This window comes from Streptomyces cyaneofuscatus (assembly GCF_000718135.1).
GTDB lineage: Bacteria > Actinomycetota > Actinomycetes > Streptomycetales > Streptomycetaceae > Streptomyces > Streptomyces cyaneofuscatus.
Genome location: NZ_JOEM01000020.1, coordinates 57672 through 113503 on the forward strand (window position 1 = coordinate 57672; position 55832 = coordinate 113503).

At 71.9% G+C, this 55832-nt stretch carries 56 protein-coding genes and 1 riboswitch (1 of these 57 only partly in view); of the genes, 36 read left to right on the forward strand and 20 right to left on the reverse strand.

What is annotated here, in order from left to right:
- Nucleotides 1–36 precede the first annotated feature (36 nt).
- Nucleotides 37–903 carry an SCO6745 family protein gene (locus IF17_RS0128335; RefSeq protein ID WP_030571685.1) on the reverse strand — a complete coding sequence of 289 codons (867 nt, stop codon included), beginning with the start codon at nucleotides 901–903 and terminating at the stop codon, nucleotides 37–39.
- 133 nt (nucleotides 904–1036) lie between these two features.
- On the opposite strand from IF17_RS0128335, the gene IF17_RS0128340 reads away from it, so the two are divergent.
- Nucleotides 1037–1999, forward strand: coding sequence for a GlxA family transcriptional regulator (locus tag IF17_RS0128340; protein WP_032772728.1), 963 nt, complete (start codon nucleotides 1037–1039; stop codon nucleotides 1997–1999).
- A 27-nt stretch (nucleotides 2000–2026) separates the two neighbouring features.
- On the forward strand, nucleotides 2027–2662 hold the full coding sequence (locus IF17_RS0128345) for a DJ-1/PfpI family protein (protein ID WP_030571691.1): 636 nt from the start codon (nucleotides 2027–2029) through the stop codon (nucleotides 2660–2662).
- Here the strand turns inward: IF17_RS0128345 and IF17_RS0128350 are convergent.
- Nucleotides 2652–3425, reverse strand: a complete 774-nt coding sequence (locus IF17_RS0128350; protein ID WP_030571694.1) for an enoyl-CoA hydratase/isomerase family protein — start codon at nucleotides 3423–3425, stop codon at nucleotides 2652–2654. The genes IF17_RS0128345 and IF17_RS0128350 overlap by 11 nt on opposite strands.
- A gap of 80 nt (nucleotides 3426–3505) precedes the next feature.
- Between IF17_RS0128350 and IF17_RS0128355 the strand changes: the two genes are divergently transcribed.
- Together IF17_RS0128355 and IF17_RS0128360 are read left to right on the forward strand one after the other, a co-directional pair.
- Nucleotides 3506–4210: an HdeD family acid-resistance protein gene (locus tag IF17_RS0128355; RefSeq protein WP_030571697.1), complete on the forward strand. Its 705-nt coding sequence runs from the start codon at nucleotides 3506–3508 to the stop codon at nucleotides 4208–4210.
- Between the two features lie 146 nt (nucleotides 4211–4356).
- Nucleotides 4357–4812, forward strand: coding sequence for an ATP-binding protein (locus IF17_RS0128360; protein ID WP_030571700.1), 456 nt, complete (start codon nucleotides 4357–4359; stop codon nucleotides 4810–4812).
- A gap of 27 nt (nucleotides 4813–4839) precedes the next feature.
- Here IF17_RS0128360 and idi read toward each other — a convergent pair whose 3' ends face one another.
- From idi to galE, 4 genes are all read right to left on the reverse strand, one after another.
- Nucleotides 4840–5433: an isopentenyl-diphosphate Delta-isomerase gene (gene idi, locus IF17_RS0128365; protein WP_026241701.1), complete on the reverse strand. Its 594-nt coding sequence runs from the start codon at nucleotides 5431–5433 to the stop codon at nucleotides 4840–4842.
- Nucleotides 5434–5581: 148 nt separating this feature from the next.
- A complete protein-coding gene (locus IF17_RS0128370) occupies nucleotides 5582–6850 on the reverse strand; it encodes a bifunctional class I SAM-dependent methyltransferase/N-acetyltransferase (RefSeq protein WP_030571703.1) in 1269 nt (422 codons plus the stop codon).
- A gap of 236 nt (nucleotides 6851–7086) precedes the next feature.
- Entirely contained in the window at nucleotides 7087–8028 is a 942-nt protein-coding gene (locus IF17_RS0128375; protein WP_030571706.1) for a cation diffusion facilitator family transporter, read from the reverse strand.
- 157 nt (nucleotides 8029–8185) lie between these two features.
- Complete coding sequence (gene galE / locus IF17_RS0128380) at nucleotides 8186–9175, reverse strand: UDP-glucose 4-epimerase GalE (protein WP_030571709.1); 990 nt, start codon at nucleotides 9173–9175, stop codon at nucleotides 8186–8188.
- Between the two features lie 317 nt (nucleotides 9176–9492).
- On the opposite strand from galE, the gene IF17_RS0128385 reads away from it, so the two are divergent.
- From IF17_RS0128385 to IF17_RS1000000139360, 17 genes are all read left to right on the forward strand, one after another.
- Nucleotides 9493–11247, forward strand: a complete 1755-nt coding sequence (locus tag IF17_RS0128385; RefSeq protein WP_030571712.1) for a DUF5941 domain-containing protein — start codon at nucleotides 9493–9495, stop codon at nucleotides 11245–11247.
- A complete protein-coding gene (locus IF17_RS0128390; protein WP_030571715.1) occupies nucleotides 11244–11981 on the forward strand; it encodes a phosphocholine cytidylyltransferase family protein in 738 nt (245 codons plus the stop codon). Before IF17_RS0128385 ends, IF17_RS0128390 begins: the two co-directional genes overlap by 4 nt.
- Nucleotides 11969–13030: an iron-containing alcohol dehydrogenase family protein gene (locus IF17_RS0128395; RefSeq protein WP_030571717.1), complete on the forward strand. Its 1062-nt coding sequence runs from the start codon at nucleotides 11969–11971 to the stop codon at nucleotides 13028–13030. The genes IF17_RS0128390 and IF17_RS0128395 overlap by 13 nt, the downstream gene beginning before the upstream one ends.
- A complete protein-coding gene (locus IF17_RS0128400) occupies nucleotides 13008–13787 on the forward strand; it encodes a CDP-alcohol phosphatidyltransferase family protein (protein WP_026241699.1) in 780 nt (259 codons plus the stop codon). Before IF17_RS0128395 ends, IF17_RS0128400 begins: the two co-directional genes overlap by 23 nt.
- A gap of 8 nt (nucleotides 13788–13795) precedes the next feature.
- Complete coding sequence (locus IF17_RS0128405) at nucleotides 13796–14668, forward strand: glycosyltransferase family 2 protein (protein WP_030571723.1); 873 nt, start codon at nucleotides 13796–13798, stop codon at nucleotides 14666–14668.
- Between the two features lie 101 nt (nucleotides 14669–14769).
- Nucleotides 14770–15699, forward strand: a complete 930-nt coding sequence (locus tag IF17_RS0128410; RefSeq protein WP_030571726.1) for an ABC transporter permease — start codon at nucleotides 14770–14772, stop codon at nucleotides 15697–15699.
- On the forward strand, nucleotides 15692–16477 hold the full coding sequence (locus IF17_RS0128415) for an ABC transporter ATP-binding protein (RefSeq protein ID WP_030571728.1): 786 nt from the start codon (nucleotides 15692–15694) through the stop codon (nucleotides 16475–16477). The genes IF17_RS0128410 and IF17_RS0128415 overlap by 8 nt, the downstream gene beginning before the upstream one ends.
- 418 nt (nucleotides 16478–16895) lie before the next feature.
- Nucleotides 16896–17807 carry a squalene synthase HpnC gene (hpnC, locus tag IF17_RS0128420; RefSeq protein WP_030571731.1) on the forward strand — a complete coding sequence of 304 codons (912 nt, stop codon included), beginning with the start codon at nucleotides 16896–16898 and terminating at the stop codon, nucleotides 17805–17807.
- Nucleotides 17808–17836: 29 nt separating this feature from the next.
- Complete coding sequence (gene hpnD / locus IF17_RS0128425) at nucleotides 17837–18757, forward strand: presqualene diphosphate synthase HpnD (protein WP_179115490.1); 921 nt, start codon at nucleotides 17837–17839, stop codon at nucleotides 18755–18757.
- Nucleotides 18758–18875: 118 nt separating this feature from the next.
- Complete coding sequence (gene hpnE / locus IF17_RS0128430) at nucleotides 18876–20261, forward strand: hydroxysqualene dehydroxylase HpnE (protein WP_030571737.1); 1386 nt, start codon at nucleotides 18876–18878, stop codon at nucleotides 20259–20261.
- Complete coding sequence (locus tag IF17_RS0128435) at nucleotides 20258–21361, forward strand: polyprenyl synthetase family protein (RefSeq protein ID WP_030571740.1); 1104 nt, start codon at nucleotides 20258–20260, stop codon at nucleotides 21359–21361. The genes hpnE and IF17_RS0128435 overlap by 4 nt, the downstream gene beginning before the upstream one ends.
- Before the next feature lie 108 nt (nucleotides 21362–21469).
- A complete protein-coding gene (gene shc / locus IF17_RS0128440) occupies nucleotides 21470–23491 on the forward strand; it encodes a squalene--hopene cyclase (protein ID WP_030571743.1) in 2022 nt (673 codons plus the stop codon).
- Nucleotides 23491–24138 (forward strand): phosphorylase family protein, encoded by a 648-nt coding sequence (locus IF17_RS0128445; RefSeq protein ID WP_030571745.1) that lies wholly within the window; start codon nucleotides 23491–23493, stop codon nucleotides 24136–24138. The genes shc and IF17_RS0128445 overlap by 1 nt, the downstream gene beginning before the upstream one ends.
- Nucleotides 24139–24143: 5 nt before the next feature.
- Nucleotides 24144–25163 carry an adenosyl-hopene transferase HpnH gene (hpnH, locus tag IF17_RS0128450; protein WP_030571750.1) on the forward strand — a complete coding sequence of 340 codons (1020 nt, stop codon included), beginning with the start codon at nucleotides 24144–24146 and terminating at the stop codon, nucleotides 25161–25163.
- Between the two features lie 81 nt (nucleotides 25164–25244).
- Nucleotides 25245–26642, forward strand: coding sequence for an aspartate aminotransferase family protein (locus IF17_RS0128455; protein WP_030571754.1), 1398 nt, complete (start codon nucleotides 25245–25247; stop codon nucleotides 26640–26642).
- Nucleotides 26643–26701: 59 nt separating this feature from the next.
- Complete coding sequence (locus tag IF17_RS0128460) at nucleotides 26702–27310, forward strand: helix-turn-helix domain-containing protein (RefSeq protein ID WP_030571757.1); 609 nt, start codon at nucleotides 26702–26704, stop codon at nucleotides 27308–27310.
- A gap of 43 nt (nucleotides 27311–27353) precedes the next feature.
- Nucleotides 27354–27530 carry a DUF6126 family protein gene (locus IF17_RS1000000139360; protein ID WP_167344541.1) on the forward strand — a complete coding sequence of 59 codons (177 nt, stop codon included), beginning with the start codon at nucleotides 27354–27356 and terminating at the stop codon, nucleotides 27528–27530.
- Nucleotides 27531–27545: 15 nt separating this feature from the next.
- On the opposite strand, the gene IF17_RS0128470 is transcribed toward IF17_RS1000000139360, so the two are convergent.
- Nucleotides 27546–28358 carry a tyrosine-protein phosphatase gene (locus IF17_RS0128470; RefSeq protein WP_030571760.1) on the reverse strand — a complete coding sequence of 271 codons (813 nt, stop codon included), beginning with the start codon at nucleotides 28356–28358 and terminating at the stop codon, nucleotides 27546–27548.
- A gap of 411 nt (nucleotides 28359–28769) precedes the next feature.
- A riboswitch (cyclic di-AMP (ydaO/yuaA leader) is annotated at nucleotides 28770–28930 on the forward strand.
- A gap of 3 nt (nucleotides 28931–28933) precedes the next feature.
- On the opposite strand from IF17_RS0128470, the gene IF17_RS0128475 reads away from it, so the two are divergent.
- Both IF17_RS0128475 and IF17_RS0128480 read left to right on the forward strand, forming a co-directional pair.
- The gene (locus tag IF17_RS0128475) at nucleotides 28934–29911 is read left to right on the forward strand and encodes a M23 family metallopeptidase (RefSeq protein ID WP_030571763.1); all 978 of its coding nucleotides are present in this window, start codon (nucleotides 28934–28936) and stop codon (nucleotides 29909–29911) included.
- A 162-nt stretch (nucleotides 29912–30073) separates the two neighbouring features.
- On the forward strand, nucleotides 30074–30901 hold the full coding sequence (locus IF17_RS0128480; RefSeq protein ID WP_018513250.1) for an SGNH/GDSL hydrolase family protein: 828 nt from the start codon (nucleotides 30074–30076) through the stop codon (nucleotides 30899–30901).
- Nucleotides 30902–30904: 3 nt separating this feature from the next.
- Here IF17_RS0128480 and IF17_RS0128485 read toward each other — a convergent pair whose 3' ends face one another.
- The 6 genes from IF17_RS0128485 to IF17_RS0128510 all read right to left on the reverse strand — a co-directional run bounded on the left by IF17_RS0128485 (nucleotide 30905) and on the right by IF17_RS0128510 (nucleotide 37161).
- Nucleotides 30905–31822, reverse strand: a complete 918-nt coding sequence (locus tag IF17_RS0128485; RefSeq protein WP_030571766.1) for an STM4011 family radical SAM protein — start codon at nucleotides 31820–31822, stop codon at nucleotides 30905–30907.
- A 7-nt stretch (nucleotides 31823–31829) separates the two neighbouring features.
- Nucleotides 31830–33221: an STM4012 family radical SAM protein gene (locus tag IF17_RS0128490; protein WP_030571769.1), complete on the reverse strand. Its 1392-nt coding sequence runs from the start codon at nucleotides 33219–33221 to the stop codon at nucleotides 31830–31832.
- The gene (locus IF17_RS0128495) at nucleotides 33221–34030 is read right to left on the reverse strand and encodes an STM4013/SEN3800 family hydrolase (RefSeq protein WP_030571771.1); all 810 of its coding nucleotides are present in this window, start codon (nucleotides 34028–34030) and stop codon (nucleotides 33221–33223) included. The genes IF17_RS0128490 and IF17_RS0128495 overlap by 1 nt, the downstream gene beginning before the upstream one ends.
- Before the next feature lie 61 nt (nucleotides 34031–34091).
- Nucleotides 34092–35249, reverse strand: coding sequence for an STM4014 family protein (locus IF17_RS0128500; protein WP_030571775.1), 1158 nt, complete (start codon nucleotides 35247–35249; stop codon nucleotides 34092–34094).
- A complete protein-coding gene (locus IF17_RS0128505; protein ID WP_030571778.1) occupies nucleotides 35230–36195 on the reverse strand; it encodes an STM4015 family protein in 966 nt (321 codons plus the stop codon). The genes IF17_RS0128500 and IF17_RS0128505 overlap by 20 nt, the downstream gene beginning before the upstream one ends.
- A 6-nt stretch (nucleotides 36196–36201) precedes the next feature.
- Nucleotides 36202–37161, reverse strand: a complete 960-nt coding sequence (locus IF17_RS0128510; RefSeq protein ID WP_030571781.1) for an STM4015 family protein — start codon at nucleotides 37159–37161, stop codon at nucleotides 36202–36204.
- A 198-nt stretch (nucleotides 37162–37359) separates the two neighbouring features.
- On the opposite strand from IF17_RS0128510, the gene IF17_RS0128515 reads away from it, so the two are divergent.
- Nucleotides 37360–37686, forward strand: a complete 327-nt coding sequence (locus IF17_RS0128515) for a hypothetical protein (RefSeq protein WP_018513243.1) — start codon at nucleotides 37360–37362, stop codon at nucleotides 37684–37686.
- Nucleotides 37687–37764: 78 nt separating this feature from the next.
- Nucleotides 37765–38766 carry a DUF6745 domain-containing protein gene (locus IF17_RS0128520; protein WP_030571785.1) on the forward strand — a complete coding sequence of 334 codons (1002 nt, stop codon included), beginning with the start codon at nucleotides 37765–37767 and terminating at the stop codon, nucleotides 38764–38766.
- Between the two features lie 78 nt (nucleotides 38767–38844).
- Here the strand turns inward: IF17_RS0128520 and IF17_RS0128525 are convergent, their stop codons facing one another.
- The 3 genes from IF17_RS0128525 to IF17_RS0128535 are packed head-to-tail and all read right to left on the reverse strand — an operon-like array spanning nucleotide 38845 to nucleotide 41525.
- On the reverse strand, nucleotides 38845–39456 hold the full coding sequence (locus IF17_RS0128525) for a TetR/AcrR family transcriptional regulator (protein ID WP_078616069.1): 612 nt from the start codon (nucleotides 39454–39456) through the stop codon (nucleotides 38845–38847).
- 54 nt (nucleotides 39457–39510) lie between these two features.
- Nucleotides 39511–40851, reverse strand: a complete 1341-nt coding sequence (locus IF17_RS0128530) for a hypothetical protein (protein WP_030571791.1) — start codon at nucleotides 40849–40851, stop codon at nucleotides 39511–39513.
- 5 nt (nucleotides 40852–40856) lie between these two features.
- The gene (locus tag IF17_RS0128535; RefSeq protein ID WP_030571794.1) at nucleotides 40857–41525 is read right to left on the reverse strand and encodes a hypothetical protein; all 669 of its coding nucleotides are present in this window, start codon (nucleotides 41523–41525) and stop codon (nucleotides 40857–40859) included.
- 585 nt (nucleotides 41526–42110) lie between these two features.
- On the opposite strand from IF17_RS0128535, the gene IF17_RS0128540 reads away from it, so the two are divergent.
- Complete coding sequence (locus IF17_RS0128540; protein ID WP_030571797.1) at nucleotides 42111–42551, forward strand: PPOX class F420-dependent oxidoreductase; 441 nt, start codon at nucleotides 42111–42113, stop codon at nucleotides 42549–42551.
- 96 nt (nucleotides 42552–42647) lie between these two features.
- Nucleotides 42648–43856 (forward strand): MBL fold metallo-hydrolase, encoded by a 1209-nt coding sequence (locus IF17_RS0128545; RefSeq protein ID WP_030571800.1) that lies wholly within the window; start codon nucleotides 42648–42650, stop codon nucleotides 43854–43856.
- Nucleotides 43857–43903: 47 nt separating this feature from the next.
- Here IF17_RS0128545 and IF17_RS0128550 read toward each other — a convergent pair whose 3' ends face one another.
- Nucleotides 43904–45349 (reverse strand): glyceraldehyde-3-phosphate dehydrogenase, encoded by a 1446-nt coding sequence (locus IF17_RS0128550; RefSeq protein ID WP_018513236.1) that lies wholly within the window; start codon nucleotides 45347–45349, stop codon nucleotides 43904–43906.
- Between the two features lie 359 nt (nucleotides 45350–45708).
- Between IF17_RS0128550 and IF17_RS0128555 the strand changes: the two genes are divergently transcribed.
- Genes IF17_RS0128555 through IF17_RS0128575 form a run of 5 tightly spaced genes read left to right on the forward strand, consistent with a single transcriptional unit; the run spans nucleotide 45709 to nucleotide 49750 of the window.
- Nucleotides 45709–47754 carry an ATP-binding protein gene (locus IF17_RS0128555; protein ID WP_030571803.1) on the forward strand — a complete coding sequence of 682 codons (2046 nt, stop codon included), beginning with the start codon at nucleotides 45709–45711 and terminating at the stop codon, nucleotides 47752–47754.
- A 5-nt stretch (nucleotides 47755–47759) separates the two neighbouring features.
- Complete coding sequence (locus IF17_RS0128560; protein WP_018513234.1) at nucleotides 47760–48194, forward strand: roadblock/LC7 domain-containing protein; 435 nt, start codon at nucleotides 47760–47762, stop codon at nucleotides 48192–48194.
- Between the two features lie 2 nt (nucleotides 48195–48196).
- Nucleotides 48197–48568 (forward strand): DUF742 domain-containing protein, encoded by a 372-nt coding sequence (locus IF17_RS0128565; RefSeq protein ID WP_018513233.1) that lies wholly within the window; start codon nucleotides 48197–48199, stop codon nucleotides 48566–48568.
- Nucleotides 48546–49169 carry a GTP-binding protein gene (locus IF17_RS0128570; protein WP_030571806.1) on the forward strand — a complete coding sequence of 208 codons (624 nt, stop codon included), beginning with the start codon at nucleotides 48546–48548 and terminating at the stop codon, nucleotides 49167–49169. Before IF17_RS0128565 ends, IF17_RS0128570 begins: the two co-directional genes overlap by 23 nt.
- Nucleotides 49166–49750 carry a GAF domain-containing protein gene (locus tag IF17_RS0128575; RefSeq protein WP_018513231.1) on the forward strand — a complete coding sequence of 195 codons (585 nt, stop codon included), beginning with the start codon at nucleotides 49166–49168 and terminating at the stop codon, nucleotides 49748–49750. Before IF17_RS0128570 ends, IF17_RS0128575 begins: the two co-directional genes overlap by 4 nt.
- A 9-nt stretch (nucleotides 49751–49759) precedes the next feature.
- Here IF17_RS0128575 and IF17_RS0128580 read toward each other — a convergent pair whose 3' ends face one another.
- Nucleotides 49760–50785 (reverse strand): LacI family DNA-binding transcriptional regulator, encoded by a 1026-nt coding sequence (locus IF17_RS0128580; protein WP_030571809.1) that lies wholly within the window; start codon nucleotides 50783–50785, stop codon nucleotides 49760–49762.
- Nucleotides 50786–51040: 255 nt separating this feature from the next.
- Between IF17_RS0128580 and IF17_RS0128585 the strand changes: the two genes are divergently transcribed.
- The 3 genes from IF17_RS0128585 to IF17_RS0128595 are packed head-to-tail and all read left to right on the forward strand — an operon-like array spanning nucleotide 51041 to nucleotide 53792.
- Nucleotides 51041–51904 (forward strand): ABC transporter permease, encoded by an 864-nt coding sequence (locus tag IF17_RS0128585; protein WP_030571812.1) that lies wholly within the window; start codon nucleotides 51041–51043, stop codon nucleotides 51902–51904.
- A 41-nt stretch (nucleotides 51905–51945) separates the two neighbouring features.
- Nucleotides 51946–52965, forward strand: coding sequence for an ABC transporter substrate-binding protein (locus IF17_RS0128590; protein WP_030571815.1), 1020 nt, complete (start codon nucleotides 51946–51948; stop codon nucleotides 52963–52965).
- Nucleotides 52966–52970: 5 nt separating this feature from the next.
- Nucleotides 52971–53792: an ABC transporter ATP-binding protein gene (locus IF17_RS0128595; protein ID WP_030571818.1), complete on the forward strand. Its 822-nt coding sequence runs from the start codon at nucleotides 52971–52973 to the stop codon at nucleotides 53790–53792.
- A gap of 94 nt (nucleotides 53793–53886) precedes the next feature.
- Here IF17_RS0128595 and IF17_RS0128600 read toward each other — a convergent pair whose 3' ends face one another.
- On the reverse strand, nucleotides 53887–54642 hold the full coding sequence (locus IF17_RS0128600) for a TetR/AcrR family transcriptional regulator (protein ID WP_030571821.1): 756 nt from the start codon (nucleotides 54640–54642) through the stop codon (nucleotides 53887–53889).
- Between the two features lie 139 nt (nucleotides 54643–54781).
- On the opposite strand from IF17_RS0128600, the gene IF17_RS0128605 reads away from it, so the two are divergent.
- Entirely contained in the window at nucleotides 54782–55735 is a 954-nt protein-coding gene (locus IF17_RS0128605) for an NAD-dependent epimerase/dehydratase family protein (RefSeq protein WP_030571824.1), read from the forward strand.
- Between the two features lie 88 nt (nucleotides 55736–55823).
- Here the strand turns inward: IF17_RS0128605 and IF17_RS0128610 are convergent, their stop codons facing one another.
- A protein-coding gene (locus tag IF17_RS0128610) for a sugar phosphate isomerase/epimerase family protein (protein ID WP_032772742.1) crosses the window boundary here: on the reverse strand, nucleotides 55824–55832 show its 3' portion. 720 nt of this gene lie beyond the right edge of the window; 9 of the gene's 729 nt are visible here — the last part of the coding sequence; its start codon lies off the right edge, out of view — the gene reads right to left on this strand; it ends in the stop codon at nucleotides 55824–55826.

Consider the following 55832-nt stretch of genomic DNA (forward strand, 5'->3'; position numbering starts at 1 on the left):
CACCGCGTACGGGAGCCCCGGGCCGGGCCGTGTGGATCAGCGCCCGGTCGCCTCGGCCGGGAAGGCGCCGTTCGCGGCGGCCGTGAACAGGAAGCCGCGCCCCAGCTCGGTGAGCCGCTCCACGCCTTCGGCGCCCAGGTGCTCGTACGGGGCCCGGTCCATCCGGTCCGTCGCCTCCTCCACCTCCGCGCGCAGCGCCGTCCCCGCGTCGGTCAGCGCCAGCTCCTCACCCGCCGCCAGCAGCCCGCGCTCCCGCAGCCGGCCGGACGCCGCCTCCCAGTCGGTGCGCCGCCAGCCGCGCGAGGACAGGATCCAGCGGATCGCCATGCCCTTGCCGGTCGCGGTGTGGCTGACAAGGGACTCCACCGGGTCCAGGCCGGCGGCGAGCAGCGCGGCGAGGTGGGCGTCGCCGCGGTGCTCGCGCAGCAGGGTCGCGGCGTGCCAGAACGCCAGGTGCGGCTCGTCGGGCACCGGCAGCTCCGCGTGGGCCGCGTAGAGCGGGCGGGCGTGCGGGGTGCAGGCCTCGGTGGCGCGCAGCGCGAGCCGGGCCGCCTCCGCCATCTCGTCGGAGGCGATGATCTCCTCGCCGAGCAGCCTCCGCAGCGTCGAGTCCGCCGCCCGCAGCCGCGCCCCGAGCACCTGCTCGGGCGAGGCCACGGACCAGACGGCGGGCACGTGCTCAGCCACCAGGGCCGGGTTGAAGTTGTAGAAGGTCGCCGTGACGGTGCCCGCCCCCACGGGCCCGAACGCGGCGGCCCGGGTGGCGAAGTAGACGGCGCTCGGGTCCTCGACACCGAGCTTGCCCAGCTCGGTGCCCAGGTCGGGGGAGAAGAAGAGGCACGAGTGCAGCGGGTTGACGGCGTTGTGACAGCGGCGTTCCGCGCGGGCCGGAAGAGAACTCATACCCGCACGTTACCGACTGGTCGGTACGGCGGGAAGGTCGGGGAGCGGTCCAGTGCGGGGAACGGCTCGATGGCAGAAAAGGTGGGGTACTCGTCATTGTGGCCATCACCGCCCGCCGCCCAGGATGGCGGGTGTGACCCAGCGAACCGTGCTCGTCGTCCTCTTCGACGGCGTCCAGAGCCTCGACGCGACCGGCCCGATGGAGGTCTTCGCCGGGGCCTCCCGCGCACCCGGCGTCTCCTACGACCTGCGGACCGCCTCCCTCGACGGCGGCCCCGTCCGCACGAGCAGCGGACTGACCCTGGTCCCCGACAGCAGCCTCGCCGAGGCCCCCGTACCGCACACCCTGCTGGTCCCCGGCGGACACGGCACCCGGGACTCCCACCCGGAGCTGACCGCCTGGCTGCGGGCGCACGCCGGGCAGGCGGAGCGGCTGGTCTCCGTGTGCACCGGCGCCCTGCTGCTGGCCGAGGCGGGCCTCCTGGACGGCCACCGGGTCACGACCCACTGGAACTACTGCGCCGAGCTCGCCCGCGACTTCCCCGACGTCCACGTCGACCCCGACCCGATCTTCGTACGGGACGGGCGGCTGGCCACCTCGGCGGGCGTCACCGCCGGCATCGACCTGGCCCTCGCCCTGGTCGAGGAGGACCACGGACGGGATCTCGCCCTGACCATCGCCCGCCACCTCGTGGTCTTCCTGCGCCGCCCCGGCAACCAGGCCCAGTTCAGCGCCCAGCTCAGCGCCCAGACCGCCCGGCGCGAACCCCTGCGCGAGGTCCAGCACTGGATCACCCGGCACCCGGACGCGGATCTCGCCGTGGACGCCCTCGCGGCCCGTGCCCGCCTCTCGCCCCGGCACTTCGCCCGTGCGTTCCGGGCGGAGACCGGTACGACACCGGGGCGCTACGTCGACCGCGTACGGCTGGAGCACGCACGCAGGCTCCTGGAGGACACCTCCGACTCCGTCGAACAGGTCGCCCGCGCCAGCGGCTACGGCACGCCGGAAGCCATGCGCCGCGCTTTCGTCAAGGCCCTCGCCACGGCACCCGCCGAGTACCGCCGCCGCTTCCGTACACCGACCTCCACCACCTGACCCGCCCCGTCCACCGAAAGGCAGCCCGTGCAGATCGCCATCACCCTCTTCGACCGCTTCACCGCCCTGGACGCGGTGGGACCGTACGAGATACTCAGCCGCGCCCCCGGCGCCGAGGTCGTCTTCGTCGCCGAAGCGACCGGCCCCGTGGCCAACGACAGCGGCAGCCTCCAGCTGGTCGCCCACCGGACCTTCGCCGAGGTCCCGTCACCCGATCTGGTGATCGTGCCCGGCGGTCCGGGGCAGGGCGACCAGATGGAGAACGCCACCCTGCTCGGCTGGCTGCGCGCGGTGGACGCCACCACGACCTGGACGACCTCCGTCTGCACCGGCTCCCTGCTGCTCGCGGCGGCCGGACTCCTCAAGGGCAGGCGGGCCACCTCGCACTGGCTGGCGCTTGAGCTCCTGAAGGAGTTCGGTGCCGAGCCGACGGGGGAGCGGGTGGTGTTCGACGGCAAGTACGTCACCGCCGCCGGCGTCTCCTCCGGCATCGACATGGGCCTCACCCTGCTCGGCCGGATCGCGGGCGACGACGCGGCGCGCTCGGTGCAGCTGCTCACCGAGTACGACCCGCAGCCGCCCTACGACTGCGGGTCCCCCGAGAAGGCCCCGGCTGCCCTGGTCGAGGAGTGGCGGACCCGGAGCCGCCACGTCACCCGGTAGGGCCCCCGGCGGGAGTCGTGTACGTGAAATGCGGCGCGCGTCGCTCCAGGAAGGCGGCGACCCCCTCCGCGGTGTCGCCGCTGCCCTGCGCCTGACCGGCCCAGTACCCGTCCCGGTCCTGCCGCCCCGCCGCGAACTCCTTCGCCGCGGCCTGCGTCAGCTGGGAGCGCGAGGCCAGCACCCCCGCGTACGCCGCCACCCGCTCGTCCAGTCCGCCGGCCGGCAGCACCTCGTCCACCAGCCCGGTGCGCAGGGCCCTCTCCGTGCCGATCAGCTCGCCGGAGAAGAGCAGATGCTTTGCCGTGGCCGGGCCGACCAGGCCGACCAGCCGCCGGGTGGAGGAGGACGGGTAGACGATGCCGAGCTTGGCCGGAGTGACGCCGAACAGGGCGCCCTCCTGGGCGAACCGCAGATCGCAGGCGGCCGCGAGCTGGCTGCCGCCGCCCACGCAGAAGCCGCGCACCGCGGCGAGCGTCGGCCGGGGGAACGCGGCCAGCGCCTCCTCGGCCGCCACCGCCAGCGCCTGGGCGTCCCCGGCGCTCTCGCGCAACGTGGAGATGTCCGCCCCGGCGCAGAAGGTGTCGCCCGCGCCCGTCAGCACCAGGGCCCGGACCGCCGGGTCGGCGGCCAGCCGCTCCAGCAGCTCCGGCAGGCTCCGCCACATCCCGGCGGTCATGGCGTTGCGCTTGGCGGGGTGGCTGATCACGACGGTGGCGATGCCGCGGTCGACGGAGCAGAGGAGCTGGGGTTCCGTACGGTCCATGCGCCGGATGCTATCCGCAGGGTTCGAACCTATGATCAAGAAGGGGTCGCGAAGCGGACACGCACCGTAAGGAGCTGTCGATGAACGGACCCACCGCCGAGGGCAAGAAGCACGGACCCGGCACCCAGGGCGGGAAGCACGGACCCGGCGCCGAGAGCGGTAAGCGCGCAACCACCGCCGAGGGCAGAAAGCTCAGCCGCAGCTTCAGCTGGCTCGCCCTCCTCGGCACGCTCCTGGTGATCGCGGGCATCGTCGGCCTGATCTACACCGGCCTCGCCACCCTCACCTCGATGCTGCTCTTCGGCTGGTTGCTGCTGATCGGCGGCATCGTCGGCCTGGCGCACGCGATCGAGTCGCGCGGCACCAACTACTTCTGGCTGGGCGTCGTGGTCGCCGCCCTGAACCTCGCCGCGGGTGTCGTGGTGATCCGTCACCCGGAGGGCACCGCCGAGGCGCTGACCATGTTCGCCGCGCTGCTCTTCCTGACGGGCGGGGTGTTCCGGCTGGTGGGCAGCGTCGTCGTGCGCGGTCCGCAGATGGGGTGGACGCTGCTGCAAGGCGCCTTCGGACTGCTCCTCGGCCTGCTGGTGCTGTTCGACTGGCCGCACAGCAGCCTGTACGTTCTCGGGGTCTTCTTCTCGCTGGCCCTGCTCTTCGACGGCCTCGGCCTCATCGCCATCGGGGTCGGCGGACGGCGCATCGTCAGCATGGTCTCGGATCGGCTCGAAGCACCCGGCCCGGCTACGGACAGTCCGCCCAAGGCCCCGGGAGAAGGGCAGAAGTAGTCCGCCGCCTGCCATCAGCGCGCACCTTCGGTCAAATAGCGCCGATACGCAGCTATTTCCGATCAGTGGCACGGTATGGACCAAGCCATTCCCAACACTCTTTACTCGACGGTCAGTGCAGTGCGAGTGAGAGCTGGTGCCGGACGATGGAGAGCCTCGGGAGTGCCCCTGCCGAACCCGTGTCGTACGAGGGGGTGTGGCGCTTCACCGCCCCCGCCGTGGACGTGTCCGTGCCCCAGGCCCGGCACGCCGTACGCGACCTCCTCGGCCGCCAGGGCGTGCCGATCGAGGACGACATCCTCCAAGGGCTGCTGCTGATCGTCTCGGAGCTGGTCACCAACGCCGTCAAACACGCGGCGCTGCTCTCGCCCGAGCTGGCGGTCGAGGTGGCCATCGGTGCCGACTGGGTCAGAGTCTCCGTCGAGGACAGCCACCCCTACCGGCCCACCGCCCTGGAGACGGACTACGCGCAGACGGGCGGCCGCGGACTGCTGCTGGTCAAGGTGGTCACCGCGGAGGCGGGCGGGACCTGCGACGTGGAGCACACCGCGAGCGGCGGCAAGATCATCTGGGCGGCGCTGCCGTTGAAGACGCAGCTCTGACCGCCCCGTACGAGATCCGCGCGAGCGTCACCAGCCCGCGGAGGGACCCGTCAGCTCACGGATCGCCGGACGCGCCGCGTCCAGTACCGTCATGAACCACGCCGAGAACGGCGCCCGCGCATGCCGCTCCGCCAGCTCCGCCGCCGTCACGAAGGCCGTCTCGCCGACCTCCTCCGGGTCCGGCTTCAGTGCCTCCTGCGCCATCCCCACGAACAGGTGGTTGAACTCCTGCTCCACCAGGCCCGAGGCCGGGTCCGGGTGGTTGTAGCGGACCGTGCCCGCCTCGGCCAGGAGCGAGGGCGCGATCCCCAGCTCCTCGTACGTACGCCGGGCGGCCGCCGCGAAGGGGGCCTCGCCCGGGTAGGGGTGGCCGCAGCAGGTGTTCGACCAGACGCCGGGGGAGTGGTACTTGCCGAGCGCCCTGCGCTGGAGCAGCAGCCGTCCCTGCTCGTCGAAGAGGAAGACGGAGAACGCGCGGTGCAGCTGCCCGGGGGCCTGGTGGGCCGCCAGCTTCTCCGCGGTGCCGATGGTGGTGCCGTTCTCGTCGACCAGTTCGAGCATGATCGCTTCTGCGGTGCCGTTCGACGAGCTGTGCGTCGCGGTGGCTGGTGTGGTCGGCATACCCATCCTTGTCTGTGGTCCCCGGCCTCGTGCGCCGGACCCCTCGAGTCCGGCCAAGTCTGCCGTACAAAAGCCGCTTGTCCGTACTTCGGTTCCGGGCATGTCCGCCCCGCCGCGCCCTGCGAGCGCGGCGGGGCGGACGGGGGTGTCAGACCCCGAAGGCCGCCGGATAGCGGATCATGCCCACCGGAAGCGGAACGGAATCGTCCAGGACCAGCGCCATCATCGCCTCGTCCGGCACCCCGAATCCGGGCCGGATCCCGTACCGGGAGGCGGGTACGCAACCGAAGCGCGCGTAGTAGTCGGGATCACCGAGCACCACCACCAGCGCCTCTCCGCGCACCCGGGCCGCGTCGAGCGCCGCCCGCACCACGGCCTGCCCGGCGCCCTGCCGCTGATGGGCGGGGGAGGTGGCGACCGGGGCCAGCGCGAGCGCCGGGGCGTCCCCGATCCGGCACCGGGTCAGCAGCGCGTACGCCGCCACGGAACCGTCCGGCGCCTCGGCGACGTACGACAGCTCGGGCAGCCAGGCCTCGGCGTCGGCGCGCAGGGCGTCCACGAGGTCGGCCTCGTCCCGGGTCGGGAAGGCGGCCGAGTTGACCGCGTGCACGGCCTCCCGGTCCGCCGCCGTCTCCGGCCGGGTGGTCCAGCGGGGGTCGGCCGGGCGGAGCACGTACGCGGCGTAGCCGTACTCCGCGCCGTACGCACGCCGTACCGCCAGCTCCTCACGGGTGGCCGCGAGCGCCCACTCCATACCGGGAGCTGTCGGGTCGGCGCTCTCCACGCGCTCGGCGAGCGGGACGTAGTACGTGTCCCAGTCGCTGTCGGGCTGGAGCAGGACCGCCGAGACCGTGCAGCCCGCGGCGACGGCCGCCGCGGTGGTCTCCGGCAGGGTGCGCAGGGAGCCGTTGCGGTCCCAGAAGTCGCGCGCCCCGGCCGAGGGCGCGTCGGTGGTCCAGACGCACTCGGAGATCACCATCGCGCCGCCCGGGGCGAGCAGCCGCTGCCACTCCCGTACGGCGGTGGCGAAGCCGATGCAGTACGCCGACCCCTCCGCCCAGATCAGGTCGAAGGAGCCCGCGGGGAAGCCGGGGCCGGTGAGGTCGCCCATGTCGGCCCGGACCGTACGGATACGGTCGCCCAGGCCGCGCGCCTCCGCCGCCTGGTCCAGCTCGTCCAGGAACGGCTGGTGCAGGTCGACCGCGGTCACCTCGGCGCCCGCCTCGGCGGCGAGCAGCAGGGCGGCACGGCCGGGGCCGCAGCCCAGGTCGAGGACGCGCGGACGGTCGGGGAGAGGGCCGGCCAGAGCCAGCAGCCGGCGCGTGGTGGCGTCGGAGCCGGGGCTCTGCCGGGGGAGACGGTGGTGCAGGGTGAAGAACGCCTCGGTGCGCGAGGCGTCGTCGATGTGGTCGGTCAACGTGGGAACCCTTGGGGTGTGAGGGCTCCGACCCGATCCGAGGAGAGGTGGACCTAGCCGGAGACCCGGGAGATGAGGAAGGACCGATTGCCGCGCCGGGAAGGCGTCGTCGCGACCGTCATCAACCTCAGCTCCTCTCGGAAAGGGCCCCGGTCCACCCGGGCCGTCCACCGCTGAGACTCGAACGTCTCAGCGAAACAACCCTAGCACCGCCGCTACGCGCCGCCTCGTGGTGCTCAGTGGCACAGATGCGCCTCGTGCTCCGCGTGCCCGCTCGGCTCCAGCTGGAAGGTGCAGTGCTCCACGTCGAAGTGGTCCCCGAGGCAGCCCTGCAGCTCGTGCAGCACCTTCTCGTGCCCTATCGAGTCGAGCATCTCCTGGCGCACCACCACATGCGCGGAGAGCACCGGCATCCCCGAGGTGATCGTCCAGGCGTGCAGGTCGTGGACGCCCAGGACGCCGGGCAGGGCCGTGATGTGGGCCCGTACCTCCGCCATGTCCACGCCCTTGGGCGCCGCCTCCAGCAGTACGTTCAGGGTCTCCCGCAGCAGCTTCACCGTCCGGGGGACGATCATCAGACCGATCACCAGGGAGGCGATCGGGTCGGCGGCCTGCCAGCCGGTCGCCATGATGATGCCCGCCGAGACGATCACGGCGAGCGAGCCCAGGGTGTCCGCCATCACCTCCAGATAGGCGCCGCGCACATTGAGGCTCTCCTTCTGTCCACGCATCAGCAGAGAGAGGGAGACGATATTGGCGACCAGACCGACGGTGGCGAACGCGATGGCGAGGCCGCCCTTGGTCTCGGCCGGGGTGATGAACCGGTCGACCGCCTCGAAGATCAGGAAGCCGCCGACGCCGAGCAGCAGCAGACAGTTGGCGAGCGCCGCCAGGATCTCGGCGCGGGCGAAGCCGAAGGTGCGGTTCGGCCCGGCGGGCCGGTTGGCGAAGTGGATGGCGAGCAGCGCCATCCCGAGCCCCAGCGCGTCGGTGGCCATGTGGGCGGCGTCCGCGATCAGGGCCAGTGAGTCGGAGAGCACCCCGCCGACGATCTCCATGACCATCACGCTCAGGGTGATGCCCAGGGCGACCCGGAGCCTGCCCCGGTACGCGGCGGCCGCCGTGCCCGTCGGGGGCGGCCCGCCGTGTGTGTGCCCGTGATCGTGGCCAGCCCCCATGCGAAACGCCTCCCGTGTCCGTGCGACAGCGCCCGGCGAAACCGCCCGACGACGCCAGTGAACTACGGGTGGGGGGTATCGGGCAACACGGCACTGAACACCGTTGTCATATGCTCTGACCTGCGGAAACGTTCCGCAGGTCAGAGCGCTGACGAGATCATTTACGGGCGTCCGCCCGCGCCTCGGGATGGCGCAGGCACCACCCCTCCCAGGCCGACTCCACCATCGAGCGGACGTCCCGGCGCGCCGTCCACCCCAGCTCCCGCACCATCCGGGCGTCCGAGGCCACCGCCTTCGCCGCGTCCCCCGCTCGGCGCGGTTCCACCACCGGCTCCACCGGGTGCCCGGACACCTCGCGGATCACGTCGATCAGCTTCCGTACCGACACGCCCTCGCCCCGGCCGACGTTCAGCGTCAGATCGCCGCCCTCGCGCACACCCAGCTTCCGCGCGACGGCGAGGTGGGCGTCGGCCAGGTCGGCGACGTGGATGTAGTCACGGATGCACGTGCCGTCGGGCGTGGGGTAGTCGTCGCCGAAGATCCGGGGCGCCTCACCGCGCGTCAGCCGGTCGAAGACCATCGGGACGATGTTGAACACCCCGGTGTCCGCCAGCTCCGGCCCGGCCGAGCCCGCCACGTTGAAGTACCGCAGACAGGCGGTGGAGATCCCGTGGGCCCTGCCCGTCGCCCGCACGAGCCACTCCCCGGCGAGCTTGGTCTCCCCGTACGGGTTGATCGGCAGGCAGGGCGTCTCCTCGGCGATGAGGTCCACGTCCGGTACGCCGTAGACGGCCGCCGAGGACGAGAAGAGGAAGCGCCGCACGCCCGCCGCGACCACGGCCTCCAGCAGCACGGTCAGCCCGGCGATGTTCTCCCGGTAGTACAGCAGGGGCTTCTCGACGGACTCGCCGACCTGCTTCTTCGCCGCGAGATGCACCACACCGCTCACCGCGTGCTCGCCGAGCACCCGGTCCAGCAGCTCCCGGTCCCCGGCCGAGCCCTCCACCAGGGTGACGGCCTCCGGCAGCCGGTCCACGATGCCGCTGGAGCGGTCGTCGAGCACCACGACCCGCTCTCCCGCCGCCACCATGGCCCGCGCCACATGTGCCCCGATGTATCCCGCTCCGCCTGTGATCAGCCATGTCATGGCCGTCAGCCTAGGTGCCCGGCTCACCCGGTCCGACCGGCGGTTTGTGGGCCGGGGCGCCGATCGATGATGATGATCGACGACGGAGCCCGCACGGTCCCGTCCACCCGGACAGCGTGCGAACGGGTGGTGAACCCGGTCGTCCGTTCATCCGATAGCCTCAGCCGACACGCCGCCGGCCCGCCTCGTGGCCGTGCTGCCGAGTGTCGTCCACCGTCAGTGCCAAGGAGTGAGTTCGTCTGTCGACCGCCATCCTCACCGGTACGCCGGTACCCGGGTCGTCGCTCGCGGACGATCTGAGGGCCCTGGGCTTCGACGTGGTGAGTGCCGCCGACGCCGGTGACGCCGCCGCACTCCTCACCGATGTCCCCGCCGAACACCGGGTCGCGCTCGTCGACCCCCGCTTCGTGGGCCACCTCCACGCGCTGCGGCTCGGGCTGACCGACCCGCGCTTCCCAGCCGCCACCGTCCCCGGTGCGCTCACCGCCCAGCCGCAGGCCCGGCCGGCCCTGGTGCGCGCGCTGGAGCGCACCACCGCCGCGGTCGGCGCGGGTGCCCCCGCCGTCGACCCTGGTACCGGCCCGGCACCCGGGGACGGCACCGTCCCCGGCCGGATCGCCGTCGAGCTGGAGGCCGAGGGCGTCGCCGTACAGCGCCCCGCCCTCGGCTCGCTCGTCGCGGCCGTCCCCACCGACCGCGATCAGGAGGCCGCGGCCGTGGCCGGGCTCGTCGCGGTCGACGACGAGGAGGTACGGCTGCGCAACGCGGTCAAGTCCCGCGACGGGTTCTTCACCACCTTCTGCATCAGCCCCTACTCCCGCTACATCGCCCGCTGGTGTGCCCGCCGGGGCCTCACCCCGAACCAGGTCACCACCGCCTCCCTGATCACCGCGCTCATCGCGGCGGGCAGCGCGGCGACCGGCACCCGGGGCGGCTACATCGCCGCCGGCATCCTGCTCCTGGTCTCCTTCGTCCTGGACTGCACCGACGGGCAGCTCGCCCGGTACTCGCTCCAGTACTCCACGATGGGCGCCTGGCTGGACGCCACGTTCGACCGGGCCAAGGAGTACGCGTACTACGCCGGGCTCGCCATCGGCGCCGCCCGCGGCGGGGACGACGTATGGGTCCTGGCGCTCGGCGCGATGGTCCTCCAGGCCTGCCGCCACATCGTGGACTTCTCCTTCAACGAGGCGAACCACGACTCGGTCGCCAACACCAGCCCCACCGCCGCCCTCTCCGACGCGCTCGACAACGTCGGCTGGACGGTGTGGGTGCGGCGGATAATCGTTCTGCCGATCGGCGAACGCTGGGCCATGATCGCCGTGCTCACCGCGCTCACCACCCCCCGTACCGTCTTCTACGCCCTGCTCATCGGCTGCGCCCTGGCCGCCACCTACACCCTGGTGGGGCGCCTCCTGCGCTCGGTGACCCGCAAGGCCCGACGCACCGAGCGCGCGGCACGGGCGCTGGCGGACCTCGCCGACTCCGGTCCCTTGGCCCAGGCCGTCGCATCGCTCGTCCACGGCCCGAAGCGAGCGCTGACGGCCCCGGCCGCCGCCCTCATCGGAACCCTCGTGATGGTCGGCGCCGCGCTCTTCCTCCCGTACGGCAGCTGGCTCACCGTCGTCGCGGCGGCGGTCTACGTCGTGCTCTCCGGCTTCGCCGTGGCCCGCCCGCTCAGACGGGCGCTCGACTGGCTGGTGCCGCCGTTCTTCCGGGCCGCCGAGTACGTCACGATCCTCGTGCTGGCGGCCCGCAGCGACGTCCCGCACGCCGTTCCGGCGGCCTTCGGGCTCGTTTCGGCCGTCGCCTACCATCACTACGACACGGTGTACCGCATCCGCGGAGGCACCGGCGCGCCGCCCCGGTGGCTGGTGCGGACGATCGGTGGACACGAGGGCCGCACCGCGCTGGTGGCCGTCCTCGCCGCCTCACTCACCCACACCTCAGGTTTCACCACGGCTCTCACCGCGCTCGCGGTGGCCGTGGCTCTGGTGGTGCTCGTGGAGTCCATCCGCTTCTGGGTGTCCTCCTCGGCCCCCGCCGTACACGACGAAGGAGAACTCGCATGATCGGCCTCGTACTGGCAGCCGGTGCAGGACGACGTCTGCGCCCCTACACGGACACGCTCCCCAAGGCGCTCGTTCCGGTGGACGGCGACAAGACGGTCCTCGACCTCACGCTCGCCAACTTCGCCGAGGTCGGACTCACCGAGGTCGCGATCGTCGTCGGCTACCGCAAGGAGGCCGTCTACGCCCGCAAGGCCGAGCTGGAGGCGACCTACGGCGTCACCCTCACGCTCATCGACAACGACAAGGCCGAGGAGTGGAACAACGCCTACTCCCTGTGGTGCGCCCGTGACGTCATCAAGCGCGGCGTGATCCTCGCCAACGGCGACACCGTGCACCCGGTCTCCGTCGAGAAGACCCTCCTGGACGCCCGCGGCAAGGGCCAGAAGATCATCCTCGCCCTGGACACCGAGAAGAGCCTCGCCGACGAGGAGATGAAGGTCATCACCGAGGAGGGCAAGGGCGTCCAGCGCATCACCAAGCTGATGGACCCGGCCACCGCCACCGGTGAGTACATCGGCGTCACCCTCATCGAGGCCGAGGCCGCCGAGGAGCTCGCGGACGCGCTGAAGACCACCTTCGAGCGCGACCCCGACCTCTACTACGAGGACGGCTACCAGGAGCTCGTCAACCGCGGCTTCACCGTCGACGTCGCCCCCATCGGCACCGTCACCTGGGTCGAGATCGACAACCACGACGACCTGAAGAAGGGCCGGGAGATCGCGTGCCAGTACTGACCCGGCTCATTCCGTCCCCGGTCGTCGTCGACATCCGGCGCGGCGCCATGGACGATCTGGCGGGTCTCCTGGCCGATCAGCGGATCTCCTCCTCGGGCAAGCTCGCCATCGCGATCAGCGACGGCTCCGGGCGCGCCCTGCGGGAGAGGCTCGCCCCGGTCCTGCCGGGTGCCGACTGGTACGCCGTCGCCGACGGCACGATCGACTCCGCGGTGAGGCTCGCCGACGGCATCAAGGGCACCCGGTACGACGCGGTCGTCGGCCTCGGCGGCGGCAAGATCATCGACGTGGCGAAGTACGCCGCGGCGCGGGTCGGGCTGCCCATGGTCGCCGTCGCGACGAACCTGTCGCACGACGGCCTGTGCTCCCCGGTCGCCACGCTGGACAACGACAACGGACGTGGCTCCTACGGGGTCCCCACCCCGATCGCCGTGGTCATCGACCTCGACGTGATCCGTGAGGCGCCCGCCCGGTACGTCCGTTCCGGCATCGGTGACGCGGTCTCGAACATCTCCTGCGTCGCCGACTGGGAGCTGGCCCACGAGGTCAACGACGAGGAGATAGACGGTCTCGCGGCCGCCATGGCCCGCCAGGCAGGCGAGGCCGTGCTGCGCCACCCCGGCGGGGTCGGCGACGACGCCTTCCTCAAGGTGCTGGCCGAGGGGCTCGTGCTCACCGGCATCTCGATGTCGGTCGCGGGCGACTCCCGACCCGCCTCCGGTGCCTGCCACGAGATCAACCACGCCTTCGACCTGCTGTACCCCCAGCGGGCGGCCAGCCACGGCGAGCAGGTCGGCCTCGGCGCCTGCTTCGCCATGCATCTGCGCGGTGCCCGCCAGGAGTCCCTCCTGATGGCATCGACCCTGCGCCGCCACGGTCTGCCGGTGCTGCCCGAGGAGATCGGGTTCACCGTCGACGAGTTCGTCCGGGCCGTCGACTACGCGCCGCAGACCCGGCCGGGACGCTTCACCGTCCTGGAACACCTCAGCCTGTCCACCGACCAGATCAGGGACGCGTACGCCGACTATGCCTCGACCATCAGTAGCTGAACTCCGCCCGGTCGTGCACCCCCCGGGGGTGAAGGACCGGCGCAGCGGCGAGCACTGGGCCGGCCGCATGTACATGCGGGAGGTCTCCCTGCGGGTGGACCGCTATCTGGTGAACACCAAGGTCACCCCGAACCAGGTCACGTACGTCATGACGCTGGCCGGAGTCCTGGCCGCCCCGGCCCTGCTGGTGCCGGGCATACCCGGCGCCCTGCTCGGCGTGCTGATGGTCCAGCTCTACCTGCTCTTCGACTGCGTGGACGGGGAGCTGGCCCGCTGGAAGAAGCAGTACTCGCTCAGCGGTGTCTACCTGGACCGGGTCGCCGCCTACCTGTGCGACGCGGCGGTGCTCGTCGGCCTCGGCCTGCGCGCCGCCGACATCTGGGGCGAGGGCCGGATCGACTGGCTCTGGGCGTTCCTGGGGACGCTCGCCGCGCTCGGCGCGATCATGATCAAGGCCGAGACGGACCTGGTCGGCGTCGCCCGCCACCAGGGCGGGCTGCCGCCGGTGAAGGAGGCGGCCTCCGAGCCGCGCTCCTCCGGGATGGCGCTGGCCCGCCGGGCGGCCGGGGCGCTCAAGTTCCACCGGCTGATCCTCGGCATCGAGGCCTCGCTGCTGATCCTGCTGGTGGCGATCCTGGACACCATCGGCGGCGACCTCTTCTACACCCGCCTGGCCACCGCCGTCCTGGCCGGCATCGCACTCCTCCAGACCCTGCTGCATCTGGTCTCCGTCCTGGCGTCCAGCAGGCTGAAGTGACCTCTGCCATGAAACTGGGCGCGGTGATCATCACCATGGGCGATCGCCCCGACGAGCTCCGCGCCCTCCTCGATTCGGTCATCGCACAGGAGGGTGACCGGATCGAGGTCGTGGTGGTCGGCAACGGAGCCCCGGTGGGGTCCGTACCGGCCGGTGTACGGACGGTGGAGCTGCCGGAGAACCTCGGCATCCCCGGCGGCCGCAACGTCGGCATCGAGGCGTTCGGCCCGTCCGGCGCGGACGTCGACGCCCTGCTCTTCCTCGACGACGACGGGCTGCTCCCGGGCCGGGACACCGCCGAACTCTGCCGGCAGGCGTTCGCGGCGGACCCCAGGCTCGGCATCATCACCTTCCGGATCACCGACCCGGACACGGGCGCGACCCAGCGCCGCCACGTGCCCCGGCTCCGGGCGGCCGACCCGACGCGCTCCTCGCGCGTGACGACCTTCCTCGGCGGCGCCAACGCCGTACGCACCCGGGTCCTCGCCGAGGCCGGCCCGCTGCCGGAGCAGTTCTTCTACGCCCATGAGGAGACGGACCTCGCCTGGCGGGCGCTGGACGCGGGCTGGATGATCGACTACCGCGCGGACCTGGTGCTCCACCACCCCACCACGGCCCCCTCCCGGCACGCGGTCCACCACCGCATGGTGGCCCGCAACCGGGTCTGGCTGGCCCGCCGCAACCTGCCCGCCCCGCTGGTCCCCCTCTACCTGGGGGTCTGGCTGCTGCTGACCCTGGTCAGGCGCCCGTCGCCGCCCGCGCTGAAGGCTTGGTTCGGAGGCTTCCGGGAAGGCTGGACGACCCCCTGCGGACCGCGCCGCCCGATGAAGTGGCGTACGGTGTGGCGGCTGACGCGGCTGGGACGACCTCCGGTCATCTGAGAAGCTTTCCTCTGAGAGCATGAGGCGTATTTTCTTTCCGGGACCTGTCCGCCTGAGCCGCGCCCGCGACTGGCTGCGCGTGAAGACGAGAGTTTCAACTTGTGAGTGACACGACCCACGACGGTGGGGTGGCCCTCGGGGCCCCGCCGTCCGCCGACGAGGGCCTCGGCGCGGCCCAGCTGGCCGCGAAGTACGGCCTGACCGTGAGCGGCGCCCGGCCGGGGCTGTTCGCCTACCTGCGACAGCTCTGGGGCCGGCGCCACTTCATCCTGGCCTTCTCCCGGGCGAAGCTGACCGCTCAGTACAGCCAGGCCAAACTGGGCCAGCTGTGGCAGGTGGTCACCCCTCTTCTGAACGCCGCCGTCTACTACCTGATCTTCGGGCTGATCCTGGGGACCAGGAAGGGGATCCCCGAGGACGTCTTCGTGCCGTTCCTGGTCACGGGCGTCTTCGTCTTCACTTTCACCCAGAGCTCGGTGATGGCGGGCGTCCGCTCCATCTCCGGCAACCTCGGACTGGTCCGGGCCCTCCACTTCCCCCGGGCCTCGCTGCCCATCTCCTTCGCGCTGCAGCAGCTCCAGCAGCTGATGTTCTCGATGATCGTGCTGCTCTCGGTCGTCGTCATCTTCGGCAGCTATCCCTCGCTGTCGTGGCTCCTGGTGATCCCCGCTCTCGTCCTCCAGTTCTTCTTCAACACCGGTCTGGCCCTCGTCATGGCGCGGCTCGGCTCCAAGACGCCCGACCTCGCGCAGCTGATGCCGTTCATCACCCGGACCTGGATGTACGCGTCGGGTGTCATGTTCTCCATCCCGGTGATGCTCAAGGACAAGCCGGCGTGGATCGCTGACGTGCTCCAGTACAACCCGGCGGCCATCTACATGGACCTGGTCCGCTTCGCCCTGATCGACGGCTACGGCTCCGAGAACCTGCCGGACCACGTGTGGGCCGCCGGCCTGGCCTGGGCCGTTCTGCTGGGCGTCGTGGGATTCGTGTACTTCTGGAAGGCAGAGGAACGGTACGGCCGTGGCTGAGGACAACACGCAGGGACGGATTCCCACGGTCATCGCCGACGATGTCCACATCGTCTACCGCGTCAACGGCACCGGCGGCGGCCGGGGCAGCGCCACTGCCGCGCTGAGCCGCATGATGCGCCGCGGCAAGGGCGAGCCGCGCGGGATGCGGAAGGTGCACGCCGTACGCGGCGTCTCCTTCACCGCCTACCGCGGCGAGGCCATCGGCCTCATCGGCACCAACGGCTCCGGGAAGTCGACGCTGCTGCGGGCCATCGCCGGCCTGCTGCCGACCGAGTCCGGCCGCGTCTACACCGACGGCCAGCCCTCGCTGCTCGGCGTCAACGCGGCGCTGATGAGCGACCTCACCGGCGAGCGCAACGTGGTGTTGGGCGGCCTGGCCATGGGCATGACCCGGGACGAGATCCGCGAGCGCTACGACGAGATCGTGGACTTCTCCGGCATCAACGAGAAGGGTGACTTCATCACCCTGCCGATGCGGACGTACTCCTCCGGCATGGCGGCGCGCCTGCGCTTCTCCATCGCCGCCGCCAAGAACCACGACGTCCTCATGATCGACGAGGCGCTGGCCACCGGTGACCACAAGTTCCGGGTCCGCTCCGAGGCGCGGATCCGTGAGCTCCGCAAGGAGGCGGGCACCGTCTTCCTGGTCAGCCACAACAACAAGTCGATCAGGGACACCTGCGACCGGGCGCTCTGGCTGGAGAAGGGGGAACTCCTGATGGACGGCCCCACCGAGGAAGTCCTCAAGGCGTACGAACGCGAGACGGGCAAGTAGTTTCCCAGCCATGTGGCCTCCGCCGGACCGCTCCCGGTGGGGGCCACACCGGTGTCCGGGGGCGGCGGAGGCCACCCGCAGTACGCCTCGGGGGGTGATCTCCTCCCGGCGGATGACGTCAATCCACCGGCGTACGAGGAAAGTTGACGAGTGGTGCGGTGTCCGCGCCCTGGGCGCTTCCCCCCGGCGCACCCCTGTGAGCTGTACAACGTAAGCTGTAGCGGTGCTGATTCATGGCAAGTGGGGCGATACGCCCCCGGCGCTCCACCCGCTGTGCCGCAGTGCACTCGGAAGAACGAGCGGCGTGTCCGAAAAGGGATGTTTTGGGTCAGCAGTGTAGAACGGGAGATGTGACGGCAATGACGGAAAATCTCCAGCTCCGACGTGGTTCCGCCGTCCCCGCGCCGGGCGGTCCGCAGTGACCTCCACCCCCGAGGCGCGCACCGGCGACGCCACGCTCGGCAAGGCCGCGGACGAGAACTTCCCCGTGGCCCCCTTCTTCCTGCCCCGCGCCTGGCGCGACGACCTGATGGCGGTCTACGGCTACGCCCGGCTCGTCGACGACATCGGCGACGGCGACCTCGCCCCCGGCGGAGCCGACGCCCGCCACCTGGGCCTGGAGCCGGAGCAGAGCGACGACCGGCTCGCCATGCTGGACGCGCTCGAGACCGACCTGCGCCGGGTCTTCGTCTCCACCGGCCAGGAGCCGCACCACCCCCTGCTGCGCGCCCTGCGCCCCACCGTGCGGCGCCGCGCGCTCACCCCCGAACCCTTCCTCGGTCTGATCGAGGCCAACCGGCAGGACCAGAAGGTCCGCCGTTACGCCACCTACGGAGAGCTCGCCGCCTACTGCGAGCTCTCCGCCAACCCGGTCGGCCGCCTGGTCCTCGCCCTCACCGGCACCACGAGCCCGGAGCGCGTACGCCTCTCCGACGCGGTCTGCACCGCGCTCCAGATCGTCGAGCACCTCCAGGACGTGGCCGAGGACCTCGCCCGCGACCGGATCTATCTGCCCGCCGAGGACATGGACCGCTTCCGGGTCACCGAGGCCGACCTGGCCCGTCCGTCCGCCGGAGCCTCGGTCCGCGCCCTGATCGCGTACGAATCCGAACGCGCGGGCGAGCTGCTGCGTGACGGCATCCCCCTGGTGGGCAGCGTCGACGGCAGACTGCGGCTGCTCCTCGCCGGATTCGTCGGCGGCGGCCGCGCCGCCCTCACCGCGGTCTCGGCCGCCGGATTCGACGTACTGCCAGAGCCACCCAAGCCCACCAAGCCCAGCATGCTGCGCGAAGCCGCAGTCGTCCTGCGAAGAGCGCGTAGAGAGAGGTGAGCTTGACCGTGGAGGGACAGACGACGTCCATGTCGCCGCCGGTGCAGGCCGCATACAGTTACTGCGAGGCCGTCACCGGACAGCAGGCCCGGAACTTCGCCTACGGCATCAGGCTGCTGCCGTACGAGAAGCGGCAGGCCATGTCGGCGCTGTACGCCTTCTCCCGTCGCGTCGACGACATCGGCGACGGCGAGCTGGACCCGGGGACCAAGCGGACCCGGCTGGAGAGCACCCGCGAGCTGCTCGACCGGATCCGGCACGGCAAGGTCGAGGAGGACGACACCGACCCGGTGGCCGTCGCCCTCTCCGACGCCGCCCGCCGCTTCCCGCTCCCGCTGGAGGGCCTCGACGAGCTGATCGACGGCGTCCTGATGGACGTCCGCGGCGCCACGTACGAGACCTGGGACGACCTGAAGACCTACTGCCGCTGTGTCGCCGGTGCCATCGGACGCCTCAGCCTCGGCGTCTTCGGTACGGAACCGGGCGCACCCGGCGCCGAGCGGGCCTCCGAGTACGCCGACACCCTCGGCCTCGCCCTCCAGCTCACCAACATCCTGCGCGACGTCCGCGAGGACGCCGCCAACGGGCGCACCTACCTCCCCGCCGACGACCTGGCCAAGTTCGGCTGCTCGGCCGGATTCCACCGGACCACCCCGCCGCCCGGCTCCGACTTCGCGGGCCTCATCCACTTCGAGGTGCGCCGGGCCCGGGCCCTGTTCGCCGAGGGGTACCGCCTGCTGCCGATGCTCGACCGCCGCAGCGGCGCCTGCGTCGCCGCCATGGCCGGGATCTACCGCCGCCTCCTGGACCGGATCGAGCGCGACCCGGAGGCCGTGCTGCGCGGCCGGGTCTCCCTCCCCGGCCATGAGAAGGCGTACGTCGCGGTGCGCGGCCTCTCCGGCCTGGACGCCCGCAACATCTCGCGCCTGACCTCCCGGGGGCGGGCCTGATGCGCTCCGGCGGGCCCGGCGCCCGGTCAACCCTCCGGTGGCCCCACGCGTCCACGACTGCGACGATTCCTTCCGGGAGGACCCGGCGATCGGTGACGACCCGGCGAGAGGGGCAGGCATGAGCGACGAGACCCCGCGCCCCGTCGCGGTCGTCGTCGGTGGGGGCCTCGCCGGCATCACGGCGGCCCTCCGTCTCGCGGACGCCGGGCTGGAGGTGACCCTGCTGGAGGGGCGGCCCCGCCTCGGCGGCCTCGCTTTCTCCTTCCAGCGCGGTGACCTCACCGTCGACAACGGCCAGCACGTCTACCTGCGCTGCTGCACCGGCTACCGCTGGTTCCTCGACCGCATCGAGGCCGCCCACCTCGCCCCCCTCCAGGACCGCCTGGACGTCCCGGTCCTGGACGTCGGCCGCGCCGCCGGACCCCGCCTGGGACGCATCCGCCGCACCGGCCTGCCCGTACCGCTGCACCTGGCCGGCGGCCTCGCGGCCTACCCGCACCTCTCCCTCGCGGAGAAGGCCAACGTCGGCCGCGCCGCCCTCGCGCTCGGCCGCCTCGACCCCGCCGACCCGGAACTCGACCGCGTCGACTTCGCCACCTGGCTGAAGCAGCACGGCCAGTCCGAGCGCGCGATCGAGGCGCTCTGGGACCTCGTCGGCGTCGCCACCCTCAACGCCACCGCGCCCAACGCCTCCATGGCCCTGGCCGCCAAGGTCTTCAAGACCGGCCTGCTCTCCGAGCCCGGCGCCGCCGACATCGGCTGGGCCACCGTGCCGCTCGGCGAGCTGCACGACACCCTCGCCCGCAAGGCCCTGGACACCGCGGGCGTCCGCACCGAGCTGCGCGCCAAGGTGGGGTCCCTGACCCGCACCGAGGACGGCCGCTGGAGCGTCGAGACGGCGGGGGAGCACCTCGCCGCCGACACCGTCGTGCTCGCCGTCCCCCAGCACGAGACCCACGACCTGCTGCCCGCGGGCGCCCTGGACGAGCCGGACCTGCTCCTGGCCATCGACAACGCGCCCATCCTCAACGTGCACGTGATCTACGACCGCCCGGTGCTGCGCCGCCCCTTCTTCGCCGCGATCGGCTCCCCGGTCCAGTGGGTCTTCGACCGTACGCACTCCTCGGGGCTCAAGGGCCCCGGGCAGTATCTGGCGGTCTCCCAGTCCGCCGTCCAGGACGAGATCGACCTGCCCGTCGCCGAGCTGCGGGAGCGCTACCTGCCCGAGCTGGAGCGGCTCCTGCCCGCCGCGCGCGGCGCGGGCATCCGGGACTTCTTCGTCACCCGGGAGCGCACCGCCACCTTCGCGCCCGCCCCCGGCGTCGGCGCGCTGCGCCCCGGACCCCGTACGCGGGCGCCCGGACTCCACCTGTCGGGCGCCTGGACCGCCACCGGCTGGCCCGCGACGATGGAGGGTGCCGTGCGCAGCGGCTTCCAGGCCGCCGACGCGGCCCTCCACGACCTCGGCCGCCCCCATGGACATCCGCTGCAGGAGGCGGCATGAGCAGTACCACCGGAACAAGAGGAGAGTCAGTGACCCCGGCGAATCCGGCTTCCGACACCGTGGACCAGACCACGGACGTCACCGCGCTTCTGGAGCGCGGACGAGCCCTGTCAGCGCCGGTCCTGCGGGCTGCCGTGGACCGGCTGGCGCCGCCCATGGACACCGTCGCGGCCTACCACTTCGGCTGGATCGACGCCGAGGGACGGCCCTCGGACGGCGACGGCGGCAAGGCCGTGCGCCCCGCGCTCGCCCTGCTGTCGGCCGAAGCGGCGGGCGCCCCCGCCGAGGCGGGCGTCCCCGGCGCCGTGGCCGTCGAACTCGTGCACAACTTCTCGCTGCTGCACGACGACCTCATGGACGGCGACGAGCAGCGCCGCCACCGCGACACCGTATGGAAGGTGCACGGCCCCGCCCAGGCCATCCTGGTCGGTGACGCGCTCTTCGCGCTGGCCTACGACGTCCTGCTGGAGCTCGGCACGGTCGAGGCGGGCCGCGCGGCCCGTCGGCTGACCTCGGCCACCCGCAAGCTCATCGACGGGCAGGCCCAGGACATCTCCTACGAGCACCGCGAGCGGGTCACCGTCGAGGAGTGCCTGGAGATGGAGGGCAACAAGACCGGCGCCCTGCTGGCCTGCGCGGTCTCCATCGGCGCGGTGCTCGGCGGCGCCGACGACCGCACCGCCGACACCCTGGAGACGTACGGCTACCACCTGGGCCTCGCCTTCCAGGCCGTCGACGACCTGCTCGGCATCTGGGGCGACCCGGAGGCCACCGGCAAGCAGACCTGGAGCGACCTCCGCCAGCGCAAGAAGTCCCTTCCCGTCGTCGCCGCGCTCGCCGCGGGCGGTTCGGCCTCCCAGCGGCTCGGCGAACTGCTCGCCGCCGACGCCAAGAGCACCGACTTCGACAGTTTCTCCGAAGAGGAGTTCGCCGCCCGCGCGGCGCTCATCGAGGAGGCCGGCGGCCGCGAGTGGACCGCGCAGGAAGCCCGTCGTCAGCACACGGTCGCCATCGAGGCGCTGCACGCTGTCGACATGCCGCATCAGGTACGGGCGCAGCTCACCGCGCTCGCGGACTTCGTGGTGGTGCGGAAGCGGTGATCAGCACCCGTATATGACTCGCAGTCGCCGGCCGGCGCCCTGATACGGGGCGCCGGGCGACGGAGACCCCAGCACAGCAGAGAAACCACTGCACGTAAGGGGAAGCTCATGACAGCGACGACCGACGGATCGACCGGGGCCGCGAACCTTTCCGCGGCCCCGGCAGGACATCCGGCCGATACGACCACCGCCGCGGACGGCGTCACCGCCGCGGCGGACGACGTCACCGCCGCCGCGCGGCGGGCCGCGGAACGCTCCGTGGCCCACCTCCTCGGCCGACAGGACGAGCAGGGCTGGTGGAAGGGCGACCTGGCCACCAACGTCACGATGGACGCCGAGGACCTGCTCCTGCGCCAGTTCCTCGGGATCCAGGACCCGGAGACCACCCGGGCGGCCGCCCTCTTCATCCGGGGCGAACAGCTCGGTGACGGCACCTGGAACACCTTCTACGGCGGACCGAGCGACCTCTCCGCCACCATCGAGGCCTATGTGGCCCTGCGGCTGGCCGGGGACCGCCCCGACGAGCCCCACATGGCCCGCGCCTCCGCCTGGATCAGGGAGCAGGGCGGCATCGCGGCCGCCCGCGTCTTCACCCGGATCTGGCTGGCCCTGTTCGGCTGGTGGAAGTGGGACGACCTCCCCGAACTCCCGCCCGAACTCATGTTCTTCCCCAAGTGGGTCCCGCTCAACATCTACGACTTCGGCTGCTGGGCCCGCCAGACCATTGTTCCCCTGACCATCGTCTCCGCCAAGCGCCCCGTGCGGCCCGCGCCCTTCGCCCTGGACGAGCTGCACACGGACCCCGCCGAGCCCAATCCGCCCAGGAAGCTTGCCCCGGCGGCCAGTTGGGACGGCCTCTTCCAACGGCTGGACAAGGGGCTGCACCTCTACCACAAGGTCGCCCCGCGCCCGCTGCGCCGGATCGCGATGAACGTGGCCGCCAGGTGGATCATCGAACGCCAGGAGAACGACGGCTGCTGGGGCGGTATCCAGCCCCCGGCCGTCTACTCCATCATCGCCCTGCACCTGCTCGGCTACGACCTCGACCACCCGGTGATGAAGGCGGGCCTGGCCTCGCTGGACCGGTTCGCCGTCCACCGTGAGGACGGCGCCCGGATGGTCGAGGCCTGCCAGTCGCCCGTCTGGGACACCTGCCTGGCCACCATCGCCCTGGTCGACGGCGGACTCAGACCCGACCACCCGGCGCTGGTGAAGGCCGCCGACTGGATGCTGGCCGAGGAGATCACCCGGCCCGGCGACTGGTCCGTACGCAAACCCGAACTCGCCCCCGGAGGCTGGGCGTTCGAGTTCCACAACGACAACTACCCGGACATCGACGACACCGCCGAAGTCGTCCTGGCGCTGCGCCGGGTGCGCCACCCCGACCCCGCCCGGCTGGAGGCCGCCATCGAGCGCGGGGTGCGGTGGAACCTCGGGATGCAGTCCCGCAACGGGGCCTGGGGAGCGTTCGACGCCGACAACACCAGCCCCTTCCCCAACCGCCTGCCGTTCTGCGACTTCGGCGAGGTCATCGACCCGCCCTCGGCCGATGTCACCGGCCATGTGGTGGAGATGCTCGCCGTCGAGGGGCTCGGCGCCCACCCCCGTACCCGGCGGGGCATCGAGTGGCTGCTCGCCGATCAGGAGGCGTGCGGCGCCTGGTTCGGCCGCTGGGGCGTCAACTACGTGTACGGGACGGGTTCGGTGGTGCCCGCCCTGGTCGCCGCCGGACTGCCCGCCGCGCACCCCTCGATCCGCCGGGCGGTGACCTGGCTGGAGTCCGTGCAGAACGACGACGGGGGCTGGGGCGAGGACCTGCGCTCGTACACGGAGGAGAAGTGGATCGGGCACGGTGAGTCCACCGCCTCCCAGACCGCCTGGGCGCTGCTCGCCCTGCTCGCCGCGGGCCGCCGCGACAGCCGGGCCGTCGCCCGCGGGGTCACCTGGCTGACCGAGGCCCAGCAGGCCGACGGCTCCTGGGACGAGCCGTATTTCACCGGCACCGGCTTCCCCTGGGACTTCTCCATCAACTACCACCTCTACCGCCAGGTCTTCCCCCTCACGGCACTCGGGCGCTACGTGTACGGCGACCCGTTCGCCGACCGTACGGGCGCCGCCCAGGGGGCCTGATGGCCGGCGCACCGGGGGCCGCGGCCCCCCAGGCTCCGCTGCTGGTCGCCTGCGCGCTGGGCATCGAGCAGCTGGCCCTGCGCAGCGGCAGGCGGCCCGGCGGCCCGGTACGGGTCCTGCGGACCGGGATGGGCCCCCGGGCGGCGGAGGCGGCCGTGGCGGCGGCCCTCGCCCCCGGTGGCCTATCGGACGCCGCCGTCATCGCCTCCGGCTTCTGCGCCGGCCTCGCCCCCGGGATGCACCCCGGGGACCTGGTCGTCGCCGAGGAGACCCGGGACGCCGACGGCGCCACGCCCTGCACCGGCACCGGGCTGCTGGTCGCCGCCCTGGCCCGGGCCGCCCCCGGATCGGCCGTCCACACCGGCCCGCTCACCGGCTCCGACCACGTCGTACGCGGCTCCGAGCGGGCCGCTCTGCGGGCCACCGGGGCCGTCGCGGTGGACATGGAATCCGCAGCCACACTGCGTACCGCCCTGTGCCACGGGCCGCGCCCGGTTGCGGCCGTCCGGGTGGTCGTGGACGCTCCAGAGCATGAGCTCGTCCGTATCGGCACGGTACGCGGTGGAATATCGGCCTTCCGTGTTCTCCGTGCCGTCCTACCGGCTTTTTACGAATGGCACCGATCTTTACTGCTCCCCAGGAGGTGAGCCAGATGGCCATGCCGCTCCGCCAGTCCATCAAGGTCGCGACGTATCTCTTCGAACAGAAGCTCCGCAAGCGTGAGAAGTTCCCGCTGATCGTCGAGCTGGAGCCGTTGTTCGCCTGCAACCTCGCCTGCGAGGGGTGCGGGAAGATCCAGCACCCGGCCGGTGTCCTGAAGCAGCGCATGCCGGTCGCCCAGGCGGTGGGCGCGGTGCTCGAATCCGGTGCCCCCATGGTCTCCATCGCCGGCGGCGAGCCGCTGATGCATCCGCAGATCGACGAGATCGTGCGCCAGCTCGTCGCGAAGAAGAAGTACGTCTTCCTCTGCACCAACGCGATGCTCATGCGCAAGAAGCTCGACAAGTTCACCCCGTCGCCCTACTTCGCCTTCGCCGTGCACATCGACGGACTGCGGCAGCGGCACGACGAGTCGGTCGCCAAGGAAGGCGTCTTCGACGAGGCCGTCGCCGCGATGAAGGAGGCCAAGGCGCGCGGCTTCCGCGTCACCACCAACTCCACCTTCTTCAACACCGACACCCCGCAGACCATCATCGAGGTCCTCAACTACCTCAACGACGACCTCAAGGTCGACGAGATGATGATCTCGCCCGCCTACGCGTACGAGAAGGCGCCCGACCAGGAGCACTTCCTCGGCGTCGAGCAGACCCGCGAACTCTTCAAGAAGGCCTTCGCGGGCGGCAACCGGGCCCGCTGGCGGCTCAACCACTCGCCGCTCTTCCTGGACTTCCTGGAGGGCAAGGCGGACTTCCCGTGCACCGCGTGGGCGATCCCCAACTACTCGCTCTTCGGCTGGCAGCGCCCCTGCTACCTGATGAGCGACGGTTACGTACCGACGTACCGTCAGCTCATCGAGGAGACCGACTGGGAGAAGTACGGCCGGGGCAAGGACCCGCGCTGCGCCAACTGCATGGCGCACTGCGGCTACGAACCCACCGCCGTCCTCGCGACCATGGGCTCGCTCAAGGAGTCGCTGCGCGCGGCGCGGGAGACCATCAGCAGCAACCGGTGACGTCGTGACGGTGAGGGGGCCGGTCGCCCGGCCCCCTCGTGGCACGTACCGACCAACGGAACGCAAGGAGAAGAGCGGGCGATGACGGACGGCGGGCCCCAGGGCTTCGACCTGAAACGGCTCCTCGCGGAGCGCGGGCACGAGCGGTACGACCTGCACGCGCGCCACCTCAACCACCAGCTGCCGCGCATGCTGCACACCATCGGCTTCGACAAGGTCTACGAACGGGCCGAGGGCGCGTACTTCTGGGACGCGGAGGGCAACGACTACCTCGACATGCTCGCCGGGTTCGGTGTGATGGGCATCGGCCGGCACCACCCGGTCGTCCGCCGGGCCCTGCACGACGTGCTCGACGCCCAGCTCGCCGACCTCACCCGCTTCGACTGCCAGCCGCTACCGGGGCTCCTCGCCGAGAAGCTGCTCGGCCACAGCCCGCACCTGGACCGCGTCTTCTTCGGGAACAGCGGTACGGAGGCGGTCGAGACGGCACTGAAGTTCGCCCGGTACGCCACCGGGAAGCCTCGCGTCCTCTACTGCACCCACGCCTTCCACGGGCTGACCACCGGCTCCCTCTCCGTCAACGGCGAGAGCGGCTTCCGGGACGGCTTCGCCCCGCTGCTGCCCGACACCCCGATCGCGCTCGGCGACCTGGACGCGCTGCGCCGGGAGCTGAAGCGCGGCGATGTGGCGGCCCTGGTCGTGGAGCCGATCCAGGGCAAGGGGGTGCACGCCGCGCCGCCCGGCTTCCTGCGCGAGGCACAGGAGCTGCTGCACCGGCACAAGGCGCTCCTGATCGCCGACGAGGTGCAGACAGGGCTCGGCAGGACCGGCGACTTCTACGCGTACCAGCACGAGGACGGCGTGGAGCCCGACCTGGTCTGCGTGGCCAAGGCGCTCTCCGGCGGCTATGTGCCGGTCGGCGCGACGCTCGGCAAGGACTGGATCTTCCGCAAGGTCTACTCCTCGATGGACCGGGTCCTCGTCCACTCCGCCAGCTTCGGCTCCAACGCCCAGGCCATGGCGGCGGGGCTCGCGGTGCTCACGGTGATGGAGGACCAGGAGACCGTCGCGAACGCCCGGCGGACCGGTGATCTGCTGCGGGAGCGCCTCTCCGGACTGGTGGACCGCTACGAGCTGCTGCACGAGGTGCGCGGGCGCGGGCTGATGATCGGCATCGAGTTCGGCCGCCCGTCCTCGCTGAAGCTCCGCAGTCGGTGGACCATGCTCCAGGCGGCCCGCAAGGGACTCTTCGCCCAGATGGTCGTGGTGCCGCTGCTCCAGAAGCACCGCATCCTCACCCAGGTCTCCGGCGACCACCTGGAAGTGATCAAGCTGATCCCGCCGCTGATCATCGGGGAGGCGGAGGTGGACCGCTTCGTGGCGGCGTTCACGGAGGTCATGGACGATGCGCACAGTGGCGGTGGCCTGATGTGGGACTTCGGCCGGACCCTGGTCAAGCAGGCCGTGGCCAACCGCTGAGTTCTTGCCTCCGGGGCAATTTATTTGCCCCGGAGGAAAGTTCCTGGCCCAATGGAGGTATGAATCCTCCGGACGTAGGGGCGGCCGACGAGCTCCCCGGCGTCGCTCCCCGACTGCGCGATCTGCGCCGCGGCCGCGGTCTCACCCTGGAGACCGCCGCCCAGCGGGCCGGACTCTCCCCGGCTCACCTCTCCCGGCTGGAGACCGGCCGCAGGCAGCCCTCGCTGCCCATGCTGCTGGGCCTCGCCCGCATCTACGGTACGACGGTCTCCGAGCTCCTCGGTGAGAAGCCGCCCGAGCGGGAGGCGGTCATCCGCGGCGGCGCCTTCGAGGGCGCCGAGGCCGACGGCTGGATGTACCGCCGGGCGGGCGGCTCCGGCCGCGCCATGCAGGCGCTGCGGGTCCGGGTCCCGTACGGCGCCCAGGGCGATCTGGTGCGGGTGCACCCCGGTGAGGAGTGGCTGTACGTCCTCGGCGGGCGGCTGCGGGTCGCGCTGGGGGAGACCGTGCACGATCTGGACCCGGGCGACAGCGCCCACTTCGACTCGCTCACCCCGCACCGGATCGCGGCCCTGGACCGGGGCGGGGCGGAGCTGCTCTTCGTCCACTCCCTGCTGCAGAGCCCCGCGGCCGAGCTCTGCCTCGGCAACGCGCTCCACGCGCGCTGACCCCTTCGTTCCCCCGGCCGCGAGGCCGGCAGAGAGGACCGTCATGTCCGATTCCGAGCACTACGACCCGCTGAGCCCCAGGCACCCGAAGGCCACCAAGGACTCGCAGGAGCGCCGGATGCCTCGCGGTCTGGTGATCCGGCTCGTCGCCTACCTGGTGGTGGGCCACGTGATCGCGGCCTTCCTCTACCTGCTCTTCATGGTCGCGGGCGCGAAGTGATCGCCCGGTGAGCCCTCAGCCCTGGTCGAGGAGGCGCTCGCGCAGCCGCTCCCGGGTCTCGGGGGAGACGCCGAGCCCTTCCGACAGATAGCGGTCGGTCGTGCCCCACGTGTCGTCGATGGCCGCGAACGCCGCTTCGAGGTAGGAGGCCTGCGCACCGAAGAGCGGGTTCAGCAGCTCCATCACTTCGGGGGACATTCCGGTCTCGGACATATCCGTACGCTTCACCTTGTACCGGCGGTGCGGGTCGTTGGACTTGAGGTAGTCCGCCTCGATCGCCTCGCGCTCGACACCCACCGCGAGCAGCGAGACCGCGATCGACAGGCCGGCCCGGTCCTTGCCCGCCGCGCAGTGCATCAGGGCCGGCACGCTGTCCTCCGCCAGCGCGTGCAGGACGCGGCTGTGCTCGGCGGTGCGGTCGACGATGGTCGAGCGGTACATGGTGATCATGCGCTCGGTGCCCTTGCCGTTGGCCAGGATCGAGCGCAGCTGTTCGATGTTCCCGTCGCGGACCAGCCGCCAGAACTCGGCTCCGTCGGCCGGGTCCGAGAGCGGAATGCTGACATTGCGGACACCGGCCAGCTCGATGTCGTACCCGTCGAGCTGGTGGTCGGCGGAGTTGCGGAAGTCGAAGACGGTGTGCAGCCCGAGTCCGCCGAGGAAGAGCGCGTCCTCGGCGGTGGCGTGCGCCAGGTGGCCGCTGCGGTAGAGCCGGCCGAAGGCGGTGCGCCGCCCGTCCTCGGTGGGAAGCCCGCCCACGTCACGGAAGTTGCGGACTCCGGTCAGTGCGGTCTCGGTCGGCGGGACCTGCGGCACCTGCTGCGTCACGGTGGCTCCTGGAATCTTCGGCGTCGGCGCGGCTCTCCGGCGAGGGCGCTCCTGTGACGATACGACATCGGTTCACGGGGCAATCATCGGCAGGCTGACGGGGCGTCAGGAGTCGCGTCGACGGCATGTCCGTATTGGTATATTTCGTAGAACATGCCCTGCTAATGGGGGAGATGGGATTCCGTAGGTGAGCGGGATCATATCCGTGACGGACCGTGGCGGCGGCGCCCGGGCTATTTCCCGGGATCCGTACGGAAAGCCAAGATCCGTAATCCACGGAGGGTGACGGGAAATCCGGAGCGAAATTGAATCGATGATTCCGGGGCGCAACCGACGGCTTGTTCCCGTCGTCCTCACTCGTTTACGGTCACCGTCAATCCGGACGGACCGCCTAATCCTGCCGCCGCCCGGAATTCGCACCCACCCACTCACGTGTGGCAGGAGCGGGGGAACCAGGTAAGCCGCCGGCCCGGAGCGATCCGGACCGGCTAGGGGTGAAGTCGCCATCCGGCGGCCGGGCATCTCCAGCCCGAACCCGACAGCTCACCTCGCAGGCGCCGGAGAGGAACTTCCCCATGCCCGCAAAGGGTAAGCACCGTCGTCCCAAGTCCGGCCCGATCCACCGCGGCGTTCTCGCCGCGGGCACCGGCGGCGCCGTACTCGCCCTCCCGCTGTTCGGCGCGACCGGCGCCCACGCCGCGGAGAAGGCGGCCCCCGCCGTCCAGCCCGCCGCCGCGCAGAGCGCACCGCAGGCCGCACCGCAAGCCGCACCCGCCACGGCGAAGAAGGCCGCCCCGAAGACGTACGCCGTCGTCTCCGGCGACTACCTCGCGAAGATCGCGACCGAGCATCAGGTCAAGGGCGGCTGGCAGAAGCTGTACCAGGACAACCGCTCGACCGTCGGTGAGAACCCCGGCCTGATCTTCCCGGGCATGAAGCTGACCCTCGGCGCCAAGGCCACCGGCACCGCCGCGCCTTCGGAGGCCAAGAAGTCCGCCCCGGCCCCCAAGGCCGCCGCGCCGAAGAAGGCCGCCCCGAAGAAGGCCGAGCCGGCCCCGAAGGCCGACACCCTCTCGGCCGACGAGTCCGACGCCGCCGCCGAGTCCGGCACCTCCACGCAGACCGGCTCCTCCGAGTCCACCGGCTCCGGCTGGACCGCGCCGCTCGACAACGCCAACGTCACCACCCAGTACCGCGCTTCCGGCTCCAGCTGGTCCAGCGGCTACCACACCGGCTCCGACTTCCAGGCCGCCTCCGGCACCCCCGTCAAGGCCATCGGCCCGGGCACCGTGGTCTCGGCCGGCTGGAGCGGTTCGTACGGCAACGAGGTCGTCATCAAGCACGAGGACGGCATGTACTCCCAGTACGCCCACCAGTCCTCGCTGAGCGTCTCCGCCGGCCAGACCGTCACCGGCGGCCAGCAGATCGGCCTCTCCGGCTCCACCGGAAACTCGACCGGCCCGCACCTCCACTTCGAGGTCCGCACCGGCCCGAGCTACGGCTCGGACGTCGACCCGGTCGCCTACCTGCGCCAGCACGGCGTCTCCCTCTGACCCCAGGGCGACCGGAAGTGATCGAGGGGCGGTGCGCGGCGGCGCACCGCCCCTCCACTTATTCCGGCTTTACCGAAATCTGACCGGGTGGTCTATGTCACCACCCGTCAACCCCGTATTACGGTCGCGTAGGTCACATTGAACGGTGCAGGATATGTGCTTGTGGCAGACGATTCGAGAACCCAGCAGCAGAACATCATCGGGTCGTACGCGGCGATCGGGGACAGTTTCACGGAGGGCGTCGGCGATCCCGGCCCCGACGGCACCTTTGTCGGCTGGGCGGACCGGTTCGCGGTTCTGCTCGCCGACCGGCTCCCCGCCCCCGACGCGGCGACGAACCCGGACGAGACCCGGCACGGCAATTTCCGTTACGCCAATCTCGCCGTACGCGGACGCCTCCTCGACCAGATCGTCGAGGAGCAGCTTCCCCGCGCCAAGGAACTGGCCCCCGACCTGGTCACCTTCTGCGCGGGCGGCAACGACATCATCCGGCCCGGCACCGACCCCGACGATCTCGCCGAGCGCTTCGAGCGGGCCGTCGCGGACCTGACCGAGGCGGTCGGCACCGTCATGGTCACCACCGGGTTCGACACCCGGGGCGTTCCGGTGCTGCGCCACATGCGCGGCAAGATCGCCACGTACAACGTGCACCTGAGGGCCATCGCCGACCGTTACCAGTGCCCTGTGCTCGACCTGTGGTCGCTGCGCTCGGTCCAGGACCGGCGCGCGTGGGACGCCGACCGGCTCCACCTGTCGCCCGAGGGCCACACCCGCGTCGCGCTGCGCGCCGCCCAGGTCCTCGGCCACGAGGTGCCGGCCGACCCGGACCAGCCCTGGCCGCCGCAGGCCCAGCGCCGCCCCTTCGACGAGCGGCGCGACAACATCCAGTGGGCGCGGGAGTACCTCGTGCCGTGGATCGGCCGGCGGCTGCGCGGCGAGTCGTCCGGCGACCACGTCGAGGCGAAGCGGCCGGACCTGCTGCCGCTGTAGGGATCAGGGGTTGAGCAGCGGGAGCGTACGCCGGGACGGGCCGGGGGCCACGGGTCCGTCCGGCGCCGGGCCCGCGCCGGACCCGGCGGGTAGCCGCTCCAGGACGCCGCCCGCGAACACGTCGTACAACGGCAGCGTCTCCAGGTGGACGTAGCCGATGTGGCAGTCGCACACGGCCAGCGGGCAGGCCCGGGGGCCGAGCGCCGCGCGGTAGCTGCCGTCGTAGAGGTTGCCCAGCTCCGCCTTGACGAAGTGGCAGCGCCGCACCGTGCCGTCGCCGTCCACCGAGATCACCGACTCGCCCGTCCGGCAGGGCAGCCCGGCCGAGCGGTGCGGATGCCGGCTGTAGGGGAAGAGCGGGTCCAGCTCCGTCCACCGCTCCGCCTCCTCGTCGGTGTACGTGTGCCCCTCGGCGGCGTTCACCCAGAGGTAGACCTCGGCGGGCAGTGCGGCCCGCAGCCGCCGGGCCTCCTCCAGGTGCTCGTCGAACCCCACCACGCCCACGCTGTAGCGGATGCCGCGCGCGGACAGCTCCCGGCAGCGGCCGAGGAACCGCTCGTACGGGGTCTGCCCCGGGTGGTACGTGCACCAGAGCGCGAGCCGCTCGGGATCGGCGTCCGCCAGCCACGTGGTGCGGCCGCTGAGGTTCGTCTGGATGGCGACCCGGCCGATGTGCGGCAGCTGGGACAGCTCGGTCAGCGCGCGCCGGTACCAGGAGCGCACCAGACCCTCGCCCCACGGGGTGAACAGCACGGAGAGCCGGTCGCCGGTCTGCGCCGCGGCCCACGCGGTGAACCGCTCCAGCGCCTCCCGGTCGGAGGTCAACTGCGCCCGGCTGTCCCGCCGTTTGGCGAACGGGCAGTAAGGACAGTCGTAGTCGCACGAGGCCAGCGGGCCCCGGTACAGGATCGTCAGGTCCATGGCCCGCTCACTTCCGCTCGTACGCGGCCATCGCGGCCCGCACCCCGGGGGAGAACAGCGCCGGACCCAGCGCGTCCGAGTGCGCCAGCCCCAGCGGGGAGAGCCGCAGGATGCCCTCGGGCGCCCCCGCGTCCAGCCAGCCCCGGTCCGCGAACCGCGCCAGCTCGGCGGGGAAGTCCTCACGGGGGTCCGTGCCGAAGCGGGCGCGGTAGTCGTCCAGGGGCAGGCCCGCCGCCTGGAGCAGCGACTGGAGGAGGTGGCGCCTGCGGGCCTCGGCCGCGTCGACGTACCTGCCGACCTCGGCCCGGGAGAAGTCCTCGGTGGCCGTGAAGCCGTCGATGATGCTCCGGATCTCTCCCATGTTCACCGCGTAGTCGAAGGAGTAGTGCAGGGCCGCCGTGTAGGAACGGGCCCCGCAGCCGAGCCCGATCATGCCGTCGGTCTGGCACGCGTAGTCCTCGGGGCCGTCCTGCGATTCCCGAGGGGCATCGGCGCGCCGGAACATCCGCATCGACACCTGCTCGTAGCCGTGCGCCAGCAGATGGTCCCGGCCCACCGCGTACAGCCGCAGCCGCTGCTCGTCCCAGGCGGCCTGCTCCACGGCCTCCGCGTCGGGGCCGGTCGCGGCGGCGCCCAGACGGTGCAGACCGGTCAGCGGGCGGACGTACAGCGGGTAGAGGTACAGCTCCTCGGGCCGCCAGGCCAGCGCGGCGTCCAGGGAGGTGAGCCAGGTGCGCTCGGTCTGGCCGTCGATGCCGTAGATCAGGTCGATGTTCAGCACCGGTATCCGGGCGTCCCGGATCCGGCCGAGCGCGGCCTCCACCTCGGCCCGGCGCTGCGGCCGGACGGCGGCCCGCGCCTCCGCGTCCACGAAGCTCTGCACGCCGATGCTGACCCGGGTCGCACCCCGGTCGGCCAGCACGGCCAGGCGGTCGGCGGTCGCGGTGGAGGGGGAGGTCTCCACCGACAGCGGCACCGCGAGCAGGTCGGCGCCCATCCGCTTCTCCGCTATGTCGCAGAGCCGCTCCAGCTCGTCCGCCGTGAGGAAGGTCGGCGTTCCGCCGCCGAAGGCCGCCGCCGCGAACCGCACCGGCTCGTCGTCGCCGAGCGCGTCCCGTACGGCCACGGCCTGCCGGTCCAGGGCGTCGAGATAGCGGGTCGTCAGCTCCTCGGGCGCGCCGATCCGGGTGAAGAGGTTGCAGAAGCCGCAGCGGACCTCGCAGAACGGTATGTGGAGGTAGAGGGAGAGGGCGCTCTTGGGCTCCGCCGCCCACAGCTCACGCAGCGCGGGTCGCTCCGGCAGGGGGCGATAGGCCGTCTTGTGCGGATAGGCGTAGACGTAGCTTTCGTACGGCCTGACGGCGGGCATGCCGGTCGCCGTTGCGGTGCTGGTGGTCATCAGGAGGCCCCCGGTTCGAGGAAGAAGTGCGCGTAGGGCACGGTCCAGACGGCCTCGTGGCCGAGCCGGTGGCCGGTGTAGCCGTCGTCGCCGTAGGTGGTGCCGTGGTCGGAGCAGACGATGGCGAAACACCGGCGGCGGCTGCTCGCGGCGGCGAAGAGCCGGCCGATGTGCCGGTCGACGTACTCCAGGGCGGCCGCGTGCGTGGCCCGGGAGTCCCCGGCCTCGCGGGTCGCGCCCGGGGTGTGGAACCAGTTGGGCTGATGCAGCGCGGACACGTTGACGAAGAGGAAGAGCCGCTGCTCCGCCGGGAGTTCGGCCACCACCTTCTCGGCCCGGGTCACCTGCTCCTCGAACGAGGTCGGCGACGCGACACCGAACTCCGGCTCCCAGTGGCTCTCCTGGAACATGCCGGGCAGCACCGACCCCAGCGCGCCCCGCCGGTTGAAGAAGCCGACCCCGCCGACGCAGACCGTGCGGTAGCCCTCGGCGGCCAGACCCGACACCAGGTCCGGGGTGTCGAAGACGAAGGTGCCGTCCGCCGTCGTCTCACTGCCCGCGAAGCGCGCCGCGAACAGCCGAGGGTGCGGCCCGGGGGCGGCGGGCGTCGGCAGGAACCCGGCGAACATCGCCTGGTGCGAGGCGTAGGTGAAGCTGCCGGGCGCATGCCGCTTCTCCCACACACCGCCGGGCAGGTGCCGGGCCAGGTGCGGGATGCGCCCGGCGGCGGCCAGCTCGGCGGCGACATCGTGGCGCAGGGTGTCCAGGGTGACCAGCAGCAGGTCATGGCTGCCCACGACCTCGGCCATGTCGGGGCGGGAGTGGTCCGGTCGGCTGTGGTCAGGGCGGGGGTGGTCAGGCCCGGGGCGGTCAGGGAGACGTGACGGCATGGTCGTTCCTCGTTCGGTCCAGTACGGCGGCGACCTGCGCCGCATAGGTGTCCAGCCCCTCGGCACCGCTGCCCGGCAGACCCGTCAGCCCGGGCAGCAGATCACCGAAGGCGTTGACCTCGCCGACGGCGAAGCGCCGCCAGCCGGCCGCAGGCAGCAGGTCGACGCCCACGCACAGCGTCCCGGGGAAGCAGGCGGCGGCCCGTTCGCAGATCGCCAGCGCCTCGCGCCAGCAGCCGCCCACCGCCGACACGGCGGCCCGGACCTCGTCGAGATCGCCGCGGGCGCCCCCGAGGTGGAGGTTGGTCATGGGGGAGAGGCTCGTGCGGACGACGGCGTGGGTGGCCCGGCCACCGACCACCACGATCCGCAGATCGGCGGCCCGCCCGCGCTGGGACGCTTTGGGCAGCCAGCGCTCGATGTGCAGGCCGTCCGGGGCGAGCGCGTCCACGAGTGCGCCCACCTCCGCCTCCGTGGTGTACCGGCGGACCCGGAGCGAGTTGAACAGCCGCCCCTGGGCGTCCCGTTCCACCGAGGTGCTCGCCCGGACCCGGCCGGGCCCCGCGGTCTCCACCGCCAGCACCCCCGAGGCGGAGGAGCCGTGGGCGAGCTTCACGAACGCCCGGGGCATCCGGTGCTCCCGCAGCAGCGCCCGTACGTCGGACCAGCCCCGCACCTCCGCCGCGTCCGGGCCGGACGTGGGCGAGGGCGGAACCGGCACCTCCGCAGCCGCCAGGAGTCCGTGGCAGAGCCGCTTGTCGAAGAGCGAGGCGATGTCACCGGGGGAGGTGAGCACCTCGGCACCGGCCACCGAGGCGGCCCGCGTCACCTCGCCGACCGCCGAGAGGAACCCGGCGTACCACCGCGCGGACCCCTCCACCCGGGTCGGGTCGTCGACTCCGCGCAGCAGCCGCTCCACCTCCGCGTCCTCGCCGGGCGAGTCGATCCGGACGGTCTCGCCCGGCTCGAACTCCGCCTCGCCGCGCAGCACCTGGAGCCAGGACACCACCCGGGCGGGCTCCAGCCCGGAGGCCCCCACGGCCTCCCGGAAGAAGGCGACCCGGCGGTTCTCCGGATTGCCCACGACCGCGAAGCGCGGGGCCCCCGCACTCTTGGGGCTACTCGCTGACGGCGACATAGCGCTCCGGTTCCTCGTCCTCGTCCGCGTAGTCGTCCTCGGCCTCGCCGGCCTCGACCACGGCGGGGGCGCACGCGGCCCTGATCCGGTCCAGCACCGGGCCGGTGAGGTAGTGGTGGCGCAGGTCGAGCGTGGAAAGGTGGTTGAGCGGCTGCCCGTTCAGCAGGGCCTCGCCACCCGTGTCGCTGAGGGTGCCCATGGAGAGCGCGAGGGTCTCCAGCTGGGCGACGACCGGCGCCGACGCCACGGCCGCCGCAATCTCGTCCTGGATCTCGCTGTTCTGGAGGCCCAGGTGGCGCAGCCGGGGGAACGTGCCGCCCGACAGGACCGGCCCGAGGTCGGCGAGCGTGGCATCGCCTCCGTACCACGAGCTGCCGAACCAGAGGTCGAGCCGCTCCAGCGCGGGCAGTTCGCTCGCGGTGACCGCCCGCACCAGACCGCCGGGCAGCCCGCCGGACTCGAAGCGCAGCGTCTTCAGCGCCGTATGACGGACGGGCCGCAGAGCCAGGCCCTCCTGGCCGCAGCCCCGAACCGTGAACTCCTCCAGCAGTGGCAGCGCTTCGAGCACCGGCGTGATGTCGCACATGCGCAGCCACGACACCTCGCACTCCTCGCCCACCACATCGGCGAGGAAGAGCCCCCGCAGGGCCGGGAAGCGGTCCGCGTCGGCGACGATGAGCTCCATCACCGGGGCGAACGGTGTGTATTCCTGATGCCACCAGGGGCCGATCAGGAGTGCCCGGACCCGCGTGGTGTCGACCGTGTCGAGGAACCGCTGCCACACGGCGGCGAAGTCCGTCTGCTCGTCGTAGCCGCACCCCAGCAGCCAGGCCACCGCGTCGGCGTCGGGAAGCGCTGGGGATGTGTCCGTTCCGGACGGCGGCGCCAGGAAGTGGACCGGCAAGCCGTGGAAGCGGTCAGGATGCTGGATGTGGATGGGGGTCATGACACCTCACTCAGAGACGGCGGTGTAGCGGCCCTCGATGCCGCGGCCGCCCCACGGCTCGTTCCGCTCGGACAGGTCCACGCGCACCCCGTGCGGCTCCAGGGCCGAGCGGACCCGCTGCTCCATCGCCTCGGTGAGGAAGTGGTGGTGGAGGTCGAGCACATCGAGATGGGTGAGGGGCTGTCCTTCGAGGAGCGCGGCCGCGCCCTCGTCCCCCAGCGTCCCGTTCGACAGGTCGAGCGTCCTGAGCCGGGCGACGACCGGCGCCGACGCCAGGGCGGCCGCGATCTCGTTCTCCACCTCGCTGTTGCGCAGGCCCAGGTGGTGCAGGCGGGGGAACCGGGTGCCCGAGAGCAGCGGTGCGAGGTCCGTGACCTCGGTGTCGCCCTCGTAGGCCGACACGCCGAGCCAGAGGTCCAGCCGCTCCAGCGCGGGCAGTTCGCTGTCCAGCACCCCGCGGACCACCTGCACGGGCAGGCCGCCCGCCTGGATCGTCAGCGACCGCAGCCGGTCGTGCTTCGTCGGCGGGAACACCAGGCCGCTGCCGCCCCGCACCCCGAACTCGGTCAGCGCGGGAAAGGCGGCCAACAGCGTCGTGACATCGGAATGCTCGATCCAGGTGATCTCGGCCTGCTCCGCCTCCAGATCCCCGACGAACACCGCCTCCAGCGAGGTCAGCCGGTCAGCGGCGGCGATCACCAGATCGATCGGGAGCGAGGAGTTCTCCTCGTACGCCTCACCCCACTGGCCGATGATCAGGGCCTTGACCCCGGCCGGGTCGACCGCGCCCAGGAAGTCGGCGAACTCGTCGGCCCAGGGACGGTCCCGGTCGTCGTCGCCGTACGGTTCCACGGAGATGCGCCAGGCCACATCATCGGCGGCGGGCCGGTCGGCCGGATCGTCCTTGGGCTGGAAGTCGACGGCCGGAAGACCGCCGAACGCTTGCAGATGCTCCGCACCGTACATCGCACTGAACTCCTGGTCCTGGGAACGGCTGATGTCCGCAAGGTTTATCAAGCCGCACTGACAACGCCGCGACCGGGACCGCTCCGAGCTGTTCGCCGGACGTCTCGGAGGCCGCCGGGAGGGCCCGTTGTCAGACCCTGCCCGTAGCGTTTTTCCCGTGGCCGGCACAGCGGGTGCCGCGACCGAGGGGAGACGTCTGTGTACCGGCAGGGCGATGTACTGATCGTGGCGCTGGAGGAGTCGGCGGTGCCCGCCCCCTTCCTGAAGGCATCGGGCGAACTGCGCGACGGGCGGGGGCGGCTGGTGCTCGCGCTGGGGGAGGTGACCGGGCACGCGCACGCCGTGCAGGGGCCCGGCCGGCTGATCCGGGAGGCGGGACCGTTCGGACCGATGCTGCTCCATCTCCCCGAGGGCGGGAGGGTGGTGCACGAGGAGCACGCCACGATCGCGCTGCCGCAGGGCTGGTTCCGCGTGGTGCGCCAGCGGGAGTACGCGCCCGGCGCGATCCGCATCGTCGCGGACTGACGTACGTACGGTCACCGGCAGCACACCGAGCACGACCAGCAGATACGAAGCAGACATGAACAGGGGACGGGACAACCGATGCAGCACGTGAATTCCTGGCGGGACGTGGCGGCGGCGACCGGCGCGGCGGACCGGGCGGCCGCCGAGGAGGGCGTGCGGCGCGCCTACCGCACCGCCGGACTCGCCGAGCCCGAGCGGATCGTCTGGGCCGAGTCGCCCCGGGCGGCCGTCGAGGCGGTCGAGAAGCTGGCCGACGCCGGACGGTCGGTGCGCGAAGAGGTCCGCACCCGGCCGTGGGCCGAGGAGCGCCGCCGGATGTACGACGAGCTGGGCCCGGCCGGCTGGTCCGCGCTCTGGTCCGCCACCGGGGCCCAGCTCTGGGAGACCACGGCCGCGCTCGCCGAGCGCATACGGTCCGGAGTCGTCGCCGATCTGGCGGGGAAGCCGGAGGGCGAGGGCGCGGTGCGGCTGGTGCTGCTCGACGCGGTGCTCGGGCAGCACGACGCCGCCTGGCTCGCCGCCTTCGACGGGCGCGGCGACCGGCTCACCGGCCTGGCCGAGGTCGCCCGGAACGCCGGCTGGTGGTGGCCGTACGAGAGGGCCGTGGTGATCAGCGAGCGGCCCGAGGCCCTGCACCGCGACGAGGCGGGCCGGCTCGACCACGGGGCGGGACCGGCACTCGCCTACCGGGACGGGTTCGCGCTGTACGCGTGGCGCGGCATGCCGGTGCCCGCCGACTTCCTGGCTGAGCTGGCGTCCCTGACCCCGCAGCGTATACGGGAGGAGGAGAACGCCGAGCTGCGCCGCGTGATGCTGGAGTTCTACGGCTACGACCGCTATCTCACGGAGTCGGGGGCCGAGCCCGTCCACCGCGACGAGACGGGCATCCTCTGGCGCATCGCACTCGAAGGCGACGAGGACGTGGTGATGGTCGAGGTGGTCAACTCCACCCCCGAGCCGGACGGCACGCGCCGCACCTACTGGCTCCGGGTACCGCCCGCGACACGGACCGCCAAGGACGGGGTCGCCTGGACGTTCGGGCTGGACGGCGCCGCCTACGCCCCGGTGCGGCAGACCTGACGCGCCGGGCCCGACCGCGCCGGACCTGACAGCGCCAAACCTGACAGCGTCGGCCGGGACAGTGCCGGGCCCGGCGCGTCAGCCGGTCAGCGCCGCGTGGTCGAGGCCCAGCTCGCGGGCGAGCGCGTCGTCGGTCCAGCGCAGCATCGTGGACCGGGAGAGGGGACCCGCGTACGAGGTCATCTGCACGGCCAGCCCGTCCAGCAGGGCGGTCAGCCGCCAGGCCGCCGACTCCGGGTCCTCGCAGCGGAACTCACCGGCGGCGGCACCCTCCGCGATGACCTCGGCCAGCTCCGCCTTCCACCGCCGGTCGAGGTCGCCCGCGACCTCGCGCAGGGCGGGCTCCCGCAAGGAGACCGCCCAGCCCTCGATCCACAGCCGCCACCCCTTGGCCTGCCCGGTCGGCGCGTACCACCGCACGGCTGCCCGCAGACGCCGTACGGCCGAGGTGCGCCGGGCCAGCAGCTTTCGCAGATGGGCGAGGTCGGCCTCGGCCGCGTACCCGAAGGCGGCGGCGACCAGCTTCTCCTTGGTCGAGAAGTGGTAGAGCACCAGCGCGTTGCTCACCCCCAGCGCGGACGCCACATCGGCGATCCGCACGGAGGAGGCCCCACGGATCTCGATCTGTTCGACCGTCGCCCGCAGCATCTCCTCGCGCCGCTCCGCCACGTTCAACCGGACTCTTGCCACGCGACCACCCTAGACGAGTCATTCCGGTGCAATCGGTTGTGACGGCGCCCCGGGTCATCGCTTCGCGCGTACGCGTGCGAAGGCCGCCGACCGCCACGCCGGCCTGAGCCCCGTCGTGCCGAGGTCCGGCGGGTGGCGGTGGTGGACCTCCTCCTCGCGGTCCCCGTAGAGCAGGGTCACGTTGATGCGGAGATTCTCGTAACCGGGGCGGAAGCGGACCTCGTCCGACGCGTGGAACAGGTCGGAGTCGAAGATCACCGCCCGGTTCTGCCGGTAGGGGATGGTCATGCTGCGGGCCCGTCGGCGTCGCAGGAACGGCCGGATCAGGTCCTGGCGGCCGTTGTACGTGTCGAAGCCCCAGGACAAGGGGGCGTCGACGTCGTGCACCACCAGGCCCCCCGATTGCTCGTCGGTGTTCGCGTCGTCGGGGGTGATCCAGAAATTGACGTTGACGGCGGCGAAGTCCGCGTGGGTGGTGACGTCGGCGGGGACCTGGGGGCCGCACTTGAAGCCCCACATCTGGCGCAGCGGGTACCGGTCGCCGATGAGCCGCGGCAGGGCGTCCCGCAGTTCCTCGGCGATCTGCATGAGCAGGGGGCAGCTGAACCCGTCCTGCATGAGTGCGCCCAGCCGCCCGTGGGCGTAGCGGTTGCCGAACCAGACCGTCGATTCCAGGCAGAACCGGTACAGCTCGTCCAGCGCCTCCTCGGTGAGGAAGTCGTCCACGGAGACGACGCCGGGTGCGTTCGCCAGGTACTGCTCCTCGACGGCGGCGGGATCCCAGCGATCGGACAGCGCGCGTGCCACGCGCGGTGTGTCCCGGATGTGCAGCAGGCGGTTGTAGGTGGGGGCGATGCAGGCGTCGGCCTCGGGGTCCAGGGGCTTCCGGGCGTCGGGGCCGACGGCCGCCAGCCGGTCGTGCACGGCCTGGTAGGAGTCGATGACCTGGCCGTACTCCGCGCCCAGCACGCCCAGGCCCTGGAGGTGACGCATCTGGTCGATGTCGTGCCGCAGTTTGGGCACGCTCAGCGGGACGACCGACCGCCGGGCCGGATCGGCGGCGTCCCAGCGCAGCCGGGCGAGCAGCTGGGCGCACCCCTGGGCCAGCGGGAAGTCGCCTCGTTCCAGGGCCACCGTGATGGCCTCCGGCAACCACGCCGTGGCGTCGTCCCCCTGACCGTCGTCCGCCGTGCCCGGCGGGTCGCACCACCGCAGCGCCTCGTCCTCTTGCTCCGAGGCGGCCAGCAGGAGCACCAGCTCGCGCCGGGCCGCCCGGTCCCGCGGTCCGGCCCGGAGGGCGTCGCGGAGAACGCGCGCCGCCTCCTGCGCACGGCCCGCACCGGCTGCCGCCCTCACCTGCGCGACCACCGGGCCGGCCTCCCATGACGTACCCACCCACGTCACCCGAGCCGGAAGGCGCCGCGCGCCTGGAGCTCGACCGCGTAGCGTGCGAGGGCGTTGAGCGTCACCGCGGCGTACGGGGGCACGAAGCCCGCGCCGATCGCCTGCTGGTCGTCCGCCTGCTGGACATGGACGTAGGTGGTCCAGGTGATGCCGGTGACGAACGGGGTGCTGCCGCGGGCCTGCATGCCGATACTCTCCTGGTCCGCCGCCGCCTCTCCGTCCCCCTCGCCGCCTCCGCTCCCGCCCCCGTCGCCGCAGAGCGTGTGCGAGACATGGAGGTTGATGAAGTAGTGGAGCAGGTCGTCGGTGAGCCCGTGGATCCGCGTCGCCGACGTGCACCCCTCCAGCAAGGCCGCGAAGACCTCCTGACCGTCGTTCTCCACCGTCGCCCGGCAGAACTCCGTGAGGAACTCTCCCTGCGGGGGCACCGCGTCCGTGTGACGGTGCACGTACTCCTGGAACCACAGCAGAAGCTTCGGGTTGGCGAACACGGAGTAGACGAGCCGGTCGGTGAGGGCCGCCTGCTCGTCCGAGACGGGCGGCACCGCGAGGTACTCCGTCAGGATCTGCGACGGACCGGTGATGAACTGCTCCCGCAGGAGGAAGTCGGTCTCCATGGCCAGGAACAGTGCGTCGATCCGGCGCACGTTCGCGGCGCGGGACATGACGGTGGATCGTTGTGCGTCCAAGGTCTTCTCTTCCCATCTCGGTGTTCCGGTCGGGTGGCCCGGTGGCTGCCGGGCCGGGGGACGGGGCTCAGGCGTTCGCGTGGTGGGGGCTGCTCCAGGCCATCCACTGTTCGGGGACGGCCATGGCGCGTGTCTCCAGGCTCCGTCCGGAGGCCAGGGCGAGCAGCCGGTCGGCACGGTCAGCCGGCCGCCGAGCACCGGGAGGTCCTGTGTGTGCCGGGTGCCGGGACAACAGGTGTCCGGATTCGCCACGATGACGGCGTCCGAATCCAGCCAGCGGCGGATGTCGCCCGCCCCCAGAGCGTCAGCCCCTCCTGAGGCCGCCTCGGCGAACGGCTCGGTGCCTTCGGCGCTCGCGCGGGGAGCCCCCACGAGCGCCGTGGCGTCATCGATACCAGCTCCGGATCCGCGCGCGGCGGAGTCGGCGCGCGCCGGTCGGGTAACCATCCCAACAGCAGATCGGCATGTGAGGTACGGCCCGGCGACGCGTGGCGGCGGACCGCCCGCACGGACGGCGCGGCGCGCCGGAATCCTCGGGGGGAGAAGCACGTTGGACCGTTCATGACGTCATTCGAACCGGCACAGGAAGCGCTGCTCCGCCTCATCGGCGAGCATGACGGGGGAGTGCTGGTCACTCTGAAACAGGACGGGCGGCCCCAGCTGTCCAACGTCAACCACGCCTATTACCCCGACGAGCAGGTGATCCGGGTATCGATCACCGAGGGCCGGGCGAAGACGCGCAACCTGCGGCGCGACCCCCGCGCGAGCTACCACGTCACCAGCGACGACCGCTGGGCCTGGACCGTCGTGGACGGCACCGCCGAGCTGACCCCGCCCGCCGCCGAGCGCGACGACGCCACGGTGGAGGCCTTGATCACGCTGTACCGCGACGTCCGTGGTGAGCACCCGGACTGGGAGGACTACCGGCGGGCCATGGTCGAGGACCGCAGAGTGGTGCTGACGCTGCACATCGAGCGCGCGTACGGGCAGTCGCGTGGCTGAACGGCCACCGGACCGCTGCCCCGTTCACCGCTCTCTTCTCGCCCTGTCGGACAGTCCGACGATAATGGGACGACACCGACTCCCCCAGGAGATGTTGTGACCGGCGCCGACTACTTTGTCCCCTTCCGTACGAAACTGCGTTCGATGCGCACCGAGCCCTTCGGAGCCGATCCGGCGGGAGCGCGGATGCAGCGCATTCTGAACTCACCGAACTTCGCCGACGGGGTGTTCCAGAACCCGCTGGGAGCCCGGACCAGGCCGTCCGGGTCTGGGCTGGAATTCGCCAAGATCTACTTCCAGAAGGAGCAGCGGATCCGCAGGGCGCCGGCGGGCACCGTTCCGGTCCATGCCACCACGCTCGCCGATCTGGCCGCGCCGCCCGCCACCGGGCTGCGGCTGACCTGGATGGGTCACTCCAGCGTCCTCGCCGAGATCGACGGCCGCCGGGTCCTGTTCGACCCGGTCTGGGGAGAGCGGTGTTCCCCGTTCCCCTTCGCCGGACCCAAGCGGCTGCACCCGGTGCCGGTGCCGCTGGCCACGCTCGGCCCCGTCGATGTGGTGGTGATCTCCCACGACCACTACGACCACCTCGACCTGCCGACGATCCGCGCGCTGGCGGGCACGGACACCGTCTTCGCCGTACCGCTCGGGGTCGGCGCCCATCTGGAGCGCTGGGGGGTGGCTCCCGACCGGCTGCGCGAGCTCGACTGGAACGAGACCGCGAAGGTCAACGGCATCAGCCTCACCGCCACTCCCGCGCGCCACTTCTGCGGCCGGGGCCTGCGGAACAACCAGCACACCCTGTGGGCCTCCTGGGCCGTCTCCGGCCCGGAACACCGGATCTACCACAGCGGCGACACGGGCTACTTCCCCGGCTTCCGGGACATCGGTGCCGAGCACGGCCCCTTCGACGTCACGATGATCCAGATCGGCGCCTACTCGGAGTACTGGCCGGACATCCACATGACCCCCGCCGAGGGCATGCGGGCCCACCTGGACCTCCAGGGCGGACGCCCGCACGGGGTGATGCTGCCGATCCACTGGGGCACCTTCAACCTCGCCCCGCACGCCTGGGCCGAGCCCGCCGAGTGGACGAAGGACGCCGCCGAGGAGGCCGAGCAGGCGGCGGCGTTCCCCCGGCCGGGCGAACCCTTCGAACCCGGCGGAACGCTCCCGGTGGACTCCTGGTGGCGAGCCGTCTCCGCCCCGATGGCGGCCCCGCAGTGGCGTACGGCGGCACCGGACGCCGTCCCGGGCGGCGCGCCCGTCGTGCGTCGGGACCTCGATGTGGCCGGGGAGCGGTGACCTCCGGGTGAGGGCCCAGGTGCCTGGACCCTCACCCGAAGCGGAGATCAGGCCGCCGGGGCCGGGTACGTCGGGTACTCCACGCCGGAGACGTGCTGGACGACCCGGATGACCTGGCACGAGTAGCCGAACTCGTTGTCGTACCAGAGGTAGAGGATCGCGTTGTCACCGTCGACCTTGGTGGCGCCCGCGTCGACGATCGAGGCGTGGCGGGAGCCGATGAAGTCGCTGGAGACCGCGTCGGGGGCGCTGATGAAGTCGATCTGGCGCTTGAGCGGCGAGGCCAGCGAGACGTTACGGAGGTAGTCGAGGACCTCCTCGCGGTCGGTCTCCCGGCCCAGGCGCAGGCTCAGGATCGCGATCGAGACGTCCGGCACCGGGACGCGGATGGAGCTGCCGGTGATCGGCGCGTCCAGGTCCGGCAGGGCCTTGGCCACGGCGGAGGCGGCGCCGGTCTCGGTGATGACCATGTTGAGTGCCGCCGAGCGGCCGCGCCGGTCGGAGCTGTGGTAGTTGTCCAGCAGGTTCTGGTCGTTGGTGTACGAGTGGACGGTCTCCACGTGGCCGCGCAGGACGCCGTACTCGTCCGCCATCGCCTTGAGCGGCGGGACGATCGCGTTGGTGGTGCAGGACGCGCAGGACAGGATCTGCTCGTCGTCCTTGATCGTGTCGTGGTTGACCCCGTGGACGATGTTGGGGACGTCGCCCTTGCCCGGCGCGGTCAGGACGACCTTGGCGATGCCGGGGCGCAGGTGGTTCGAGAGCCCCTCGCGGTCGCGCCACCTGCCGGTGTTGTCGATCAGGATGGCGTCCTTGATCCCGTACTCGGTGTAGTCCACCGCCGTCGGGTCGTCCGAGTAGATCACCTTGATCTCGTTGCCGTTGGCGATGATCTTGCTGTTCGCCTCGTCGACGGTGATCGTGCCGGAGAACTGGCCGTGGATCGAGTCGCGCCGCAGCAGTGAGGCGCGCTTGACGATGTCCTGGCCGGAGCCCTTGCGTACGACGATGGCGCGCAGCCGCAGTCCGTTGCCGGAACCGGCCTTCTCGATGAGGAGGCGGGCGATGAGGCGGCCGATGCGGCCGAAGCCGTAGAGGACGACATCGCGCGAGTCGCGGCGTTCGATCTTGTTGGCGCCGGTCGCCCCGGCGACGGCCTCGGCGGTGAACTCCTCCACGCTCAGGCCGCGGTCGTCCGCGCGGAACGTCGCGGCCAGCATGCCTATGTCGATCTGGGAGGGGCCGAGGTCGAGTGTCGTCAGCGCCCGCAGGAACGGCATCGTCTCGGTGACCGAGAGTTCCTCACCGGCGATCTGCCGGGCGAAGCGGTGGGTCTTGAGGATGCTGACCACCGACTTGTTCACCAGGGAGCGGCTGTGCAGCAGGACGTTCACGTCCTGCTCACGGTGCAGCTTCCCGATGATCGGGATCATCGACTCCGCGATCTCCTCGCGGTGCATCCAGTTGGTGAACGAGTCGTCATTGACAGTCACGTGTTTATCTTTCGAGCTAGGCGGCGCTCATATGGTAGCCGCCCCGGTGTGTTCATCCTCAAGGTGGTCCCGTCCGGGGGGCCGGGGTGGGTCGTGCCGGTGTCAATGCGGCGTAATCGGGCGCCCGTGCGAGAGGTCATACCAGAGCGGGACGGATGGTGGGCAAGTTCCACAACTGCCCGTCGCGCACAGGTCGGTGGCGACTACCGTGTGTGCTCGGTGATCAACGGCGTGCTCCTGGATCCAGGGCGGCCCGACCGCTGACCCGAGCTGGACCGACCACCGCAGGTGCCACCGCAGGAACGCCGACAGGGGCGACAGGAACGCCGATTCCTGATGCCCCCGTACCGAGGACGCTGATGTCTCAACTTCGCGCACCCGCCGCGCGACCGGACCGCCGCGAGGGCGGGCGGCACGGCCGCCCCGGCGCACGTGCCCACTCGGCCCCCACCAGGCCGCGCGCCGCCCAGCCGACCCCCGAGGGCCGCATACGGCCCCAGTTGCTGCGCACCGCGCTGCTCCCCACCATCGCCGCCCTGCTCAGCGGCGCGGCAGCCGTCATCTTCACCATCCGGGACGGTGCCGTCGACCCGTCCCCGGGCCTCTGGGCCGCACTCGGCGGATCGGCCGCCCTGGCCGTCGCCGCCGTCGCGGCCGCCTACCTCGGCGCCCACCGCGTGACCGGTGCTGTGCTCGACCGGGCGCTGGCGCTCCGCCGCGCCAGCGCCCAGGGCCAGGCCGAACTCCAGCGGGTGATGGAGCAGCTCCGCGCCGGAGAACCTGTCGGGTCCCGGCGGCCCACGCCGCCGCCCGCCCCCGACGGCGACGCCTTCGACCTGCTCGCCCAGGAGATGGGGCGGGCCCAGGACGCCGCGGTCACCGCCGTCGTCCAGGCCTCGCAGCTCTTCAGCTCCACCGGCAACGAACAGAAGGTCGAGGTCTTCGTCAACCTCGCCCGGCGGCTGCAGTCCCTGGTCCACCGCGAGATCCAGATCCTCGACGAGCTGGAGCACGAGGTCGAGGACCCCGACCTGCTGAAGGGCCTCTTCCACGTCGACCACCTGGCCACCCGGATCCGCCGCCACGCGGAGAACCTCGCCGTCCTCGGCGGGGCCGTCTCCCGGCGCCAGTGGAGCAACCCGGTCACCATGACCGAGGTGCTGCGCTCGGCCATCGCGGAGGTCGAGCAGTACCCCCGGGTCAAGCTCGTCCCGCCGATGGACGGCACCCTGCGCGGCCACGCCGTCGCCGACGTGATCCACCTGCTGGCCGAACTGGTCGAGAACGCCACGGTGTTCTCCGCCCCGCACACCCAGGTCCTGCTGCGCGTCCAGCGCGTCACCGCCGGTCTCGCGCTGGAGGTGGAGGACCGCGGCCTAGGGATGCCGGACCACGAGCAGAACCGGATGAACGCCCTGCTCTCCGACCCCGACCAGGTCAACGTCGCCCATCTGCTCCAGGACGGCCGGATCGGCCTGTTCGTCGTCTCGGCCCTGGCCCGCCGCCACGGCATCGCGGTCCGCCTCCAGAGCAACATCTACGGCGGCACGCAGGCGGTCCTCGTCCTGCCGCAGACCCTCCTCGGGACCGACCCGGACGCCGCGACAGCGCCCGGCGCCGCCCCCGTACCGCCGCCCGGAGCCGTGCACCGGCCGCCCGCCGACGACGGACGGACGGCCCCGACCGCACCGCCGCAGGTGCGGGCCGCCCAGCCGCAGGCGGTCCCCGCACCGCCTGGCCAGGCACTCCCCGGCCAGGCGCCCCCCGGCCGAACGCCCTCCGGCCAGGCGCCCTCCGGTCACCCGCGCGACGCCCAGGCGCCGGGCTCGCACGCCCACGCCGCACCGGAGAGCCGCACGCCGGGGCCCCGGGGCGAGGCCCCGCCCCTCCCGCTGCGCGCCGAGCGGGTCGACCGGCCCGCACCGGCCGCGTCCGCCCCCGACCGGCCCGCACCGGCCGCCCTCACACCGGAGCACGCCGACCGCCCAGCCCCGGCCGCCTTCGTCCCCGAGCGGGTCGACCGGCCCGCGCCGCCCGCCGCCCGCCCCGAACTCCCCAAGCGGGCCAACCAGGAACACCTCGTCCCGCAACTGCGCGAGGCGCCCGTGCCCCGGGTCGAGGACGAGCACGCCCTGCACGACCCGGGCCTCATGGCCGCCTTCCGGCGCGGTGTCGACCTCGCCGAGGCCCAGACGGCCCAGGAGGAGGGGACCGGCGGCGGATACGGCGACGCCACCGGCACGCCGACCGCGCTCGACGCCCCCCTGGAGACCCTCGCCCCCCTCCCCGTACGCGGAGCCGCCGAAGCGCCCACGCCCCTCGGCCGCCCGCAGACCGGGCACGAGACCTTCCTGCCGGGCCACGCCGTGCCGGAACCCCGTAAAGACACGACTTTCAAGGAGTAGACACGATGCCGAGCGACATGCAGGCCGGTCAGGTCTCGGACCTGGACTGGCTACTGAGCGGACTGGTCCAACGCGTGCCCTACACGCGCAGCGCGGTGCTGCTCTCGGCCGACGGACTGGTGAAATCCGTCCACGGCATGGACCCCGACAGCGCCGACCACATGGCCGCCCTGGCCGCCGGGCTGTACTCCCTGGGCCGCAGCGCCGGCGCCCGCTTCGGGGACAACGGCGACGTCCGGCAGGTGGTCGTCGAACTCGACTCCACGCTCCTGTTCGTCTCCACCGCCGGGTCCGGCACCTGTCTCGCCGTCCTCGCCGGCCGCGAGGCGGACGCGGCGGTCCTCGGCTACGAGATGGCGATGCTGGTCAAGAGCGTCCGCCCCTATCTGATGACCCCGCTGCGGCAGCCGGCCGGGGCACCGTTCACCCCGGGGCTGTGAGGATGCCGGCCCCGCAGGACGGGCCCCTGCTCGACGACGCGGCCGGCCGGCTGATCCGCCCGTACACCGTCAGCAACGGCCGCACCCGGCCGTCCACCGGATTCGACCTGCTCTCCCTGGTCATGGCCACGGGCATCGAACCCGACATTCCCCTCGGCCCCGAACACACCGTGGCCCTCGGACTGTGCGAGGGGCCCATGTCCGTCGCCGAGATCGCCGCACACCTCCGGCTGCCCGCGGTCGTCACCAAGGTCCTCCTCTCCGACCTGGTCGGCTGCGGAGCGGTCACCGCGCACGCCCCCGCATTCCATGACACACCCACCGACCGATCCCTGCTGGAGGCAGTGCTCGATGGTTTACGACGACAGCTCTGACCGCACCGGAACCACCGAGTTCTTCCCCGTGGCCCTCAAGGTGCTGGTCGCGGGCGGATTCGGCGTCGGCAAGACGACCTTCGTCGGCGCGGTCAGCGAGATCGCCCCGCTGTCCACCGAGGAGCTGCTGACCCAGGTCAGCGTGGGGACCGACAACCTGGACGGCGTCGAGTCCAAGACGGCCACCACCGTCGCCATGGACTTCGGCCGCATCACCCTCTCCGAGCAGCACGTCCTGTACCTGTTCGGGACGCCGGGCCAGGAGCGGTTCTGGTTCATGTGGGACGAGCTCTCCCAGGGCGCGCTCGGCGCCGTGGTGCTCGCCGACACCCGGCGGCTGGCGGAGTGCTTCGCCGCCGTGGACTTCTTCGAGCGGCGCGGCATCGGGTTCATCGTGGCGGTGAACGAGTTCGACGGCGCGTACCGCTACGAGCCCGACGAGATCCGGGCCGCGCTCGACCTCGGACCCGCGGTGCCGGTCGTCCTGTGCGACGCGCGGATCGCCAGCTCCGGTACGGGGGCGCTGGTCACCCTCGTACAGCATCTGATCAACGCGACCTCGGCGCCCGCCCCGCTCCAGGCCTTCGGAGCCCACCAGTGACGTCCTTCGCCACCGGCCGGATGCTGCTGACCCCCGCCGACCGGGACGGCCCGGCCCGCGCGGAGCGGCTGCGGAGGCTGGATCTCGGAGAACGCCCCGACGCCTCGTTCGACAGCTTCGACGCCTTCGCCGACAAGGTGGCCGAAGTGACCGCGTCACCCTTCTCGATGGTCAACTTCATCGACGAGAACCGGCAGTTCTTCGCGGGACTGCACACCCCGGCGGGCAATCGGGGCGGCCAGGACATCGGGGCCGTCGCGGCGGGCGGCAACCGCGGCGCCCGCCACATGGCCCGCGACCACGGCTACTGCCCGCATGTCGTCGTCCGGCGCAAGGCGCTCGTCCTGGACGACGTCTGCGACTACCCGCGGTTCGCCGGCAATCCGGTCGTCGACGACATAGGCGTCCGTTCCTACCTCGGCGCACCGCTCATCGACCGTACGGGCATCGCGCTCGGCACCGTCTGCGCCGTCGACACCGTGCCGCGCCCCTGGGGCCGTGCGGGGCTGGACACCATCAAGTCCCTCGCCCAGGAGCTCGTCCGCCAGATCGACCACCGGGAGGGCTACCGCCACCCGTGACGCCCGGCCTCAACTCCCGTGCGGCGGTCGGCCCGTGCTGCCCCGCAGCACCACCTCCCCGTCGATCCGGACCACCCGCGAGCGCCCCGCCCCCGACGGGGTGCGCAGGGCCAGCGCGATCACGCGCTCGCCCATCTCGGTGAGCGGCAGTGCCACCGTGGTCAGCGGCGGCGACAGCTCCCGTACGACGGGGATGTCGTCGAACCCCGCCAGCGACATGTCCTCCGGCACCCGCACCCCCGCCTCGCGGAGCGCGGCCAGCGCACCGACCGCCATCACATCGGTCACCGCGAAGACGCAGGTCGGCCGGGGGCCGCCGGACGCCAGTAGCCGTCGCGCCGCCAGATGGCCGCCCTCCCGGGTGAACGCCCCCCGCACCACCCGGTCGAGGCTGATGCCCGCCTGGGCCAGCCCCTCCCGGAATCCCGCCAACCGGTCGGCCACCGTGGTCAGTTCGGGCGGGCCGGTGAGCACGGCGAACTCCCGGTGCCCGAGCGCCACCAGCGCCTTCGCCAGCTCCGCCGCCCCGGCCCGGTTCTCCGGCTGCACGGTGTCCACCCGCAGCGACCGGTGCCGGCTGACCACCGCGACCCGGCCGCCCGCGCGCACGTACGGATCCAGCTCCGCGTCCATCCCCCGCTCCCAGGCCCGGTCCTGGAACCCGGAGCCGATCAGCAGGATGGCCCGCGCCCGCTGGGCCCGCAGCATCGAGACGTACGCGATCTCCCGGGCCGGTTCACGGAAGGTGGAGGCGAGCATCACCAGCAGGTCCTGCTCCGCCGCCGCCCGCATCACCCCGCTGGCGATGCCCGCGAAGTAGGGGTCGCTGACGTCGTGGCAGATCAGCCCCACCGTACGGTTGCCGTCGGAGCTGGCGAGGGCCTGGGCATGGGCGTTGGGGATGTAGCCGAGGAGGTCGGCCGCGGCGCGCACCCGGCTGCGCAGATCGTCGCGGACCCGGGTGGTGCCGTTCAGCGCCCGGGAGGCGGTGGCAAGCGATACACCCGCCTCGCGGGCCACGGCGTCCAGCGTCACGTGGGGGGCCGGGACGCGGCGGCGCGTATCGGGGTGGAGAGGTGTTTCCCGTTCACTCAACTCGACCCCCAGGGGTGCGGTGGTGGCAGGGCCCCGAAACTTCGGGACGACCTATTGACCGTGTGCGCGAACAGTCATTAGCGTGGCGGCACCTTACCAGAAAGCGCTTTCTGAAAGCGCCTTCAGATCACCACCACTCGCATCGCAGGATCGCACAGCTCGTCACAACCGAACCCGGCTTACAGGGAGTTCACCGTGAGTGAGACCACGTTGGCCAAGAGGCCCGCCGAGGTGGCGGGGGTCGCCCGCCGGGCGGGCCCCACGGCGGGGGAGCGGCTGGCCCGCGCCGCGGAGCGGAGCTGGCGGCCCGTGGCGCTGCTGCTCGCCTGCTTCGCGCTCTGGTGGGTGATCGCGGCGGCCGAGCTCGTCGAGCCGTATCTCGTGCCGTCGCCCGGCGCGACCCTCGATGTCCTGACGGGCAAGGCGGGTTACCTCTGGCAGCACAGCTGGGTGACGACGTACGAGACGCTCCTCGGCTTCGTGATCGCGGTCGCCGTCGGAGTGTTCGCGGCGGTGGTGATGGTGTACTCCTCCACCGTCGAGCGCACGCTCTACCCCATCCTCCTCTTCGCCCAGGTCGTGCCGAAGATCGCCATCGCCCCGCTCTTCGTGGTGTGGCTCGGCTTCGGCATCGCGCCCAAGATCCTGATCGCGGTCCTCATCGCCTTCTTCCCGGTGGTGATCTCGATGGTCACCGGTCTCAAGGCCGTCGACCCGGAGATGCTCCAACTCTCCGCCACGATGGGGGCGAAGCCCTGGCAGACCTTCCTGAAGATCCGCTTCCCGGCCTCGCTCCCGCACCTGTTCTCGGGCCTCAAGGTCGCCGTCACCCTCGCGGTGACCGGTGCGGTGGTGGGCGAGTTCGTCGGGGCGAACGAGGGCCTCGGCTATGTGATCCTCCAGGCCAACGGCAACCTCGACACCCCGATGCTCTTCGCCGGGCTGCTCGTGATGTCGCTGATCGGCGTCGTGCTCTTCGTCGTCGTCGAGATCGCCGAGAAGCTGCTGCTGCCGTGGCACGCGAGCCGCCGGGAGACCTCGGCGACCACCACGTACTGAACTCCCGGAAGCCACCGTCCCGTTGCGAGAAGGGCCAGCTCATGCACGCGCGCAGACTCCTGATCGGTGCCGTACCCCTCGTCCTGCTGGCGACCGCCTGCGGCGGCAACGACGCGTCGACCACCACCAGCGACTCCGGCAGGAAGCTGGACCGGGTCACGCTGACGCTCAACTGGTATCCGTACGGCGAACACGCGCCGTTCTACTACGGAAAACAGCAGAAGATCTTCGAGAAGCACGGCATCGACCTGGACGTCCGGGCGGGCCAGGGCTCGCAGAAGACCGTCCAGGCAACCGCCGCCGGGCAGAGCGACTTCGGCTGGGCGGACACCCCGGCGCTGCTCGCGGGGGTGGATCAGGGCGTCAAGGTGAAGAGCCTCGGTGTCTTCCTCCAGACCACGCCCGCCTCCGTGCAGTCCTTCGACGCGAAGGGCATCGCCGCGCCCGGTGATCTCAAGGGCCGTACGATCGCCGGGACGGCCGGGGACGCGCTCTCCAAGACCTTCCCGATCTTCCTGAAGAAGAACGGCATCGGCGAGTCGGACGTCAAGGTCCAGAACACGGACCCGGCGGGCAAGATCGCCGCCGTCATCTCCGGTAAGACCGACGGGCTGCTCGGTTACGCCAGTGACCAGGGGCCCACCATGCAGGACAAGGCCAAGAAGCCGGTCTCCTACCTCCGGTTCTCCGAGCACGGGTTGAACTTCTATTCCAACGGGCTCCTCGCCGGTCAGAAGATCCTCACCGCCAAGCCGGGATTGGCCCAGCGCATGGTGAAGGCGGTCAGCGAGGCGTGGGCGGCGGCGGCGAAGGAGCCGGGACCGGCGGTCGAGGCGATGGAGGGCGCGTCCGAGCAACTGCCGCCGAAATCAGTCCTGTCGGAGCAGTTCACTACGACGCTCACCTTGCTGCACACCGAGGCGACCGAGGGCAAGGCGCCCGGCGTCAACACCGAGGCCGACTGGCAGCAGACCATCGACGTGTTCGCCGAGGCGGGCATGGTGGCCTCGCCGAAGGCCGTGGCCGACTACTGGGACACGAAGACGGCGCTGAAGGGATGACGGCGATGCCGAAAGAGCAGACGACGGCAGCGCCCGTGCCGTCCAGTGGTGTTGGGGCGGCCGCAGTCCAACTGGCCGACGTATCGGTCCGGTTCCGCAGCAAGAAGCGCGATGTCACGGCGCTGAGCGATGTCTCGCTGGATGTGGCGCCGGGGGAGTTCGTCGCCATCGTCGGACCGTCGGGGTGCGGCAAGTCCACGCTGCTGAAGCTGGTCGCCGGGCTGCTCACGGCCTCCTCCGGCGAGGTCCTGCTCGGTGGCGAGCGGGTCACCGGGCCACGCCACGACATCGGTTACGTCTTCCAGCGCGCGGCCCTGCTGGAGTGGCGCTCCGCGCTGCGCAACATCCTGCTCCAGGCCGAGATCCGCCGGATGCCGGTGGCCCAGGCGCGCGGACGGGCCGCCGAGTTGATCCGGATGACCGGCCTGACCGGATTCGAGGACGCCTACCCGCACGAGCTCTCCGGCGGAATGCAGCAACGGGTCGCGCTCTGCCGGGCGTTGCTCCACGAACCGCCCGTCCTGCTGATGGACGAGCCGTTCGGCGCACTGGACGCCCTGACCCGTGAGCAGATGAACACCGAGCTGAACCGGATCTGGCGGTCCACCGGTACGACGGTCCTCCTGGTCACCCACTCGATCTCGGAAGCCGTCTATCTGGCCGACCGGGTGGTGGTGATGAGCCCGCGCCCGGGCACCATCACGGAGATCATCGAGGTGGGGCTGCCCGCCGAGCGCGACTACAGCGAGACGCTGGGGCGCCCGGAGTTCCGTGCGGCCGCGGCGCACATCCGCGACCTGCTGGGGGCGGTGTCGGCGCAGGACTGAGGGGGGCCAGGGCCCGGGGCGTGTCGGCGTAGGGCTGGGGGCGTACGGGGGTTGTCCCCGCCTCTCCCTTACGAGGGGTGGTCCCGCCCCTCCCTCATGCCGGTGCCTGATCCAGCCCGAACGCGTCCGCCAGCATCTCCATGTGGGCGCCCAGCAGCGTGCCGCCCCGGTGCGCCATCCCGGCGAACTGGCCGGCCACCTCCAGGCTCACCGAGCCGTGCAGCTGGGTCCAGGCCAGCACCGCCCCCGCCAGTGCCGAGGCCGCCCGGGCCTCCCCGGCCGGGGTGTCAGGAGTGCCGGCCGCCTCCGGGGCGTACCGGGCCACCCAGGCCCCCACCGTCCCGTCCGCCGCGAGCCAGGCGCTCATCTCGTCCACCGTGGCGGCCACCGCCGGTCCGGGGCTCCCGGTGGCGAAGAGCGGCAGGAAGGGGCCCAGCACCGCACGGGCTCGCTCCAGGGTGTCGGCCGGGGCCACATAGCCGGGCACCGGGGCGCCCTGGATCAGCAGATAGCGGTGCGGCTCGGCGATCGCCCAGGTGCGGTACGCCTCGGCCAGATCGTGCAGCCGCGCGCGGACGCCCCGAGACCCCTTCGCCGAGCGGGCCGCCGCCCGTGCCATCGCGGCGGCCGCATCGTCGTACGCGTCCCTGATCAGGGCGTTGAGCAGATCGTCCCGGCCGGCGAAGTAACGGTAGAGGGCGGGGCCGGAGAGGCCCATCTCCTTGGCGATCCGCGTCAGCGCGAGAGCGGTGCCGCCGCCCTCCGCGAGCTGCCGCAGCGCCAGGTCCTTGATCTCCGCACGGGTCTGCGCCCGGTACCGGGCGCGCGGTCCCTGCTGGGCCCGTTCCATCACGGTCCCCTCTCGCCTGCTCTCACCTGCCGAGCTCCCTCCTGTTACAGAGTCTAACAAGCGCTATTGCTACGAGCTATCGCGAGAGTTATGGTCTCTAACAGAAGTGACGGACCGATCCACCTCGAAGGGGAACGCCATGACCACCGCACTCGCTCTGCACACCATCCTCGGCTCCGGACCCGCCGGTAGGGCCCTGGCCACCGAGCTGGTCCGCCGGGGCCACCGGGTCCGGCTCGTCGACCGGTCGGGCGGCGGCCCGGCGATCGAGGGCGTCGAGCGGTACGCCGCCGATGTCGCGACCCTGGAGGGGGCCCGCGCGGCCGTGGCCGGGGCCGACGTCGTGTACCACTGCGTCAACGTCGGCTACCACCTCCAGGTGGAGGTCATGCCGAAGATCCAGGAGGCGGTCCTCGGCGCGGCCGAGCAGGAGGGTGCCCGGCTCGTCGTCCTGGACACGCTCTACCCGTACGGCGAGACGCACGGCGCGGTGATGACCGAGGACTCCCCGTGGAACTCCACCACCCGCAAGGGCCGGATGCGCGCCGAGCTCGACGCCCGCTACCTCGCCGCCCACCGCGAGGGCAGGCTGTCCGTCGTCCTCGGGCGCTCCGCCGACTTCGTCGGCCCCGGGGTCCTCAACTCCACGCTCGGCGGCGCCGTCTTCCCCGCCGCCCTCACCGGACAGCCGGTGCCCGCCCTCGGCGACATCGATCTGCCGCACAGCTACACGTACATCGAGGACGTCGCCGCCGGGCTCGCCACCCTCGGCGAGCACCCGGAGGGCGACGGCCGGGTCTGGCATCTGCCCACCGCGCCGGCGCGCACCACCCGCCAGATCCTCGCCCTCGTCGAGGAGCGCACCGGCCGCCCGCTGGAGCTGACCGTGATCCCCGAGCCCCGCCCCTTCGGCCCCTTCGACGAGGCCTTCATGGCGGAGTACGCGGAGATGTTCTACCAGCACACCGAGGCGCAGATCGTCGACTCCTCGGCCATCGAGAAGGCCTTCGGCCTCACGCCCACCCCGCTGGAGTCAGCCATCGACGCGACCCTCGGGTGGTACGGGGAACTCCTCGCCGCCCCGCAGCGCTGAACGCGCCCCGGCCCCGGGTGCGGAACCGCACACCCGGGACCGGACGGCACGTACCGCCGCTCAGCGCGTCACCGCTCCGTGGCCGCCGTCAGTAGCG

Coding starts and splice junctions, on each gene's coding strand:
- IF17_RS0128335 (WP_030571685.1), bottom strand. CDS start 903: ATGAGTTCTCTTCCGGCCCGCGCGGAACGCCGCTGTCACAACGCCGTC.
- IF17_RS0128350 (WP_030571694.1), bottom strand. CDS start 3,425: ATGGACCGTACGGAACCCCAGCTCCTCTGCTCCGTCGACCGCGGCATC.
- IF17_RS0128355 (WP_030571697.1), top strand. CDS start 3,506: ATGAACGGACCCACCGCCGAGGGCAAGAAGCACGGACCCGGCACCCAG.
- IF17_RS0128360 (WP_030571700.1), top strand. CDS start 4,357: ATGGAGAGCCTCGGGAGTGCCCCTGCCGAACCCGTGTCGTACGAGGGG.
- idi (WP_026241701.1), bottom strand. CDS start 5,433: ATGCCGACCACACCAGCCACCGCGACGCACAGCTCGTCGAACGGCACC.
- IF17_RS0128375 (WP_030571706.1), bottom strand. CDS start 8,028: ATGGGGGCTGGCCACGATCACGGGCACACACACGGCGGGCCGCCCCCG.
- galE (WP_030571709.1), bottom strand. CDS start 9,175: ATGACATGGCTGATCACAGGCGGAGCGGGATACATCGGGGCACATGTG.
- IF17_RS0128390 (WP_030571715.1), top strand. CDS start 11,244: ATGATCGGCCTCGTACTGGCAGCCGGTGCAGGACGACGTCTGCGCCCC.
- IF17_RS0128400 (WP_026241699.1), top strand. CDS start 13,008: ATGCCTCGACCATCAGTAGCTGAACTCCGCCCGGTCGTGCACCCCCCG.
- IF17_RS0128405 (WP_030571723.1), top strand. CDS start 13,796: ATGAAACTGGGCGCGGTGATCATCACCATGGGCGATCGCCCCGACGAG.
- hpnD (WP_179115490.1), top strand. CDS start 17,837: ATGTCGCCGCCGGTGCAGGCCGCATACAGTTACTGCGAGGCCGTCACC.
- hpnE (WP_030571737.1), top strand. CDS start 18,876: ATGAGCGACGAGACCCCGCGCCCCGTCGCGGTCGTCGTCGGTGGGGGC.
- IF17_RS0128435 (WP_030571740.1), top strand. CDS start 20,258: ATGAGCAGTACCACCGGAACAAGAGGAGAGTCAGTGACCCCGGCGAAT.
- shc (WP_030571743.1), top strand. CDS start 21,470: ATGACAGCGACGACCGACGGATCGACCGGGGCCGCGAACCTTTCCGCG.
- IF17_RS0128445 (WP_030571745.1), top strand. CDS start 23,491: ATGGCCGGCGCACCGGGGGCCGCGGCCCCCCAGGCTCCGCTGCTGGTC.
- hpnH (WP_030571750.1), top strand. CDS start 24,144: ATGGCCATGCCGCTCCGCCAGTCCATCAAGGTCGCGACGTATCTCTTC.
- IF17_RS0128455 (WP_030571754.1), top strand. CDS start 25,245: ATGACGGACGGCGGGCCCCAGGGCTTCGACCTGAAACGGCTCCTCGCG.
- IF17_RS0128460 (WP_030571757.1), top strand. CDS start 26,702: ATGAATCCTCCGGACGTAGGGGCGGCCGACGAGCTCCCCGGCGTCGCT.
- IF17_RS1000000139360 (WP_167344541.1), top strand. CDS start 27,354: ATGTCCGATTCCGAGCACTACGACCCGCTGAGCCCCAGGCACCCGAAG.
- IF17_RS0128475 (WP_030571763.1), top strand. CDS start 28,934: ATGCCCGCAAAGGGTAAGCACCGTCGTCCCAAGTCCGGCCCGATCCAC.
- IF17_RS0128485 (WP_030571766.1), bottom strand. CDS start 31,822: ATGGACCTGACGATCCTGTACCGGGGCCCGCTGGCCTCGTGCGACTAC.
- IF17_RS0128490 (WP_030571769.1), bottom strand. CDS start 33,221: ATGACCACCAGCACCGCAACGGCGACCGGCATGCCCGCCGTCAGGCCG.
- IF17_RS0128495 (WP_030571771.1), bottom strand. CDS start 34,030: ATGGCCGAGGTCGTGGGCAGCCATGACCTGCTGCTGGTCACCCTGGAC.
- IF17_RS0128500 (WP_030571775.1), bottom strand. CDS start 35,249: ATGTCGCCGTCAGCGAGTAGCCCCAAGAGTGCGGGGGCCCCGCGCTTC.
- IF17_RS0128505 (WP_030571778.1), bottom strand. CDS start 36,195: ATGACCCCCATCCACATCCAGCATCCTGACCGCTTCCACGGCTTGCCG.
- IF17_RS0128510 (WP_030571781.1), bottom strand. CDS start 37,161: ATGTACGGTGCGGAGCATCTGCAAGCGTTCGGCGGTCTTCCGGCCGTC.
- IF17_RS0128520 (WP_030571785.1), top strand. CDS start 37,765: ATGCAGCACGTGAATTCCTGGCGGGACGTGGCGGCGGCGACCGGCGCG.
- IF17_RS0128535 (WP_030571794.1), bottom strand. CDS start 41,525: ATGTCCCGCGCCGCGAACGTGCGCCGGATCGACGCACTGTTCCTGGCC.
- IF17_RS0128540 (WP_030571797.1), top strand. CDS start 42,111: ATGACGTCATTCGAACCGGCACAGGAAGCGCTGCTCCGCCTCATCGGC.
- IF17_RS0128555 (WP_030571803.1), top strand. CDS start 45,709: ATGTCTCAACTTCGCGCACCCGCCGCGCGACCGGACCGCCGCGAGGGC.
- IF17_RS0128560 (WP_018513234.1), top strand. CDS start 47,760: ATGCCGAGCGACATGCAGGCCGGTCAGGTCTCGGACCTGGACTGGCTA.
- IF17_RS0128565 (WP_018513233.1), top strand. CDS start 48,197: ATGCCGGCCCCGCAGGACGGGCCCCTGCTCGACGACGCGGCCGGCCGG.
- IF17_RS0128570 (WP_030571806.1), top strand. CDS start 48,546: ATGGTTTACGACGACAGCTCTGACCGCACCGGAACCACCGAGTTCTTC.
- IF17_RS0128590 (WP_030571815.1), top strand. CDS start 51,946: ATGCACGCGCGCAGACTCCTGATCGGTGCCGTACCCCTCGTCCTGCTG.
- IF17_RS0128595 (WP_030571818.1), top strand. CDS start 52,971: ATGCCGAAAGAGCAGACGACGGCAGCGCCCGTGCCGTCCAGTGGTGTT.
- IF17_RS0128600 (WP_030571821.1), bottom strand. CDS start 54,642: ATGGAACGGGCCCAGCAGGGACCGCGCGCCCGGTACCGGGCGCAGACC.
- IF17_RS0128605 (WP_030571824.1), top strand. CDS start 54,782: ATGACCACCGCACTCGCTCTGCACACCATCCTCGGCTCCGGACCCGCC.